General features: G+C 73.0%; 37 protein-coding genes, 1 tRNA gene and 1 pseudogene. 24 read left to right on the plus strand and 15 right to left on the minus strand.

Annotated elements, in window-relative coordinates; all coding sequences use genetic code 11:
* Positions 1-127: 127 nt before the first annotated feature.
* Positions 128-1,903 carry a DEAD/DEAH box helicase gene (locus ABT336_RS13565; RefSeq protein ID WP_350896865.1) on the minus strand — a complete coding sequence of 592 codons (1,776 nt, stop codon included), beginning with the start codon at positions 1,901-1,903 and terminating at the stop codon, positions 128-130.
* 262 nt (positions 1,904-2,165) lie between these two features.
* Between ABT336_RS13565 and ABT336_RS13570 the strand changes: the two genes are divergently transcribed.
* The 3 genes from ABT336_RS13570 to ABT336_RS13580 all read left to right on the plus strand — a co-directional run bounded on the left by ABT336_RS13570 (position 2,166) and on the right by ABT336_RS13580 (position 7,730).
* Complete coding sequence (locus ABT336_RS13570; protein ID WP_350896866.1) at positions 2,166-6,326, plus strand: SpoIIE family protein phosphatase; 4,161 nt, start codon at positions 2,166-2,168, stop codon at positions 6,324-6,326.
* Entirely contained in the window at positions 6,323-6,622 is a 300-nt protein-coding gene (locus tag ABT336_RS13575) for an STAS domain-containing protein (protein WP_350896867.1), read from the plus strand. The genes ABT336_RS13570 and ABT336_RS13575 overlap by 4 nt, the downstream gene beginning before the upstream one ends.
* Positions 6,623-6,764: 142 nt before the next feature.
* Positions 6,765-7,730 (plus strand): hypothetical protein, encoded by a 966-nt coding sequence (locus ABT336_RS13580; protein ID WP_350896868.1) that lies wholly within the window; start codon positions 6,765-6,767, stop codon positions 7,728-7,730.
* Between the two features lie 15 nt (positions 7,731-7,745).
* On the opposite strand, the gene ABT336_RS13585 is transcribed toward ABT336_RS13580, so the two are convergent.
* The 3 genes from ABT336_RS13585 to ABT336_RS13595 form a co-directional block, all read right to left on the minus strand.
* The gene (locus ABT336_RS13585; protein WP_350896870.1) at positions 7,746-8,954 is read right to left on the minus strand and encodes an SLC13 family permease; all 1,209 of its coding nucleotides are present in this window, start codon (positions 8,952-8,954) and stop codon (positions 7,746-7,748) included.
* A 114-nt stretch (positions 8,955-9,068) separates the two neighbouring features.
* Positions 9,069-10,334, minus strand: a complete 1,266-nt coding sequence (locus tag ABT336_RS13590; protein WP_350896871.1) for a nucleotide sugar dehydrogenase — start codon at positions 10,332-10,334, stop codon at positions 9,069-9,071.
* 119 nt (positions 10,335-10,453) lie between these two features.
* Positions 10,454-11,854, minus strand: a complete 1,401-nt coding sequence (locus tag ABT336_RS13595) for a serine/threonine-protein kinase (RefSeq protein ID WP_350896873.1) — start codon at positions 11,852-11,854, stop codon at positions 10,454-10,456.
* Positions 11,855-12,202: 348 nt separating this feature from the next.
* Here ABT336_RS13595 and ABT336_RS13600 point away from each other — a divergent pair, with 348 nt between their 5' ends.
* The 7 genes from ABT336_RS13600 to ABT336_RS13630 all read left to right on the plus strand — a co-directional run bounded on the left by ABT336_RS13600 (position 12,203) and on the right by ABT336_RS13630 (position 18,905).
* Positions 12,203-12,838: an RNA polymerase sigma factor gene (locus ABT336_RS13600; protein WP_350896874.1), complete on the plus strand. Its 636-nt coding sequence runs from the start codon at positions 12,203-12,205 to the stop codon at positions 12,836-12,838.
* Between the two features lies 1 nt (position 12,839).
* Entirely contained in the window at positions 12,840-13,526 is a 687-nt protein-coding gene (locus ABT336_RS13605; protein WP_350896875.1) for a hypothetical protein, read from the plus strand.
* Positions 13,527-13,711: 185 nt separating this feature from the next.
* Positions 13,712-14,947: a glutamate-cysteine ligase family protein gene (locus ABT336_RS13610; RefSeq protein ID WP_350896876.1), complete on the plus strand. Its 1,236-nt coding sequence runs from the start codon at positions 13,712-13,714 to the stop codon at positions 14,945-14,947.
* Between the two features lie 5 nt (positions 14,948-14,952).
* Entirely contained in the window at positions 14,953-16,284 is a 1,332-nt protein-coding gene (gene egtB, locus ABT336_RS13615) for an ergothioneine biosynthesis protein EgtB (protein WP_350896903.1), read from the plus strand.
* Positions 16,285-16,300: 16 nt separating this feature from the next.
* Positions 16,301-17,059 (plus strand): ergothioneine biosynthesis protein EgtC, encoded by a 759-nt coding sequence (egtC, locus tag ABT336_RS13620; protein WP_350896877.1) that lies wholly within the window; start codon positions 16,301-16,303, stop codon positions 17,057-17,059.
* 37 nt (positions 17,060-17,096) lie between these two features.
* Positions 17,097-18,065, plus strand: coding sequence for an L-histidine N(alpha)-methyltransferase (egtD, locus tag ABT336_RS13625; protein ID WP_350896878.1), 969 nt, complete (start codon positions 17,097-17,099; stop codon positions 18,063-18,065).
* 249 nt (positions 18,066-18,314) lie between these two features.
* Entirely contained in the window at positions 18,315-18,905 is a 591-nt protein-coding gene (locus ABT336_RS13630) for a TMEM165/GDT1 family protein (protein WP_350896879.1), read from the plus strand.
* An 81-nt stretch (positions 18,906-18,986) separates the two neighbouring features.
* Here the strand turns inward: ABT336_RS13630 and ABT336_RS13635 are convergent, their stop codons facing one another.
* Positions 18,987-20,831, minus strand: a complete 1,845-nt coding sequence (locus ABT336_RS13635) for a polysaccharide biosynthesis protein (RefSeq protein ID WP_350896880.1) — start codon at positions 20,829-20,831, stop codon at positions 18,987-18,989.
* Positions 20,832-21,018: 187 nt separating this feature from the next.
* On the opposite strand from ABT336_RS13635, the gene ABT336_RS13640 reads away from it, so the two are divergent.
* Positions 21,019-22,473 carry a tyrosine-protein kinase domain-containing protein gene (locus ABT336_RS13640; RefSeq protein WP_350896881.1) on the plus strand — a complete coding sequence of 485 codons (1,455 nt, stop codon included), beginning with the start codon at positions 21,019-21,021 and terminating at the stop codon, positions 22,471-22,473.
* Here ABT336_RS13640 and ABT336_RS13645 read toward each other — a convergent pair.
* On the minus strand, positions 22,454-23,008 hold the full coding sequence (locus tag ABT336_RS13645) for an arsenate reductase/protein-tyrosine-phosphatase family protein (protein WP_350896882.1): 555 nt from the start codon (positions 23,006-23,008) through the stop codon (positions 22,454-22,456). The genes ABT336_RS13640 and ABT336_RS13645 overlap by 20 nt on opposite strands.
* Before the next feature lie 156 nt (positions 23,009-23,164).
* Here ABT336_RS13645 and ABT336_RS13650 point away from each other — a divergent pair, with 156 nt between their 5' ends.
* The 3 genes from ABT336_RS13650 (at position 23,165) to ABT336_RS13660 (ending at position 26,877) form a co-directional block, all read left to right on the plus strand.
* The gene (locus ABT336_RS13650; RefSeq protein ID WP_350896883.1) at positions 23,165-24,412 is read left to right on the plus strand and encodes a glycosyltransferase family 4 protein; all 1,248 of its coding nucleotides are present in this window, start codon (positions 23,165-23,167) and stop codon (positions 24,410-24,412) included.
* Between the two features lie 86 nt (positions 24,413-24,498).
* Positions 24,499-26,286, plus strand: a complete 1,788-nt coding sequence (locus tag ABT336_RS13655; RefSeq protein ID WP_350896884.1) for a DUF4012 domain-containing protein — start codon at positions 24,499-24,501, stop codon at positions 26,284-26,286.
* Positions 26,287-26,298: 12 nt separating this feature from the next.
* Positions 26,299-26,877: a hypothetical protein gene (locus ABT336_RS13660; protein WP_350896885.1), complete on the plus strand. Its 579-nt coding sequence runs from the start codon at positions 26,299-26,301 to the stop codon at positions 26,875-26,877.
* 144 nt (positions 26,878-27,021) lie between these two features.
* On the opposite strand, the gene ABT336_RS13665 is transcribed toward ABT336_RS13660, so the two are convergent.
* Positions 27,022-28,473, minus strand: coding sequence for an MFS transporter (locus ABT336_RS13665; protein ID WP_350896886.1), 1,452 nt, complete (start codon positions 28,471-28,473; stop codon positions 27,022-27,024).
* Positions 28,470-28,706, minus strand: coding sequence for a sigma-70 family RNA polymerase sigma factor (locus ABT336_RS13670; protein WP_350896887.1), 237 nt, complete (start codon positions 28,704-28,706; stop codon positions 28,470-28,472). The genes ABT336_RS13665 and ABT336_RS13670 overlap by 4 nt, the downstream gene beginning before the upstream one ends.
* A gap of 147 nt (positions 28,707-28,853) precedes the next feature.
* Here ABT336_RS13670 and ABT336_RS13675 point away from each other — a divergent pair, with 147 nt between their 5' ends.
* Complete coding sequence (locus tag ABT336_RS13675) at positions 28,854-30,032, plus strand: geranylgeranyl reductase family protein (protein ID WP_350896888.1); 1,179 nt, start codon at positions 28,854-28,856, stop codon at positions 30,030-30,032.
* Positions 30,033-30,174: 142 nt separating this feature from the next.
* Here ABT336_RS13675 and ABT336_RS13680 read toward each other — a convergent pair whose 3' ends face one another.
* From ABT336_RS13680 to ABT336_RS13690, 3 genes are read right to left on the minus strand one after another with little or no spacing between them, the layout of a single operon-like run.
* Positions 30,175-30,834: a nucleotidyl transferase AbiEii/AbiGii toxin family protein gene (locus tag ABT336_RS13680; protein ID WP_350896889.1), complete on the minus strand. Its 660-nt coding sequence runs from the start codon at positions 30,832-30,834 to the stop codon at positions 30,175-30,177.
* Complete coding sequence (locus tag ABT336_RS13685) at positions 30,831-31,199, minus strand: hypothetical protein (RefSeq protein ID WP_350896890.1); 369 nt, start codon at positions 31,197-31,199, stop codon at positions 30,831-30,833. Before ABT336_RS13685 ends, ABT336_RS13680 begins: the two co-directional genes overlap by 4 nt.
* A 57-nt stretch (positions 31,200-31,256) precedes the next feature.
* On the minus strand, positions 31,257-31,553 hold the full coding sequence (locus tag ABT336_RS13690) for a hypothetical protein (protein WP_350896891.1): 297 nt from the start codon (positions 31,551-31,553) through the stop codon (positions 31,257-31,259).
* Between the two features lie 120 nt (positions 31,554-31,673).
* Between ABT336_RS13690 and fdh the strand changes: the two are divergent.
* The 8 genes and pseudogenes from fdh to ABT336_RS13730 all read left to right on the plus strand — a co-directional run.
* Positions 31,674-34,904: pseudogene (fdh, locus tag ABT336_RS13695) on the plus strand (formate dehydrogenase); the annotation flags it as partial.
* Between the two features lie 22 nt (positions 34,905-34,926).
* Positions 34,927-35,847, plus strand: a complete 921-nt coding sequence (locus ABT336_RS13700) for a 4Fe-4S dicluster domain-containing protein (protein WP_502891176.1) — start codon at positions 34,927-34,929, stop codon at positions 35,845-35,847.
* The gene (nrfD, locus tag ABT336_RS13705) at positions 35,844-36,854 is read left to right on the plus strand and encodes an NrfD/PsrC family molybdoenzyme membrane anchor subunit (RefSeq protein ID WP_350896893.1); all 1,011 of its coding nucleotides are present in this window, start codon (positions 35,844-35,846) and stop codon (positions 36,852-36,854) included. The genes ABT336_RS13700 and nrfD overlap by 4 nt, the downstream gene beginning before the upstream one ends.
* A gap of 63 nt (positions 36,855-36,917) precedes the next feature.
* A tRNA-Sec gene (locus tag ABT336_RS13710) sits at positions 36,918-37,013 on the plus strand.
* 54 nt (positions 37,014-37,067) lie between these two features.
* The gene (gene selA, locus ABT336_RS13715; protein WP_350896894.1) at positions 37,068-38,360 is read left to right on the plus strand and encodes an L-seryl-tRNA(Sec) selenium transferase; all 1,293 of its coding nucleotides are present in this window, start codon (positions 37,068-37,070) and stop codon (positions 38,358-38,360) included.
* Between the two features lie 22 nt (positions 38,361-38,382).
* Positions 38,383-40,176 (plus strand): selenocysteine-specific translation elongation factor, encoded by a 1,794-nt coding sequence (selB, locus tag ABT336_RS13720; protein WP_350896895.1) that lies wholly within the window; start codon positions 38,383-38,385, stop codon positions 40,174-40,176.
* Positions 40,177-40,266: 90 nt separating this feature from the next.
* Entirely contained in the window at positions 40,267-40,464 is a 198-nt protein-coding gene (locus ABT336_RS13725) for a hypothetical protein (RefSeq protein ID WP_350896896.1), read from the plus strand.
* 90 nt (positions 40,465-40,554) lie between these two features.
* Positions 40,555-40,731, plus strand: a complete 177-nt coding sequence (locus ABT336_RS13730) for a hypothetical protein (RefSeq protein ID WP_350896897.1) — start codon at positions 40,555-40,557, stop codon at positions 40,729-40,731.
* A gap of 4 nt (positions 40,732-40,735) precedes the next feature.
* Here the strand turns inward: ABT336_RS13730 and ABT336_RS13735 are convergent, their stop codons facing one another.
* Positions 40,736-41,386, minus strand: a complete 651-nt coding sequence (locus tag ABT336_RS13735) for a hypothetical protein (RefSeq protein ID WP_350896898.1) — start codon at positions 41,384-41,386, stop codon at positions 40,736-40,738.
* Positions 41,387-41,534: 148 nt separating this feature from the next.
* Between ABT336_RS13735 and ABT336_RS13740 the strand changes: the two genes are divergently transcribed.
* On the plus strand, positions 41,535-41,741 hold the full coding sequence (locus ABT336_RS13740; protein ID WP_350896899.1) for a hypothetical protein: 207 nt from the start codon (positions 41,535-41,537) through the stop codon (positions 41,739-41,741).
* Between the two features lie 88 nt (positions 41,742-41,829).
* Here the strand turns inward: ABT336_RS13740 and ABT336_RS13745 are convergent, their stop codons facing one another.
* The 3 genes from ABT336_RS13745 to ABT336_RS13755 all read right to left on the minus strand — a co-directional run.
* Complete coding sequence (locus tag ABT336_RS13745) at positions 41,830-42,288, minus strand: hypothetical protein (protein WP_350896900.1); 459 nt, start codon at positions 42,286-42,288, stop codon at positions 41,830-41,832.
* Positions 42,285-42,494, minus strand: a complete 210-nt coding sequence (locus ABT336_RS13750; RefSeq protein ID WP_350896901.1) for a phosphatidylethanolamine-binding protein — start codon at positions 42,492-42,494, stop codon at positions 42,285-42,287. The genes ABT336_RS13745 and ABT336_RS13750 overlap by 4 nt, the downstream gene beginning before the upstream one ends.
* 166 nt (positions 42,495-42,660) lie before the next feature.
* Positions 42,661-43,214, minus strand: a 554-nt coding sequence (locus ABT336_RS13755) for a universal stress protein (RefSeq protein WP_350896902.1), incomplete at its 5' end; no start/stop codon positions are given.

Below are 43,214 nucleotides of genomic sequence, written 5' to 3' on the forward strand. Positions count from 1 at the left end.
CGGACGGGTCCCGCCCCGCGCGCACCGCACGGGGCGGGACCCGTCCGCGTGGGGTGCGCGTCGACAGTCTGAGGGCGGCCATCGCCGGCCCGGTCCAGGACGTCGTCCCGACCGGGCCGGCGAGGAGTCAGCGCCGGTCCCGGGACTCGAACCGGCGGTCCCCGCCGTCACGGTCGCGGGGCTCGAAGCGGCGGTCCCCGCCGTCACGGTCCCGGCGTACCGTCGCCCGCCGACCCTTGATGGTGCTGGCGCGCAGCCCGGCGATCACCTCCTCGGCCACCGCCGTGGGCACCTCCACCAGGGAGAACCGGTCGGCGATCTCGATGGAGCCGATGTCCCGGCCGCTGATCTGGGTCTCCCCGGTGATCGCGCCCACCAGGTCCTGCGGCCGGACCCCGGCCCGCCGACCCAGCCCGACGAAGACCTGGGTGGTGCCGGCGGTGCGGGGCCGTCCCGGCCGTCGGTCGCCCCGAGCGTCCATCCCCGGCCGGTTCTCCCGGTTCGGACGGACCGCTACCTGCGGAATCTCCTCGTCCTCGTCGGTGCTGCCGGGCAGCGTCGCCTCGTGGGCCAGCTTCACCGCGGCGAGGGCCACCTCCATCAGGTCGAACTCGTCCGACAGCGACTCGACGATCACCCGGAACGGGGTCAGGTCGTCCTCCAGGAGGCTCTCCCGGAGGGCGGCCTGGGTCAGCTCCAGCCGCCGGGTCCGCAGGTCCGCCACGGTGGGCATCTTGTCGATGGCGATCCGTTGCCCGGTGACCCGCTCGATGGTCTTGAGCATCCGGTGTTCCCGGGGCTCGGCCAGGGTGATCGCCACCCCCTCCCGACCGGCCCGGCCGACCCGGCCGATCCGGTGCACGTACGACTCGGCGGCGGACGGCACGTCGTAGTTGACCACGTGGCTGAGCTGCTCCACGTCCAACCCCCGGGCGGCCACGTCGGTGGCCACCAGCAGGTCCGCCGTGCCGGAGCGGAGCCGCCCCATCACCCGGTCCCGCTGCTCCTGGCTCATCCCGCCGTGCAGCGCCTCGGCCCGGTAGCCGCGCCCGTTCATCGTCTCGGTGAGCCGGTCCACCTCCTCCCGGCTGCGGCAGAACACGATCGCCGCGGTCGGGGACTCCACGTCCAGCACCCGGCCCAGTGCGGCCGGCTTGTGGGCCCGGGCCACGATGTACGCGCTCTGCCGTACCCGGGGAGCCTCCCCGGCCACCGGCTGCTCCCGGGCGATGAGGATCCGGACCGGGTCGGTGAGGTACGCCCGCGCCATGCCGTCGATCCGGGCCGGCATGGTGGCGGAGAACAGCACCGTCTGTCGCTCCTGCGGGGTGTGCTCCAGGATCGCCTCGATGTCCTCGGCGAAGCCCATGTCGAGCATCTCGTCGGCCTCGTCGAGCACGACGGTGGAGAGCTGCCCCAGACGCAGCGTCCCCCGGGCGATGTGGTCCAGGGCCCGGCCCGGGGTCGCCACCACCACGTCCACCCCGCTGTCCAGGGCGCGCAGCTGCCGGCCGATGGGCTGCCCGCCGTAGATCGGCAGGACCCGGGTGCCGAGGTCCTTGCCGTACCTGTGGAACGCCTCGGAGACCTGCACTGCCAGTTCCCGGGTGGGCACCAGCACCAGGGCCACCGGATCGCCCTCGGTACGCCCCGCCGGCATCCGCTGCAACAGCGGCAGGGCGAAGGCGGCCGTCTTGCCGGTCCCGGTGGCCGCCTGCCCGAGCAGGTCACCGCCGGCGAGCAGGGGAGGGATCGCCTCCCGCTGGATCGGGGTGGGCTCCTCGTAGCCGAGCGCGGTGAGCGCGCGGAGAAGTTCGGCGCGCAGCCCGAGATCCGCGAAGGCGCTCGCCTCCTGCGGGTCGCCGCCGGTGGTCGTTTCGATCGGTGCGGGTGCGGAACTCATGGGTAGAGCTTTTCATCACCGACGTCGGCACGTTTCGGCGACCGGCCGACTCGGTGTCCGCGCGCCCCGAAGACACGGCCCCCGGCGTGCCCGGCGGGCGTGACGCCGGGGGATGATGATCCGGATCGGGCCGGGCTCGACTGCCGCCGACCGGCAGCTGCTCTACGATTCCGCGGGGACGGACACAGTCTCCGCGGGGGTGAGGCAGCAGCGGACCGGGGTAGGGAGGAAGCAGGGCCGTGGTGAGGGAGACGTCGACGCGATGACCAGTGGTGAGCGCCACCCGTCAGGGAGTGCCGACGTGTTCGTCGGCGGCGGTGAGGTCGGCCGGGACCTCGCGGCGGTGGACTGGTCGACGACACCGCTGGGGCCGCCGGAGGACTGGCCGCAGAGCCTCCAGACGTCGGTTCGCATCCTGCTGTCCTCCCGGTTCGCGATGTGGATGGCGTGGGGGCCGCAGCTCACGTTCTTCTGCAACGCCGCGTACCGCCGCGACACCCTGGGCCGCAAGTACCCGTGGGCGCTGGGCCGACCGGCCGACCAGGTGTGGGCGGAGATCTGGGACGACATCGGTCCCCGGGTCGACAACGTGCTCACCACCGGGGAGGCGACCTGGGACGAGGCGCTCCGGCTGTTCGTGGAGCGGTCCGGCTACCGGGAGGAGAGTTACCACACCTTCTCCTACAGTCCGTTGCACGACGACGACGGTGCGTTGATCGGGATGCTCTGCGTGGTCAGCGAGGAGACCGAGCGGGTCATCGGTGAGCGGCGGATGGCGACGCTGCGGGATCTCGGCTCCGACCCGAGCGTGGTGCGGACCGAGGAGGAGATGCTCGCCTTCGCGAGCCGGCAGCTGGGGCGCAACCGCCTGGACCTGCCGTTCACCCTCACCTACCTCTTCGACGACGACGGTCAGGCCCGCCTGGCCGAGGCGACGGGACTCGACCGTCGGCACCCGGCTGCTCCGGCGACCCTGTCGATCACGGATGCGGAGGCCGTGTGGCCCGCCGCCGCGCCGGCCCGGGGCGATTCCGTGCTGGTGGAGCTCGACGGTCCGACTTTCGCCGGGCTGCCCGGCGGCCAGTGGCCGGAGCCACCCCGGCAGGCCCTGTTGGTGCCGTTGTTGCAGCAGGGCGGCACGTCGTACGGGTTCCTGGTGGCCGGGATCAACAGGTACCGACTCCTCGACGACGCCTACCGGGGCTTCGTCGAGCTGGCCGCCAGTCACGTGGCGGCGGGGGTCGCCAGCGCCCGTAGCTACCAGGCCCAGCAGCGCCGTGCCGAGGAGCTGGCCGAGCTGGACCGGGCCAAGACGGCCTTCTTCTCCAACGTCAGTCACGAGTTCCGTACGCCGCTGACCCTGATCATGGGTCCGTTGGAGGAGCTGCGTGGTCGGCTCCAGGACGCCGACGACGGGGTACGACAGGAGTTGGAGGTGGCCCGGCGCAACGGGCTGCGTCTGGGCAAGCTGGTAAACGCCCTGCTGGACTTCTCCCGTATCGAAGCCGGACGGATGCAGGCCCGGTACGAGCCGGTGGACCTGGCCGCGACCACCACCGAGCTGGCGAGTGTCTTCCGGTCGGCGGTCGAGCGGGCCGAGCTGGCCTTCGAGGTGGACTGTCCGCCCCTGCCCGAACCGGTGCACCTTGACCGGGGCATGTGGGAGAAGGTGGTGCTCAACCTGCTCAGCAACGCCCTGAAGTTCACCTTCGAGGGGCGGATCCGGGTCGCGGTCCGCGCGGCCGACGGACACGCGCTTGTCACCGTCGCCGACACCGGAATCGGCGTGGCCGCACCGGAGATGCCCCGGTTGTTCGAGCGGTTCCACCGGATCGAGAACGCCAGGTCACGGTCGAACGAGGGCAGCGGGATCGGCCTGGCGCTGGTCCGGGAGCTCGTCGGCCTGCACGGTGGCACCATCACCGCCGACAGCGTCGTCGACGAGGGCACCACCTTCACCGTCCGCCTGCCCTTCGGGGTCGCCCACCTGCCCGCCGGCGCGGCGGTGTCCGCCGCCGCCCCGGCCGGGGTGTCGGCCACCGCCGACCCGTTCGTCCACGAGGCGCTGCGGTGGCTTCCGGCCGACCCCGGGCCCGCCGGGGAGGAGGACTCCGCCGACGCCCCGGCCGCGACCGCCGGTGAGTCGCAGGTCGCCGGTTCGTCGGCCCGGGTGGTGGTGGCAGACGACAACGCCGACATGCGCGAGTACCTGATCCGTCTGCTCCGCTCCGCCGGTCACCGGGTGGAGGCGGTCGCCGACGGCCAGGCCGCGCTGGACGCCGTCCGGGTCCACCCGCCGGACCTGGTGGTCAGCGACGTGATGATGCCCCGACTGGACGGCCTGCAGCTGGTGGCGGCCCTGCGCGCGGACCCGAGGACCGCCGGGACGCCGGTGCTGTTGCTGTCGGCCCGGGCCGGTCAGGAGGCGTCCATCGAGGGGCTGGACGCGGGGGCCGACGACTACCTGGTCAAGCCCTTCTCCGCCGCCGAGCTGCTGGCCAGGGTACGGGCGAACGTGGAGCTGGCCCGGCTGCGCAACCACCATGCCCGCTGGCGTACGGCGCTCGTCGACTCCCTGCAGGAGGCGTTCTTCGTCTGCGCCGACGACGGTGCCGTCGTCGAGATCAACGCCGCGTTCACCGACGTCCTCGGCTACGGCCCCGAGGATCTGCCCTACGCTCCGGTCCACCCGTGGTGGCCGGACCGGGACGCGGAGCCCGACGCCCACCGGCAGGTGGGCGAGGCGTTCACCCTCCTCATGGAGCAGGAGCAGGGCACCTACACCATTCCGGTGACCCACCGGGACGGACACCGGTTGTGGGTCGCCGCCTCCTTCAACCAGGTCGTCGACCCCGACACCGGGCGTCGGGTGGTGGTGGGCACGTTCCGTGACGTCACCGCCGAGCACTACGCCGTCCAGCGGGAGACCGCCCTGGCGGCGTTGAGCATGCGTCTGTCGCGGTCGGAGGACCTGACCGACGCCCTCACCGGTGTCCTCGACGAGCTGCGGAAGTTGTGGCGGGCCGCCGGGGTCACCGCCGTGGTGTTCGGCGACTCGTCCCCTCCCGTGGTGACCGGCGTGGACCCGGACCTGCGCTGGGAGTCGTTGCCGCAACGCCGTCGTGAGATGGTCACCGCGTTGCGGGACCGGACCCTGCCCACGGCGGTGGCGGCCGAGACCGGTGGGGCCGGTATCGCCGTGGAGCATCCGCACGGCACCATGGTCCTCTGGATCGACCTGGGGGAGCGGCGACCCTTCACCGAGCAGGACGTGACCCTGTTGACGTTGCTGGCCGGTCAGGCCGGTCAGGGACTGCACCGGGTCCACCAGATCGACCAGCAGCGGGAGACCGCCCTGGCGCTGCAACGGGCGATCCTGGGCCCGGCCCAGCTGCCCTCGGGTTTCGCCGTGCGGTACGAGCCCGCCACCCGCCCGCTCAAGGTCGGCGGCGACTGGTACGACACGGTGACCCTGCCCGACGGCCGGATCGGCATCGTGGTCGGCGACTGCGTGGGTCACGGTCTGCAGGCGGCCACGGTCATGGGTCAGCTGCGCAGCGCCTGCCGGGCCCTGCTGTTGCAGCAGCCCAGCCCGGCCCGGACGCTGACCGCCCTGGACCGTTTCGCCGCCCTGCTCCCCGGTGCGGCGTGCGCCAGCGTCTTCTGTGGTGTGCTGGACCCGGCCACCGGGCACCTGCGGTACTCCAGCGCCGGTCACCCACCGGCGATCGTCGCCCATCCGGACGGCACGACGATCCTGCTCGACCAGGGGCGGTCCCGTCCGCTCGTGGTCCGCCTCGGTGCCGACCGACCCGAGGCGGAGTGCGTCGTACCGCCCCGGGCGACCCTCATGCTGTACACGGACGGACTGGTCGAGCGTCGACGTCAGTCGGTGACCGTCGGGATCGAACGGGCGACAGCCACCGTGCAGGACGGGCGGGCCGCTCCGATCGAGACCCTGGCCTCCGACGTCATGTCGCGGATGGCCCCCGACGGCGGTTACGACGACGACGTGGCGCTGCTGCTCTACCGTCATCCCGGGCCGTTGGAGCTCGACTTCCCCGCCGAGGCGACTCATCTGGCCCCGGTCCGTACCGCGCTGCGCAGTTGGCTCGAACGCTGCGGGCTGGACCGGGCCAGCGCCTACAACGTGCTGGTGGCCGCCGGGGAGGCCTGCGCCAACGCCATCGAACACGGTCACCGCGACGCCCCCGGCGGCCGGATCCACCTGCACGCCGCCGCCACCGCCGACGGGCTGCGGCTCAGCGTCACCGACAGCGGCAGGTGGAAGGTTCCCCTGGCGGTGGAGAACAACCACCGGGGGCGCGGTCTCAGCCTGATGCGCGCCCTCATGGACAGCATCACCGTGATCCACGGAGCCGGCGGCACCACCGTCGACATGCAGGCAAGGATTGGCCGATGACCACTGCGCTGACCCTCACCACGAGCCGCCGTGCGGACGGGGCCGCAGTCCTGCACGCCGTGGGTGAGATCGACATGAGCAACGCGGACAGTTTCGCCGCCGCCCTGGCCGGTGCCGCCGAGGGCGGCGAGGGTTTCCTGGTTGTCGACCTCACGGCGGTGGAGTACCTCGACAGCGCCGGTCTCGCGGCGTTGTTCCCGCACGCGGACCGGGTGCGGTTGGTGGCCTCTCCGCTGTTGGCCCCGCTGTTGGCCATCTCCGGGTTGTCGGATCTGACCACCGTCGAGGGTGGCTGAGACCGTCGAGGGTGGGTGAGGTCGCCGACGGTCTGTTCCCTTTCGGGGTAGACGGTTCCTTTGTTTGGTTCGTCAGGTGGTCCGGGTCCTAACGTTGCCTCGGGGTGCCGCGTCGCGGCGTACCGGGAGAGGGGACCCGAGGATGCGCGTGCCGAGCCGAAGCTCCGGACCGCAGCGCGGCCCGGCAGTGGGGTCAGTGGTCCCGACGATCCCCCCGGGCGTCCCCGAGGCGCGTCCCGGCGGCTCGCCCGGCCCTGACCTGCCCGCCTACCGGGAGGCTGTCGCGGACCTGCTGGTCGAGCTCGGCACCCTCACCGACGCCGGTTCGACCACCGCCCGTCAGGTGCTGCTCGACGAGCGGCTGCGGGAACCGGTGATCGCCGATGTCCTCGACGCGACGGCGGCCGGCGTCGTCGCGACCCGGGAGACCCTTCTGCTGGAGCTGGCCCGTTACCGGCCCGAGGCCCGCGACGCCGCCCGGGACCTGGCGGCCCTGGTCCGCAGCTACCTGCTGACCCGGATCGACCTGATGTGGTGGCGCGACGCCCCGGCCCTCGCCACCGACGCCCAGATCGTCGTCGGTCAGGACCTCGTCGACCTGGAGTGGCTGCGTCGGCGGGACCTGATCCGGTTCCGCTACCGGGAGCAGCCGGCCACCCTGGTCGGTCGAGGGCTGCGGGCCCTCGACCGGCGGCTGCGACCGTACGCGGCTCCCCGTACCGCCGGGGTCCGGTTCCGTCGTGCCCGGCGGGAGATCGTCGCGCTGCTCAACGACATCGCCCGGGAGTTCGCCTCGGCCGCCCCGGCGGGCACCCCGCCACTGTGGGTGAACAGCCTGGTCCGCAGCGTCGAGCACCAGCATCGGCTGCGCCGGCTGGGCTACCAGGCCCTGCTGCCCAGCGCGACCTGTCTCGGGTGGGCCGTCGACGTGGAACTCGACTGGTTCCGGCGGTTCGGGGCCCGGGATGTCCTGGCCGGGATCCTGCGGGGCCGCCAGGACGCCGGTGAGGTCAACGTGGTGGACGAGGGGCAGGCCTGGCACGTCTGCCTCGCCCCGGCCGCCGTGGCGCGGCTGCGGCGCGCGTACGAGGTCGAGCTGGGCGTCTGAGGCGGCGGCACCGTCTCACCCGGTCAGCAGGAGGGCGCCGAGGGCGGCCCCGGTGGCGGTGACGGCGAGCAGGGTGCCGGTGGCCACGAACCGGCCCAGCGGGATCGGTACGCCCGCGCTGCGGCAGCGTTCGTACCACAGCAGGGTGGCCAGCGACGCCCACGGGACCACCAGCGGACCCACGTTGGTGCCGATCAGCAGGGCGAGCAGGCGTACCTGGTCGTGCACCCCGAGCACCGCCTCCCCGGCGAGGTACGCCGGCAGGTTGTTCACCGCGTTGGCCAGCAGCGCCCCGGTGCCGCCGGCCCGTAGCACCCCGACCGCCCCGTCGCCCGCTCCGACGAGGGCGCCGGCCAGGTCGTTGAGGCCGTGCCGGCCGAGTGTCTGGACCACCAGGAACAGCCCGGTCACCAGGAGCAGGAGCCGCCAGGGCAGGAGGCGCAGCCGCAGGGTGGCCGGTGAGCGCAGGGCGAAGCCGACCAGCGCCACCGCGACGGCCACCGTCGAGGCGACCCCGATCGGCACCCCCACCGCGATGCCCACCACGAACAGCAGGCAGCCACCGAGGGCGGTCCGGTAGAGGGTCCGGTCGACAGGGGCCAGGGGTCGGGGTACGTCGAACCGCTGCGGCAGGTCCCGCCAGTACAGCAGCCACAGCCAGGCGGCGGTGACGGCGATCGCGGCGACCTGGGGCAGCCACATCCGGGCGGCGTACCCGAGGGGGTCCAGGCCGATCCGGTCGGCGGCGAGCAGGTTGGTCAGGTTGGACACCGGCAGCAGGAGGCTGGCGGTGTTTGCCAGCCAGACAGTGGTGACCGCCAGCGGCAGGGGCGCGATGCCGATCCGGACGGCGAGGGCGAGCAGGACCGGGGTGAGCAGCACGGCGGTGGTGTCCAGGTTGAGCAGGACGGTGGTGGCCGAGGCGAAGCCGACACAGAGCAGGAACAGCGGCCCCCGGCGGCCTCGGGCGAGGATCGCCAGCCGGGTGGCGAGGACGTCGAAGACCTCGGCGGCGGCGGTCAGTTCGGCGAGCACCACCACGCTGCCGAGGAAGAGCAGCAGGGGCAGGATCCGGGTGACGGTGGCCGTCGCCTCGGCGCGGGGGAGCAGCCCGGTCAGGACGCAGGCGGCACCGGCCAGGGCGAGCGCGACGGCAGCGAGGTCCAGCGGGTGGGGGCGGCGACGGCGGTCGGGGGCGGGCGGCATCGCGCCGTTGGGTTCCACGTCCGCCGATCCTTGCAGGCCGTCCGGCCCGACAGCTGGGCGACCCGCAGCGGCCGGGATGATCCATCTCACTCCCCGCCCGGACGACAGTGGGCCGACGACCCCGCAGCGCTGTCAGAGCAGTTCGACAGTGGGGCCGACCTGGCAGCGGGACCGGGTGTCGAACACGTACCGGGCGTGCCGGGTCACCATGTCGTAGTCGAAGGCGTCGTGGTCGGTGACCACCACCACCGCGTCGGCCCGGCGCACCTCGGCCTCGGTCAGCGGCACCACCTGCACCCCGTCCGGCAGGTGGTGCGGCTCGGCGTACGGTTCCACCGCGTACACCTGCGCGCCGAGCAGGCGCAGCTGCCGGGCCACGTCGACGGCGGGGGAGTCACGCAGGTCGCCGGTGTTCTTCTTGTACGCCAACCCCAGCAGCAGCACCCGGGCACCGCTGATCGACCTGCCGCCCCGGTTGAGCCCGGTCATCACCCGGTGGGCCACGTGTTCGGGCATCGCGTGGTTGATGTCGTTCGCCAGTTCGATGAAGCGGAACTGGCGACCCAGTTTGCGTCGCACCTGCCACGACAGGTAGCAGGGGTCGATCGGTAGGCAGTGCCCGCCCACCCCGGGGCCGGGCCGGAACGACATGAACCCGAACGGTTTGGTGTCGGCGGCCTCGATGGCCTGCCAGACGTCGATGTCGAGCTGGTGGGAGAGGACTGTCAGCTCGTTGATCAGGGCGATGTTGACCTGGCGGAAGGTGTTCTCGATCAGCTTGGTCAGCTCGGCCACCCGGGTGGAGTCCACCGGCACGGTCTGCTCGACGAGTCGCCGGTAGAACCCGTCGACCCGGTGCAGCGCCGCCTCGTCCAGCCCGGAGACGACCTTCGGGGTGTTCTCCAACCGCCACGTCGGGTTGCCCGGGTCGATCCGTTCCGGGCTGTACCCGAGGTGGAAGTCACCGGGGCTGCGCAGCCCGCTCGCCGACTCCAGGAGGGGGCGCAGGAGCTCGTCGGTGGTGCCGGGGTAGGTGGTCGACTCCAGGACCACCGTCGTCCCCCGGCGCACGTACGGCCCGATCCCGGCCCCGGCCTGTTCGACGAAGCTCAGGTCCGGGGTGCCGTCGCGTAGCGGGGTCGGCACGGTGATCACACAGATGTCGAAGCCCTCGGCGTCGACGTACTCGGTGCTCGGGTGGTACCGGCCGGTGGCCAGCGCCCGACCGAGGCGGGCGGCGGTGATGTCCTCGACGAAGGACTCCCCGGTGGCGAGCCGTTTGACCCGGTCGGCGTCCACGTCGAGCCCCACCACGTCCAGGCCCGCCTCGACGGCCCGGACGGCCAGGGGCAGCCCGACGTACCCCTGACCGATGACGACCAGCTTCTCCACGTTCACCCGGGCCTCCGTAGCAGGTATGAAACGCCTGCAGACGAGCCTAGGGTGACGTACGCCCTCGTAAGTCCGTTTTGGTACTGCCGAGGCCGGTGTGACGGACGTGGCGTGCGACTAGCGGGTCATTCGCCGGCGGCCGGACCGCCCGGGTCGCCGTCAGGTGGACCACCGGTGGTCGGCGGCGGAGGGTCGACGGGTGCCCCGGTGGTCGGCGGGGGCGTGGTCGCCGGGGCGGTCGGGGCGGGAGGCTCGACGGAGGCCGAGGGACGGACCGGCGACGGCGACGGCTCGGCGTCCTCGCTGGGCGAGGCCGACGGCGACGGCGACGGTGACGGCGACCCCGACGACCTGTTCGTCGGGTTCGCGGGACGGTTCGGGCGGCTCTCCTCGGAGGGGGTCGTCTCCGGCTCGGCGCTCGGCTGCTTCTCGGTGGTGGGCACCGCGGCGGGCGTGGTGTCCCGGATCTCCACGCCCCGGTCGGCGTCGCCGGTCTGTCCGGTCATGCCCAGTGCCGCGCCGAGCCCACCGAGGGCGACGAGCACGACGACCGCAGCCCCGACCAGGGGGCCCCGACCGCGCCTGCGCCCTCGTCCGCCGGTGGCCACCGCCGCCCCGACCGGCGGGACCGCCCGGGTCGGGTCGGGGTCGCGCGGCCGGTAGGCGGCCACCCCCGCCACGGCCGTGGCGCCGCCGTCGCCGCCCAGTGCGGCCCGAGCCGCCTCGGCCATCTCCGCGCCGGTGGCGAACCGGTCGGCGGGATCCTTGGCCAGTGCCCGCAGGACCAGCGCCCGCACCGGGGCGGGGATCTCCTCGGGCAGCGGCGGCGGCTCGTCGTCCAGGTGCCGCACCGCCACCTGGAGCGGGTTGTCACCGGTGAAGGGAGGAGCGCCGGTGAGGCAGCAGTACGCCACGGCACCGAGGGCGTAGATGTCGGTGGCACCGGTCACCGGCCGACCCGCCGCCTGCTCCGGTGCCATGTACAGGGCGGTCCCCGGCACCGCGTTGGTGCTGGTGATGCTCGTCACGTTCGTGGAGCGGGCCACCCCGAAGTCGACGAGGACCACCGTGCCGTCGGCCTGGACCAGCAGGTTGCTCGGCTTCACGTCGCGGTGCACGATGCCGCCGTTGTGCGCGGCGTGCAGGGCCTGGGCTGCCTGGTTCACCACCGACAGGGTCTGGTCGACGTCGAGCCGACCGGCCGCCTCGATCTGCTTGGACAGCGGCTGGCCCTCGACGTACTCCATCACCAGGTAGTCGGCCCGGCCGCCGTCGGTGAGCGTGTCCTCACCGCTGTCGTAGACCTGCACGATGCCGGGATGCCGCAACGCGGCCATGATCCGGGCCTCGGCCCGGAACCGGGCGATGAAGTCCGGGTCGGACACCAGGCCGGGCAGCAGGACCTTGACCGCGACCTGCCGGCCGAGCACCAGGTCCATCGCGCACCAGACGTCACCCATGCCGCCGGTGGCGACACGTTCGTCGAGGCGGTAGCGACCGCTGAGTACGACCTCCGAAGACAGCACGGCCCTACGGTACCCACAGGGGCCGACGCGGGCGCAGGGTGAGGTCGGCTCACGAACGGTCCGGTCGCGCCCTCCGGGGTCCGGCCCGGGGCCGGATCTGACACCCGGTCAACGCCCGGCGGCGCACCGTCACCAGGCGCTGCGCAAGGGGCCTCTCGGTCGGCGCGACGACCACCGGTCGAAGTGGAACCGACGGGCATGACGCCTACGCCACCGTGGTGTTACCTTGACTCGCCGCTCAGGGCGGCGCAGCAGAGGCCGCCTGACCGAAAGCCGTCCGACTTTGTCCGTCCGCCATCGCCGACCCCCCGTCCCGGGCACCACCGGCCCGCACCGGGAGTCGTCGTCGTGACCGGTGACCTGACCGAGGCGGCGCTCGCCGCCCAGGGCGGCGACGAGGAGGCCTTCCGACTTCTCTACCGCAGCCTGCAACCGGGTCTGCTGCGCTACCTCACGGTCCTCGTCGGCACCGACGCCGAGGACGTCGCCTCGGAGACCTGGCTCCAGGTCGCCCGGGACCTGCCCACCTTCTCCGGCGGCGAGTTCCGCGCCTGGGCGGTCACCATCGCCCGCAACCGGGCGATGGACCACCTGCGCCGGGAACGCCGCCGACCAGCCCTCCCTGTCCCCGTGCATGCCTTCGCCGACCTCCCCGGGGACACCGACACCGAACTGGAGGTCGGTGAGATCTTCGGTACCGACCGGGCGATGGCGCTGATCTCGACGCTGCCACCGGCCGAGGCCGAGGCCGTGCTGCTGCGGGCCGTCGTCGGCCTCGACGCCCAGAGCGCGGGGCGGGTCCTCGGCCGCCGGCCGGGCGCGGTGCGGACCGCTGCCCACCGGGGCCTGCGGCGGCTGGCCGCCCTGCTGGGACAGCTCGACCCGGACGCCCCACCGGCGGATGCCCGAGGGGTCGTACCCGATCCGCGTCCCGGTTCCGGGAGCCGGTCGCGGGCACCCCACGCCGAACCGGCGGACGGGTGACATGAGGGGGAACTGGATGAACCTCGGCCGCCCCGCCGACCGGGGGGACCTCGACCGGCTGCTCGACGGTGCCCGTGCCGGGACACCGTCGGCAGACGAACCCCTGGCCCGGCTGCTCGCCGACGCGGCCGGCCCACCCCGCCCCGGTGACCTCGCCGGAGAGCAGGACGCCCTGACCGCCTTCCGGGCGGCCCGCAGCGCCCCGGACCCCCGCCCCCGGCGGCGCGCGTCGGGCCTGCGCCCGCTGGCCTGGATCGCCGGGTTCGCCGCCACGGCGACCGCCGGTGTGGCGTTCGCGGCGGTCGCCGTCGACGACGGCGACCCGCCCCCACCCCCGCCCGCCCCGGTCGGCACCACCTCCGCACCCTCGCCGAGCGGACCCGCCACCGGACGGCCGACGGAGCCCACCCCGATGCAGACGCCTGCGTCGACGGACCGGCCCGGGTCACCCACGGCTGCCACCACCCCCGCCCGCCCCACCGACGAACCCGACGCCGGGGCGTCCGATCCCGCGCCGACACCCTCCGCCGCAGCCGGGGCGAACCTGCACGGGCACTGCAACGCCTACCTGTCCAAGAAGCCGCAGCAGCGGGAGAAGGCCCTGACCAAGCCCGGGTTCGCCGGGCTGGTCACCGCCGCCGGCGGTGCCGACCGGGTCGAGGAGTACTGCCGGGCCCTCGACCCGTAGGCCCCCGACCGAACCGGTCCCCTCGCCCCACCGTCCCCCCACCCCCACCGCCGCGGGCTCACGCCGAAGAGACGGTTTCTCCCGGCTGGACGTCGTTGGTCTGTTAGACACGAGATGGTGAACCGCCGACCATCCCGTACGGCGACGATCGGGGTGGTCCCAGCACCGGCAGGGAGGACCGCCTCGTGGTGACGTCACCCGGGTTGGACCGGACGGCAGTTCTGCGGGAGCCGCAGAGCGTGGCCGGGCACCTGGCCCGGACCTGTTTCCGGAGCGGACCACCGGTGCTCACCGGCGTCGAACTGGAATGGACCGTGCACGACGCCGACGACCCGACCCGCCCGGTCGAGCGGGACCGGATCCGGGCGGCCCTCGGGTCGTACAGCCCCACCACCCTCGATCCCACCAGCCCCGCCCGACGACTCCGCCACGGCGGCTGCGTCACCCTCGAACCGGGCGGACAGGTGGAGATCTCCACCGCACCACGTGCCGAGTTCGCCGCGCTGCTCACCGCCACCGACGCCGAGATCGGTCAACTCCGGCACCTGCTCGCCACCGCCGGACTGACCCTCGGGGAGACCGGCATCGACCCGTACCGCCCGCCGATCCCGGTGCTGGCCACACCCCGCTACCGGGCCATGCGGGCCGTCCTCGACAGGCAGGGTCGGCACGGCCGGACGATGATGTACAGCACCGCCGGGCTCCAGGTCTGCCTCGACGCGGGGGAGCGGACCGACCTGGCGGACCGGTGGGCCGCCGCGCACACCGTCGGCCCGCCGCTGCTGGCCGCGTTCGCCACCGCCGGACGGCACGCCGGCGGCCCGACCGGCTGGGCGTCCGCCCGGATGGCCGCCTGGCTGGGCATCGACCCGGCCCGGACCCGGCCCGCCTGGTCACCCCGGGACGCCGACCAGGACCCGGTCACCGCCTGGACCGGGTACGTCCTGGCAGCCCCGCTGCTGTGCCTGCGGCACGAGGGCCCGGACTGGACACCGCCGCCCGGCGTCACCTTCGCCGACTGGATCGCCGGGGCGCTGCCCCGACCCCCCACCACCGACGACCTGGACTACCACGTCGGCACCCTCTTCCCACCCGTGCGTCCGCGTGGCTACCTGGAACTGCGCTACCTCGACACCCAGCCGGGACCGGACTGGGCGGTGCCGGTGACGGTGCTGGCCGCCCTCTTCGCCGACCGGGAGACCGTACGCGCCGCCCGCACCGTCGGCGCCCCCGTGGCCGACAGGTGGCACGTCGCCGCCCGCGCCGGACTCACCGACGGGCCGTTGGCCCGCGCCGCGGCCGACCTGTTCGACCTCGCCCTGGACGCCCTGCCCCGGCTGGACCTGCCGGCCGACACCGACCAGCGGATGCGGCGAGCCATCCGGCGACGGCGGGCCGCCGCGCGAAGGAGTGACACGTGAGCCAGGTGCCCGCCACCCACGCCCCCGACGAGCAGCGGCTGCGCGGCCGGATCGTCGCCGAACTGGCCCGGACCCGGGCCCGGACCGTCGCGTTGACCGAGGCCGTCGACGACGCCGACCTGGTCCGGCAGCACTCCGCGCTGATGTCGCCGCTGGTCTGGGACCTGGCCCACGTCGGCAACCAGGAGGAACTCTGGCTGGTCCGGGACGTCGGCGGTCGGGAGCCGCTGCGCCACGACATCGACGACCTCTACGACGCGTTCAAACAGCCCCGCCGGGACCGGCCCGCCCTGCCCCTGCTGCCACCGGCCGAGGCCCGCCGCTACGTGGCCGAGGTACGGGACAAGGTGCACGACCTCCTGGAGCAGGTCCGGTTCACCGACCGGCCGCTGCTCGCCGACGGCTTCGCCTTCGGCATGATCGTCCAACACGAGCAGCAGCACGACGAGACCATGCTCGCCACCCACCAGCTGCGGGACGGGGCACCGGTGCTCACCGCACCGCCCCCGCCGGAGCCGGCCGCCCGGGTCGCCGACGAGGTGCTGGTCCCGGCCGGACCGTTCACCATGGGCACCAGCACCGACCCGTGGGCCCTGGACAACGAACGCCCGGCACACACGGTGGAGTTGCCCGCGTACGCCATCGACGCGGCACCGGTGACAAACGGGGCGTACCGGGTGTTCGTCGCCGACGGCGGGTACGACGATCCGCGCTGGTGGACCGGGGCGGGGTGGCGGCACCGGACCGAGGCGGGGCTGACCGCACCGCTGCACTGGCGACGCGACGGCGACGGCTGGGCGTACCGACGGTTCGGCCGCTGGTCGGCGGTGCGCGACGACGAACCTGTGGTGCACGTCGGCTTCCACGAGGCCCAGGCGTACGCCACCTGGGCCGGTCGACGGCTCCCCACGGAGGCGGAGTGGGAGAAGGCGGCCCGTTTCGATCCGGTCACCGGCCGGTCCCGACGCTACCCGTGGGGCGACGAGGATCCCGGGCCCGAGCATGCCAACCTGGGCCAGCGGCACCTGTGGCCGGCACCGGTGGGGGCGTACCCGGCCGGGGCGTCGCCCCTGGGGGTGCACCAGCTGATCGGGGACGTCTGGGAGTGGACAAGCTCCCCCTTCCGGGGCTACCCGGGGTTCGCCGCCTTTCCGTACCGGGAGTACTCGCAGGTGTTCTTCGGCGACGACCACCGGGTGCTGCGCGGGGGGTCGTTCGGCACCGACCGGGCGGCCTGCAGGGGCACCTTCCGCAACTGGGACTACCCGATCCGGCGGCAGATCTTCAGCGGCTTCCGGTGCGCCCGCGACGCCACCGAGGCCGAGGCGCGCGGGTGAGCGGCGGAGTCCGCTGATGTGCCGACACCTGGCGTACCTGGGACCGCCGGTGACCCTGGCCGCTGTCCTGTACGACCCACCGCACTCGCTGTCGCGCCAGTCCTGGGCCCCCCGGGACATGCGCGGCGGCGGGACGATCAACGCCGACGGGTTCGGGGTGGGGTGGTACCCGCAGACGGTCTCCGGGGGTGCCGGCACCCCGATCCGCTACCGGCGGGCCCAACCGATGTGGTCCGACACGACCCTTCCGGACCTGGCCCTCTCGACCACCACCGGTGCCGTCCTGGCGGCGGTCCGATCCGCCACCGTCGGGATGCCCGTGCTGGAGGTCGCCGCCGCACCGTTCGCGGAGGGGCGGTGGCTGTTCAGCCACAACGGGGTGGTCCGCGACTGGCCCGACTCGGTGCTCGGGCTCGCCGCCGACCTGCCGGTCCGGGACCTGCTGACCCTTGACGCCCCGACCGACTCGGCGCTGCTGTGGGCGCTGGTGCGGCACCGGTTGCGCGCCGGTGGGGACCCCGCCCGGGCGGTGGCCGACACCGTCACCCGGGTCGCCTCGGCCGCCCCCGGGTCCCGGCTCAACCTGCTGCTCACCGACGGCCGACAGGTGGTGGCCAGCGTCGCCGGTCACGCCCTGTCGGCCCGGGTGGACGGCGACGCGGTCCTGTTGGCCTCGGAACCCGTCGACGACCGCCCCGACTGGTGGGCGGTGCCCGACGACCACCTGTTGGTGGCCACCGCCGACGGGGTCCGGACCCACGCCCTGACGCGGTGACGCCCCGACATCCGGCCCGACCCGAGAAGGAGGAGCTGTGAACAACGCCGAACCACTGGAGATCTACCTGGAGGAGCAGGACCTGGGTCGGGGGCTACGCGAGGACGTCCGCGTCGGCCTCGGCGCGACGCCGAAGTGGCTGCCGCCCAAGTGGTTCTACGACGCCCGGGGAAGTGAGCTGTTCGAACAGATCACCGAGCTGCCGGAGTACTACCCGACCCGGGCCGAGCGGGCCGTGCTGGCCGCCCGGGCCCCCCGGATCGCCGAGGCGACCGGCGCGAAGACCCTGATCGAGTTGGGGTCCGGGTCGTCGGAGAAGACCCGGCTGCTGCTGGACGCCTTCACCCGCCGCGGTGGGCTGGGCAGCTTCGTCCCGCTCGACGTCTCGGTCAGCGCCCTGCGACAGTCCACCGAGCAGATCGCCACCGACTATCCGGGCCTGCGGGTCCGGGGCATCGTCGGGGACTTCACCAGGCACCTGGACCGGTTGCCCGCCGGTGGTCGGCGCCTGGTGGTGTTCCTCGGCGGCACCGTCGGCAACCTCCTGCCGCCGGAGCGCGCCGCCTTCCTGGCCGCGATGCGGGCCGGACTGGAGGCCGGTGACTGGCTGCTGGTCGGCACCGACCTGGTCAAGGATCCCCGGGTGGTGGTGCCGGCGTACGACGACGCCGCCGGGGTGACCGCCGAGTTCAACCGCAACGTGCTGCGGGTGGTCAACAGGGAGCTGGGGGCCGACTTCGACCCGGAGGCGTTCCGGCACGTCGCGCTCTGGGATCCCGAGAACGAGTGGATCGAGATGCGGTTGCGCGCCGAACGTCCGATGCGGGTCCGGGTCCTCGACCTGGTCGTCGACTTCGCCGCCGGGGAGGAGCTGCGGACCGAGATCTCGGCGAAGTTCCGTCCCACCGGGATCGCCGCCGAGCTGGACGCGGCCGGGTTCTGCGCCGAGCACTTCTGGACCGACCCGGAGGACCTGTTCGGGGTGACGTTGGCCCGGGCCGTCTGAACGCCCACCGATCCCGGCCGGAGGTCGCCACGGTGAGGCCGGTCACCCGGCGACCACCGGGGCCACCCCGGTCGACTATGCTCGGCGGCGCGAAGGGGAGTAGCCCCCAATGTCGTGGTCGACATACTGACGCGTTCCGCGTCCGGCCACGCGGCCCCACACGGGGCGGGCGAGACCTTCGACTCAGGCTGTCACAGCCGGGTCGAGGTCGCCCTGACACCTCCTCCCGGCCCTGATCGGGAAGGTGTCATGGAAGGTTTCTTCATCGCGTTGGTGGTCAGCTTCGGCGTGATCTTCGTGGCCGAGCTGGGCGACAAGTCCCAGTTGATGGCGCTGGCCTTCGCCACCAGGTTCAGGACCGTGCCGGTCCTCATCGGCATCACCATCGCCACCGCCGTGGTCCACCTGGCGTCCGTGGCGATCGGGGTGGGACTCGGTGCCGCCCTGCCCACCGGCTGGATCTCCCTCGTCGCCGGTCTGGCGTTCTTCGCGTTCGGCGCGTGGACCCTGCGCGGCGACAGCCTCACCGAACAGGAGAAGCGCCGGGCCCAGCAGAACACCAAGTCGGCGATCGTCACCGTCACGGTCGTGTTCTTCCTGGCCGAGCTGGGGGACAAGACGATGCTGGCCACGATCACCCTGGCCACCCAGTACGGCTGGTTCGGCACCTGGCTCGGCTCGACCATCGGCATGGTCGCCGCCGACGCGTTGGCGATCCTGGTCGGGCGGCTGCTCGGCAAGAAGCTCCCCGAGCGGACCATCAAGTACGGTGCGGCGATCCTGTTCGCCATCTGCGGTCTGTGGCTGACGATCGAGGGCGTACGCGAGTTGCTGCTCTGACCCGTCCCCCCGACCGTCGGGGACGGAACCTCGCGACCGGTGACGGCCGGTGGCTCCATGGAGCCACCGGCCGTCACCGGTTCACCGGGGGGCGGGCAGGCTGCCCACCACGGGCCGGTCCGCGCAGATCGCCGCCAACCTCTTGACCAGCTCGTCCGGATCGGCGTACGGGTCGAGCAGCCTGACCTCCCCGGGGTCGAGCGCGGGTACCCGGACGTGCGAGATCAACGGGTGGATGGGGCGGCTGTCGGTCTCCTGAGCCCCGAACAGGTCCTCGTGCAGCTTCTCCCCGGGGCGCAGCCCGGTGAAGACGATCTCGGTGCCGGTGGCCGACTCGGCGGCGAGCCGCCGGGCCACCTCGGCGATGCGGACCGGTTCACCCATGTCGAGAACGAGCGCCTCCCCGGCCCGGCCGATCGTGGCGGCCTGGATGACCAGGTGCACCGCCTCCTGCACGGTCATGAAGTACCTGGTGACGTCCGGGTGGGTCACGGTGATCGGCAGGCCGGCCTCGATCTGGGCCCGGAAGGCCGTCAGCACCGACCCCCGGCTGCTGAGCACGTTGCCGAAACGGACGCTGAGGTGGCTGCCCCCGTGGGCGGCGTAGTGGGCGGTCAGCCGTTCGGTGAGCCGTTTGGAGTACCCGAGGACACTCGTCGGGTTGGCCGCCTTGTCGGTGGAGATGTTGACGAACCGGGCGACGTCCCGGCAGGCGTCCAGGACGTTCAGGGTGCCCAGGATGTTGGTCTTGATCGCCTCGCCGGGGTGCCGTTGCAGCAGCGTGAGGTGCTTGAGGGCGGCGGCGTGGAAGACGATCTCGGGTTGCCTGTCGGCGATGATCCGACCGATCTCCTCGGCGTCGCGGATGTCGGCGAGGATCAGCTCCGGCCCGTCGAGCAGCGCCCGGCCGTGTAGGGACATCTGCAACGCGTGCAGCGCCGACTCGTCCCGGTCGAGCATCATCAACTCACCCGGGTCGCACCGGGCGATCTGTCGGCACAGCTCCGAGCCGATGGAGCCGCCTGCGCCGGTGACCAGGACCCGCCGTCCGCGTAGCCCGCTGCCCTCGACTGTGAGGTCGGCGACCCGTTGGGCCCGGCCCAGCAGGTCGGTCAGCTGCATGTCCCGGACGTCGGTCACCTTCACCGGCCGGTCCAGCAGGTCGCGTACCGGGGGCAGGACCTTGAACGCGGCGCCGGCCTGGAGGGTGCGGGCCCGTACGTCGCGCATCAGTTCGGCGTCGGCGCCGCCCATGCAGAGGATCACCGTCGAGGCCCGGGTCTGCCCGATGACGTCGACCAGGTCCCCGCGACCACCCAGGACCCGGATCCCGTCCAGACGCTCTCCGATCCGTTCCGGCTCGTCGTCGAGCAGTCCCACCGGCAGGTACCGGCTCAGCGGGTCGCTGCGCAGCGACCGGAGCAGCTGTTCGGTGGCCACGTCGACGCCGTAGACGAGGGTCCGGCTGGCCGAGCGGGTCGGGCCGGCGTGCCGGTCGCGGTGGTGGCGGTAGGCGGCCCGGGCCAACGCCATGATCAACAGGGCGATCATGGCGCCGACCACTGGTGTGGTGGCCGGGACCGGGCGCGGGTCGACGGGCAGGAGCAGGGCGAGGGCCACCCCCAGCACCCCGGCCGTGGTGACGACCAGGGCCCACGCCTCGTTGGCGCTGCCCACGGGGTCCCGGCCGCGCAGTCGGGCCCGGACCAGCCCGAGGGCACCGTGTCCCGCCGCGCAGCCCACGGCGACGCCGAGCACGGCCGCGCACTGCCCGGCGGTGAGGGCGAATTCGAACCGCGTCCAGGCAGCGGTCAGCAGACCCCCGCACCACGCGAGCGTGTCCAGCGTTAGGAGGTACAGGGCGGCCCTGCGGCGGACGAATCGATGGTCGATGGGAGGGGCGGGCGAGGTCGGTGCTGGGTCCATGGTCTGCCCTCAGGTATTCGTTACCGTCTGAGTGGTTTGCGGCTTATAGCGGTGACAGATGGTTTAGATTCTGTTCGTCCCATCCCACACCGAATGGGGCCCAACCATATTTACATGATCTATAGGCCGATATAGGGGATTTGGTGAAGCTTTTATCGGCAGGGTCGGGACGAGGAGGGTTCGACTGATGGAGATTCGTGACTACCTGCGCGCGGTCCGCCGGCACTGGTGGATCGCCCTGGTCACGGTCATGGTGTCGCTGGGGCTGACCACTGTGGTCACCCTCCGGGCCCAACCCCGCTACGCCGCCACGGTGACCTTCTTCGTCACCACGCCGAACCAGGGGGTGAGCGAGGCGTACCAGGGCGGCATCTTCATGCAACAGCGGGTGAAGTCGTACGTCGACCTGCTACAGAGCGACAGGCTGGCGCAGAGCGTCGTGGCCAAGAGCCAACTCGGGTTGACAGTGGACGAGGTCCGCAGCCGGATCACCGCCTCCACGGTCCGCGACACCGTCCTGTTGCAGGGGACCATCGTCGACACCGACGCCACCCGTGCCCTGAAGCTGACCGAGGCTGTCGCAGCCCGCTTCGTCGAACTGGTCAAGGCGGTGGAGACCCCACCGGAGGGCCGCACCCCACCGATCAAGGTGGAGGTGATCGGTGGCCCCCGCGTCGGCTCGACCCCGGTCTACCCGGAGCCGGTCCGCAACTTCGCCCTGGGCACACTGATCGGCCTGGTCGCCGGCCTGGGGCTGGTGGTCCTGCGGACCAAGCTCGACACCCGGCTACGGGACGCGATCAGCCTGCAACGGGTCACCGGCAGTCCGCTGCTCGGTGAGATCCCCTTCGACGCCACCGCCCGCCAGGCCCCGCTGATCGTCGGCGACGCGGCGACCACGCCGCGGGCCGAGGCGATCCGCAAGCTCCGTACCAACCTGCGCTTCGTCGACGTCCACGAACCCGCCCGGGTCATCGCCGTCACCAGCGCCCTGCAGGGGGAGGGGAAGACCACCATCTCCTGCAACCTGGCCATCGCCCTGGCCGAGGCCGGGTGGCGGGTCGCCCTCGTCGACGCCGACCTGCGTCGGCCGAAGGTGGCCGAGTACCTCAACATGGAGTCCACAGTCGGGTTGACGGACGTCCTGCTCGGCGACGTCCAGGTCGGCGACGTGGTGCAGCGGTGGGGTGACAAGTCGCTGCTGGTCCTGCCGAGCGGCTCCACCCCGCCGAACCCCAGCGAACTGCTGGGCTCCAAGGCGATGGCCGACCTGCTGGTGATGCTCCGCGAGTCCGCCGACATCGTGGTGATCGACACCGCCCCGCTGGGCAGCGTCACCGACGGTGTGGTGGTCGCCGTCCAGGCCGACGGGGCGCTCCTGATCAGCCAGCACGGCCGGACCGACCGGGGTCAGGTCAGCGCGGCGGCCCAGGCGCTCCAGTCGGTCTCGGTCCGGCTGCTCGGCTGCGTACTCAACATGGCCAAGCTTGGCAAGGCCGAGGCGTACCGGTACGAGAACTACCGGATCGAGGTGCCGGCCGCCCGCAGCGGCTCCGCCGGCACCCGGGCCAAGCGGGGCTCGGCGGTCGGCCCGGACCGGGCCGACGACGACACCCAGACCCTCACCCGGCTGCCTCGATGAGAGCCGCGACCGGCAGCACGCACCGCTCGATCTCCCGGGCGCACCCGCGGAACTCCGCGAGCCCGTTGCCGAGCGGGTCGGTCAGGTCGTCGTCGGCGGGGGTGGTCGGCTGCAGCCGCCCCCGCGCCAGGGTGGCGGCCCGGACCGCCGCCGTCAGCGGTGCGCCGGTCGCCGCCTGCGGACTCGCGGCCAACTCGGCCAGGCGGGCGAACTGGCGCAGGGTGAACACCCGGTGCAGGGTCGCCGGCGCGAGCCCGACGCAGGTCGAGCGCTGGCCACGCGTGGCGGTCAGCACCAGGGCGGCGTCGCGGAGCAGGTCGGCGGTGACCCGGCGGCTGCGGAACGTCTCCGGGTCCCGGCTGGTGCCGGTGGCCACCTCGGCGGCGTACGGATGCATCGGGTGCCCGTCCACCGCGTGGGTGCCGGCGCTGGCCACCGTCACCGGCAGCTTCGCCAGCAGGTCGGTGGCGACGAACTCGGCCATCGGCGATCGGCACAGGTTGGCGTGGCACACGAACAGGATCCGGTCGGCCATCGAAGCCCCTCTCCACGGAGTCGTACGGGCGGTCACCGGCGACCGGACGCCGACGCGCCGACGTCCCGGGCCGGTCGGCGAGGGGTTGACGGCATCCTACGTGTCGCCGTGGCCCTCGCGTCCGGCCAACGCGCCGTCCGGTCAGGAGGTGCCCCGGTGAGGATCGGCATCCTGGCGTACCACTTCCCACCGGAACCGGCCTTCCTGGTCGGCAGTCTCGCCGAGGAGTTGGCCGCCCGGGAACACGAGGTGCGGGTGTTGACCGGGTTCCCCGACTACCCGGGCGGACACGTCTACCCGGGGTGGCGGCAGCGGTGGCACCACGAGACGCACAGCCTCCGGCTGACCGTCAGGCGGGTGCCCCGGTTCCCCCGCGACGACGGGACGGTCCGGGGTCGGATGGCGGCGTACCTGTCCTTCGCCGCCGGCGCCGGGCTCGTCGCCCGGCGGTACCTGCGCGGGGTGGACGTCCTCTACGTCCACCAGGTACCGGCGGCGACCCTCGCCACGGTGGCCGTCGGACGGGCCCTCGGCTCGGTGCCGACCGTCCTGCACGTGCAGGACGTCTGGGCGGGCGCGGAGACCCTCGGTGGTGGTGAGGCAGCCCGACGGTGGTCGGTCCGACTGGCCGGTTCCGCCGCGCGGGCCTACCGGGCGGCGGACAGGCTGGCGGTGACCGCGCCGTCGCTGCGCGAGCCGGTGGTGGCAGCGGGCGGCGACCCGCAGCGGATCCGGCTGGTACCGGGCTGGACCGACGACAGGCTGTTCCGGCCGGTCGCCCCGAGCCCGGCGGCCCGCCGGCTGGTCGGCGCGGACCGGCGGTGCCTGGTCATGCACGCCGGGACGATCGGCGTCGCCGAGGGACTGGCCACCGCGGTACGGGCGGCGGCCTCCCTGGAGTCGAAGATGCAACTGGTCCTGGTCGGCTCCGGCGGTGAGGAACCCCGGGTCCGGCGACTGGCCGGGGAGCTGGGGACGGGCAACATCCGGTTCCTGCCCCGGCGGTCGGCACTGGACATGCCGGAGCTCTCCGCCGCCGCCGACTACCACCTGGTGGCTGCCCGTGACCTGCCGGAGCTGCGGGGCCGGGTGCCGGGGAAGTTGACCGCCGCGCTGTCCTGCGCGGTGCCGGTCGTCGCCGCGGCCGCCGGGGACACCGCCCAGATCGTGGAGCGGGCCCGGGCGGGACTGTCCTGCCCGCCGGAGGACTGGGCCGCCCTGGCCGACCGGTTCTGGCTGGCCGCGACGATCCCCGAGTCGGCCCGGGTCGAGATGGGCCGGCGGGGACGCGACACCTACCTGCGGGAGATGTCGATGCGGGCCGGGGTCGACCGGGTCGAGCGGCTGCTGCACGAGGCGGTGGCGTCCCGCCAGGAGGGGTTCAGAAACCCCGTCAGGGGATGAACACCTATAAAGCCCTTTTTGCCCCGCGATCGTGTTACAAACAGCACGCATCAGGTTTCTGTCCGTTTTGAGTAGGGGAGTGTGGTGTGCCGGAGAGCGTGACGTCGCGTCCGCGCCCGTCCCGGCGTCGCCGTCGCGCGCGTCGTCGACGGGCACTACTGATCGCCCTGGTGTCGCTGTCCCTGCTGCTGTCCGCCACGGGTTGGCTCGGACTGCGCGTCTCCCAGGCGCGCACGCACCTGCTCAACGCCGCCGCTCTGGCCCAGGAACTCAGCTCCCAACTGCTCGCCGGGGACACCGACCGAGCCCAACGGACCCTCGCCGCCCTCCAGGAACAGGCCGCCAGGGCCCGTACCGCGACAGGTGACCCGTCCTGGTGGGCGGCCGGGTGGACGCCGTACGCGGGAGACGACCTGACCGCCGTACGCCGGGTCGCGGTGGCCATCGACGACCTGTCCCGCACGGCGTTCCCGTCCCTGGTCGGGGTGGACCCGGCGGCGCTGCTCCCCCAGCGGGGCGGCCTCGACCCGGCGGCCGTACGCGACGTCGCACAGCAGCTCGCCGCCGGTGACGAGGTGGTGCAGCGGGTTCGCGACGACCTCGCCACGATCTCCGCCGACGGGCTGGTACCCCAGGTCGCCTCGGCGTTGACCCGACTGCGCACCGAGCTCGACAGGCTGGCCGGGATGACCGCCACGACCAGTCAGGTGGCCCGGATCCTGCCCCCGCTGATGGGCGCGGAGGGGCCGCGTACCTATCTGCTTGCCGCGCAGAACCCCGCCGAGGTCCGGGCGACCGGGGGGATGCTCGGTGCGTACGCGGTGATCCGCGCCGACGGCGGGCGGGTCAAAATCGTCGGGCAGGGCGCCTCCGCCTCCGAGCTGCTCCGGTTCGACCCGCCGATCACGAAGCTCAGCGCGGAGATGCGCCGGCTCTACACCGACCTGCCCGGCATCTTCCCGGCGAACGTCAACCTGACCCCGCACTTCCCCACCGCGGCGAAGCTCTACCGGGAGATGGTCCGGCGGCGCACCGGCACCGAGGTCGACGGGGTCCTCGCCGTGGACCCGGTGGCGCTGTCGTACCTGCTGGAGGTGATCGGTCCGGTCAAGGTGCCCCAGGGGCCGCAGCTGACAGCGTCCACCGCGGTCCGGACCCTGCTCTCCGAGGCGTACCTCACCCTCGACGTCGCCGAGCAGGACGAGTTCTACGCCGCCGCCGCCGCTGCCACCTTTGACACGCTTCTGTCCAAAAAAGTGCCTCCTGCGGATGCTCTTTCTGCTTTCCGCCGTTCTGTGGAAGAACGTCGGATATTGTTCTGGAGTGCCCGGTCCGAGGAACAGCGGGTGCTCGCCGACAGCCGGATGTCGGGGGTGCTCCCGGAACAGGAGTCCGAGCCGACCGTCGGTGTCTTCCTCAACGACGGCACCGGCGCGAAGCTCGGCTACTACCTGCGGCCGGCGGCGACCCTGACTGTCGGTGAGTGCCGACCTGACGGGCGACGTCTGCTCCGGCTGGCGTTCTCGCTGGCCTCCTCGGCACCGAAACGCGGACTCACCCCGTCCGTGCTCGGTCTGGGCACCAGCATCCCGCCGTACACCGTCCGCACGCTGGTCTACGTCTTCAGCCCGGCAGGCGGCGCGGTCATCGGCGGGCGGCTCGACGGAGACGAGGTGTCGCTGGGCAGCGGCACCGAACGCGGCCGGCAGGTCGTCGTCGCCACCGTCGAGCTCCGCCCGGGAACGTCCCGGACCCTCGAGGTCGACCTGCTCACCGCGGAACGGACAGTGGCCGGCACCGCCGACCTCTGGCACACGCCCACCGCCACCCCGTGGACCACCCAGATAGATCCAGCACCAGCCTGTAACCAGTAGGAGGGAACCATCATGCGGCTATCCCGCATCATCATGGCGCTCACGGTCGGTCTGGCCGTGGTGGCCGTGCCGACCGTGGCGGCCGCGGCACAGCCGCAGCCGACGCCTTCCGTCACGACCCAGCCGCCGACGGACTATCCGCCGCAGCCGCCCGTGCTGACGGTGACCCCGACGACGGTGTACGTGGGCGAGACCGCCCAGCTCCGTGGTGCCGGCTTCGGGCCCGGGGAGATCGTGGACATCTCGATCCAGGTCAACCCGGTCCTGCCGCCCATCACCGCCACCGCCAACGGTGACGGCCGGTTCACCCGGTCGTGGACCCCGAGCCTGGAGGGCACCCACACCTTCACGGCGGTGGGTCGGGACACCGGTCGGACCGCCTCCACGACCCTGCGGGTCCTGAAGAAGGTCAAGCCGACGCCCAGCCCCAGCCACTCCAAGTGGCCGCACAAGGGCGGCTGGCTGCCGGTGACCGGTGACGACGCCGGCACCCCGCTCAAGGTCGGCGGCGGTCTGGTCGGGGCCGGCGCGGTCCTGATGCTGCTGACCCTGGCGTGGCGCCGCAAGGTCCGCATGGGTGAGGGCAGCTGATCCACCGCACTCCGGGCCCAGCCCGGTGACCGCACGCGGCACCCGTCGGAGTTCGTCTCCGACGGGTGCCGCCGTCTGCGCCCACCGTGTCTGCGCCCACCGCTCGCCTCGGCGGGCGTCCCGGGGTCCGCCGTCGGTCCCTGCTCACCGCCGCCGCCGACGGCGGCCCGCCACGTCGAGCAGGGCGGCCAGCAACGCCAGGACGATGATCCCGGCGGCCACCAGCAACGCGTGCCGCAACCCCGCCGACCAGTCGCCGGAGCCGCCCACGGTCGAGAAGAAGACCGACCCCACCCCGGCGATTCCCGCCGCCGACCCGATCCGCTGGCCGGTCTGCAGCATCCCCGCCCCGCTCCCGGCCACCGGCACCGGCACCTCGGCCAGGGTCAGGGTCTGGTTCGGGGCGATCACCAGTCCACTGCCGAGCCCGGCGAGCAGCAACGGACCGGCGAGGGTCAGCGGGGCCGGCCCCTCGGGCACCAGCAGCGACACCAGCACCACGGCGAGCAGACCGAGGATCGCCCCGGCCAGTCCGACCACCACCAGCAGCCGCCCCGTCCGGTTGACGATCCGACCGCTGATCGCCGAGGTCAACGCCGACCCCAGCGCGAACGGGGTGATGGCCGCGCCCGCCACCAGCGGGCTGTAGCCGAGCCCGGTCTGCAGGTAGAGGGTGAAGACGAAGAACAGGGCGGTGAACCCACCGAAGTAGAGCAGGGCGATCACCGACCCCAGCAGGTACGACCGGGTCCGGAACAGGTCCAGGCAGAACAGCGGCGGTCGACGGCGGGCGTACCGGCGTTCCCACAGACCGAAGGCGACGAGCACCACCAGACCCGCCGGGACCAGCCACCACCGGGCCGGGGAGCGCCACCGCTCACCCTGGACCAGCGGCAGCAGGAGCGCCACGACCCCCACCCCCAGGAGCAGGACCCCCACCGGGTCGAGGCCGCGTTCACCTGACGACCCGTTCGGGCGCGACGGCACCAGCCGCCAGGCGAACACCATGGCGACGATCCCGACCGGAACGTTGACGAAGAACACCCACCGCCACCCGTGCTCCGCCCCGCCGATGTGGATGAGCACCCCGCCCAGCAGCGGCCCCACCGCCGTGGAGACCCCGATCGTGGCACCCAGCAGACCGAACGGTCGGGCCCGTTCCGGCCCCCGGAACAGTTCCTGGATCAGCCCGGTGACCTGCGGGTTGACCACCCCGGCGGCGGCCCCCTGGAGGAGTCGGGCGGCGATCAGCCACTCCGGTGACCGGGCCAGCCCGGCCACCGCGCTGGTGACTGTGAACAACGCCACCCCCAACAGGAACACCGCCCGCCGCCCGCGTGCGTCGCCGAACCGCCCGGCCGGCACCAGGACCAGACCGAAGGTGAGCGCGTACCCGGACAGCACCCACTGCAGGTCACTCGGGCCGGCCCCGAGGGCCCTGTCGATCGACGGCACGGCGACGTTGACGATGCTGATGTCCAGCAGGGTCATGAACGCGGCGACCAGACCGACGGCGAGGGCCTGCCACCGCCGCCGGTCCGCCGCCGGGTCCGTGGCGTCCCGGTGACCGTCCGGACCGGTGTCTGTGGGTGTCACGCCATCTGTCGGGCACACCAACGGGGGCCGAAGTCGAGCCCGGCCATCGGGGAGTCCTCCCGGTGCAGCAGGTTGCGCTCGGTCAGCTGCCGCAGCGGCGCGTGCACCTCCTCCTCGGTCAGCCCGGCCTCCTCGGCGATCTGGTCGGGGTAGGGGACCTGTCCCCGCGCCTCCAGCGCGGCGACCGCCTCGTACACCCGAGCCTCCATGTCCGAGAGCTGCACCTCGTGCATGGCCGTCCCCCTTCGTCCGCCGACCGCCCGGCACGAGCGGTACGCCCCGCGCGGTTACCCGCTCCCGGGTCGAAGATGCTCCTCGCGTACTCCGGCGCGCCGTCCGTGGTGGACGGCGCACGGACCTCGTTGCCCTAGGCTGCACGCGTGATCGTCTGGGATGTCGCCGTCGTCGGTGCCGGCCCCGCCGGACTCAGCGCCGCCCACGCGGCGGCGCGGGCCGGGGCCCGGACCCTGGTGCTGGAACGCGCCGTGCACCCCCGTTACAAGACCTGCGGCGGGGGTCTGATCGGCACCTCGTTGGCGGCGGTGGCCGGCCGGATCGAGGTTCCGGTGCACGACCGGGTGGACCGGGTCACCTTCACCCGTGACGGGCGAGGCGGGTTCACCCGCCGGTGTCGCAGCGGGTCGCTGGTGACGATGGTGCGCCGGGAGGAGTTCGACGACCGGTTGCGGGCGGCGGCGGTGTCCGCCGGGGCGCAGGTCCGCGAGCGCGCCCCGGTCCGCGCGATCGACCAGGACCCGGACGGGGTACGGCTGCGGCTGGCCGACGGTACGACGGTGCACGCCCGTACCGTGGTCGGCGCGGACGGCTCCTCCGGGGTGACCGCCCGGCACGTGGGTGTCCGGTACCGGCAGGTCGACCTCGGGCTGGAGTTGGAGATTCCGGTGCCCCCCGTCCACCAGCGGCGGTGGCGGGGTCGACTGCTCTTGGACTGGGGCCCGATCCCCGGCTCGTACGCGTGGGTGTTCCCGAAGGGGGACAGGTTGACCGTCGGGGTGATCGCGGCCCGGGGCGAGGGGGAGCGGACCCGGGCCTACCTCAAGTCGTTCGTGCAGCGGCTGGGCCTGGCCGAGCTGCCGCCCGAGCACGACTCCGGGCACCTGACCCGGTGTCGGGCGGAGGACTCCCCGCTGGTGCGGGGACGGGTCTCGGTGGCCGGTGACGCGGCCGGGTTGCTGGAACCGTGGAGCCGGGAGGGGATCAGTTTCGCGCTGCGCTCCGGCGAGCTGGCCGGTACGGCGGCGGCCGGGGGTGACCAGGCCGGCTACGGGCGGGCGGTGGGGGAGACCCTGGTGCCGTCGATGCGGGCCGGACACCGGCTGCTGGAGGTCTTCGAGCGTCGCCCGCAGATGTGTCACGGGTTGCTCGCCACGCCGATGGGCTGGCGGATGTTCGCCGGGTTCTGTCGGGGCGAGGCGAGCTTCGACCGGGTGGTGGAGCGCACCCCGGTCCGGGCCGCCCTGGCCCTCCTGGACCGGTTGCCCCACCCGCGCCGGGCTTCCGAGGCGGTGCCCCTCGCCCCGGTGCGACCTCACCGCTGACCCGTCCGTCCCGGTTCACCCCGGCCGTCGGCCCATTCCGTGCCCCGAACTCACCTATCTTCCTAGGATGCCCTAGCGGGTGTGAGCTCCGCTCCACCCCACGCACCACATCCCGGATCGACGAACATCACCAGCGCAACGGTCAGCGAGGCCAGACGGCGAGGCGACGACGCAACCTGTGGACCGCCGCCGCGTCCAGGCCGTACCGGGAGAAACGCTGGTCCGGGACCCGGTCCAGGTACCGGCCGGCGGCGCGGACGTCCTCGGGGTCCAGCGCCGGGTCGATCTGGCGGGCCAACTCCAGCAGTTCCGCCACCGGATAGTGGTCCAGGGCGGCGGCGACGTCGATGAAGTCGCGCACCTCCCGCCGGTTGACCAGGGCGGCGGTCTTGTTCGCCACCAGGTCGCGGACGTCCATCACCGGGCCGAGGTCCATCACCACCGGGCTGCGGTGCCTGTCGAGACGGGCCAGGCTCAGCCGGATCTGCCGGCCGTCCCGCCCGACCACGAAGTCCTTCAGGTCCTGTTCGAAACCGGCGAACAGGTCGGCGAGGTCACTGTCGGGGTCGGCGTCGGCCACCTCGAACCCGGCCCGCTCCAGCGCGGCCCGGACCTCGGCGGCGGCGGCGAGGGCCGCCCCCTCCACGTCGGCGAAGAGGTCCACGTCCTCGGTCGGGCGGGCGACCAGCCCGTGGGCGGCCCAGGCCACCCCGCCGCCGAGGACGAACCGGTGGGGTCCGGCGGCGGTCAGCGCCACCCGGGCCACCTCGCGGTAGAAGTCGTGCAGGTGGGCGGTGCTCACCCCGCCCGGAGCACCCGGTGTCGGCTCTCCCAGGCCAGGCGTACGCCGCGTGGCAGGTTGAGGGTGCGCCACACCCGGCGCAGCATCGTCGCGTCGATGAGCGCGCGGAGGTCCTCGGCCCTGGTGCTCTCCCGCAGCACGTTCTCGTACATCCAGAGCAGCTGGTCGGGGTCGGCGAGGTCGAAGGTGCGGTCGGGGCTCCACATCAGGCGCACCGGAAGCTCGACCACCCCCTGGACGGGGCCGGTGAGTTCGGTGAGGGTGCCGACGACGACGGCGGGACGGCCCGGGCGGGCCAGGTGGGCCACCCGGCCGTAGGAGCGGTGACCGGCGGCGGCGGGTTCGGTCTGGACGACACCCTGCATGGTCTCAGGGTAGCCCTGTCGTGGCCGGACGTCGTCCACCCCGCCGTCGGCCGGTCGTCACCGGGCCGGGGGGTGGGGGTCACCGGGGGGTGTGGGGCCGGGGTGGCCGCGTCGGCGGTCGCGGGCGAGTCGACAGGTGGTGGAGGCCAGCAGGACCCACCAGAGGACGGGGAGGGCGCGGAGCGCGGATCCACCCAGCAGGGGGCTGGTGAGCAGGAGCAGGGCGCTGCCGAGGGTGGCGGTGGTGACGGTGCCGCGCCAGGGCCGGGGGAGGGGTCGGGCGGTGGCCGGTCCGAGGGCGGCCAGGGCGACCCCGGCGACGCCGAGCAGCACCGGGGCGAGCAGGGCCGTCATGGAGGGTGGGGTTCCCGTTTCCCGGTCGGGGGAACTCCCTGTCGACGGGGTCGCGGGGCGGGGTGGGTTGTTCTATGGTCGGGACGTCGGTGGTCGGCCGGGCGGAGGGGGGTTCGCGGGATGGGTTTGCGGACCTTCATCGCGGGTTGGCCGGTCTATCGGCAGCTCACCGGGGACGATCCGCTCGGTCGGGGGGCGGCGGCGCAGTCGGCGCGTACTGCGGGGTTGTCGGCGCGTACCGAGGACGCCGACGGGGTGGTCCGGTCGGTGTGCCCCTACTGTGCTGTGGGTTGCGGTCAGCGGGTCTATGTCGCCGACGGGCAGGTCACCCAGATCGAGGGGGATCCGGACAGTCCGATCTCGCGGGGTCGGCTCTGTCCGAAGGGTGCGGCGAGTCGGAGTCTGGTCACCAGTCCGTTGCGGCAGACGAAGGTCCGGTATCGGCGGCCGTACGGGACGCAGTGGGAGGATCTGGATCTCGACGTCGCCCTGGACATGATCGCCGATCGGGTGATCGCTGCGCGGGCGCAGACGTGGGAGGAGACCGACGCGCACGGGCGGGCGGTGAACCGGACGTTGGGGATCGCCAGTCTCGGTGGGGCGACGTTGGACAACGAGGAGAACTACCTCATCAAGAAGTTGTTCACCGTGTTGGGGGCGTTGCAGATCGAGAACCAGGCCCGTATTTGACACTCCGCCACCGTCCCCGGTCTGGGGGCCAGCTTCGGTCGCGGTGGTGCGACGGACTTTCAGCAGGACCTGGCGAACTCTGACGTCATCGTGATCCAGGGTTCCAACATGGCCGAGGCTCATCCGGTGGGTTTCCAGTGGGTGATGGAGGCCAAGCGGCGTGGTGCGAAGGTGTTCCACGTCGATCCGCGGTTCACCAGGACCAGCGCTGTGGCCGACGGTTACCTGCCGATTCGGGCTGGTACGGACATCGCGTTGTTGGGTGGGGTGGTGCGGTACATCCTGGAGAACGGTCTGGACTTCCGGGAGTACGTGTTGGCGTACACGAATGCGTCGACGATCGTCAGTGAGCGGTACGTCGACGCGGAGGACGGTGACGGGCTCTTCTCCGGCTTCGATCCGGCGACGGCGAGTTACACGCAGGACAGTTGGCAGTACGCGGGGCGTGAGGGTGGCTCGGGTGGTGGTGACACCGTTCGTGAGCGGGATTCGGCGGCGGGGTTGGAGCACGAGTCGCACGGTCCGGGGGTGGCGGGGCCGTTGCAGCGGGACGAGTCGTTGCAGCATCCACGGTGCGTGTACCAGATCCTGCGGCGGCACTTCGCCCGGTACACCCCGGAGATGGTGGAGCGGGTGTGTGGTGTCCCGCAGGAGCGGTTCCTGGAGTTGGCGCGGGCGTGGACGGAGAACTCGGGGCGGGAGCGGACGGGGGCGCTCGTCTACTCGGTGGGGTGGACGCAGCACAGCGTGGGTGTGCAGTACATCCGTACGGGGGCGATCATCCAGACGTTGTTGGGCAACATCGGTCGGCCCGGTGGGGGGATCATGGCGTTGCGGGGGCACGCCAGCATCCAGGGGTCGACTGACATTCCGACGTTGTTCAACCTGCTTCCCGGGTATCTGCCGATGCCGCACGCGGAGAGCCATCCGACGTTCGACGCGTGGGTGGACGGGATGGCGGCTGCCGGTCAGAAGGGGTTCTGGGGGAACGCCCGGGCGTATGCGGCGAGTCTGTTGAAGGCGTACTGGGGGGACGCGGCGACGCCGGACAACGATTTCGGGTACGGCTGGTTGCCGCGGATGACCGGGGACCACGGGACGTACCAGCAGGTGTTGAACATGATCGACGGGAAGGTGAAGGGGTATTTCCTGCTCGGTCAGAATCCGGCGGTGGGGTCGGCGCACGGGCGGGCGCAGCGGCTGGGGATGGCCAATCTGGACTGGTTGGTGGTGCGGGACCTGTTCGAGATCGAGTCGGCGACGTTCTGGCGAGATTCTCCGGAGGTGGCGACGGGGGAGATCGTTCCCACCGAGTGTCGTACCGAGGTGTTCTTCCTGCCGGCTGCCTCGCACGTGGAGAAGGAGGGGACGTTCACCCAGACCCAGCGGTTGTTGCAGTGGCGGGAGAAGGCGGTGGATCCGCCGGGTGACGCGCGGTCGGAGTTGTGGTTCTTCTTCCACCTGGGTCGGGTGTTGCGGGAGAAGTTGGCGGGGTCGACGGCGCCGAGGGATCGGGCTCTGTTGGCGGCGACCTGGGATTATCCGACGCACGGGCGGTGGGCCGAGCCGAGCGCGGAGGCGGTGCTGCGGGAGATCAACGGGTACGACACGGTGTCGGGTCGGCTGTTGTCGGCGTTCACGCAGGCGCGTGACGACGGTTCCACTGCGGTGGGTTGTTGGATCTACACGGGGGTGTTCGCCGACGGGGTGAACCAGGCGGCGCGGCGTCGGCCGGGGCGGGAGCAGGACTGGGTGGCGGCCGAGTGGGGGTGGGCGTGGCCGGCGAACCGGCGGATGCTCTACAACCGGGCGTCGGCGGATCCGGAGGGTCGGCCGTGGAGTGAGCGGAAGCGGTACGTGTGGTGGGACTCCGAGCGCGGCGAGTGGACCGGTCACGACGTGCCGGATTTCGAGCGGACGAAGCCGCCGTCGTATCGGCCGCCGGAGGGGGCGTCGGGGGTGGCGGGGTTGTCCGGGGTGGATCCGTTCGTGATGCAGGGGGACGGGAAGGCGTGGTTGTACGCGCCGAGTGGGGTGTTGGACGGGCCGTTGCCGACGCACTACGAGCCGGCCGAGTCGCCGGTGGTGAATGCGTTCTACGGTCAGCAGGCCAACCCGACCCGGAAGGTGTACGACCATCCGGTGAATCCGATCAATCCGAGTGCGCCGTCGCCGCAGGCCGGGGTGTTTCCGTACGTGTTTACTGTGAGTCGGCTGACGGAGCATCACACGGCGGGTGGGATGAGTCGTACGGTCGCGCCGTTGGCGGAGTTGCAGCCGGAGATGTTCGTCGAGGTGTCCGGGGCGTTGGCGGCCGAGGTGGGGTTGACGCATCTGGGGTGGGCGCATCTGGTGAGTGCCCGGTCGGTGATCGAGGCGCGGGTGTTGGTGACCGACAGGTTGACGCCGTTGCGGGTGGAGGGGCGTCTGATCCATCAGGTGTGGTTGCCGTATCACTTCGGGTCGGCGGGGTTGGTGACGGGGGATTCGGCGAACGACCTGTTCGGTATCACGTTGGATCCGAACGTGTTGATCCAGGAGAGCAAGGTGGGGACGTGTGATCTGCGTCCGGGGCGTCGGCCGGTGGGTGGGGAGTTGCTGGCTCTGGTGGGGTGGTATCGGCGTCGGGCGGGTCTGGAGCCGCCGACGGTGACGACCGAGGTGCCGTCGGAGGGGGAGGGTCGTGTCGACTGAGGGCGGTTGGGTGGATCCGGCGGTGGCGGCCGGTTGGGTGGATGCGCCGCCCCGGATGGGGTTCTTCACCGACACGAGTGTCTGTATCGGTTGTAAGGCGTGTGAGGTGGCGTGCAAGGAGTGGAACGACGTTCCGACGTCGGGGTTGGACCTGTTGGGGATGTCGTACGACAACACGGGGGCGTTGACTGCGAACTCGTGGCGGCATGTGGCGTTCGTCGAGCAGCCGGCCGGTTGCTCCGACGCCGCCCCCGGTCCTGATCCGGTCGGGTCGGGGTCGCAGTTCCTGGGGATGCCGGGTGCCCGGCCGCCGGGTCGGGAGACCGGGGTCGGTCAGCGGACGGATTTCCGCTGGTTGATGATGTCCGACGTCTGTAAGCACTGTACGGAGGCGGGGTGTCTGGACGTCTGTCCGACGGGGTCGTTGTTGCGGACGGAGTTCGGCACGGTGGTGGTGCAGGAGGACATCTGTAACGGGTGTGGGTACTGCGTGTCGGCGTGCCCGTACGGGGTGATCGATCGGCGGGCCGACGACGGTCGGGCGTGGAAGTGCACGTTGTGTTACGACCGGATCGGTGCGGGGTTGACGCCGGCGTGCGCGCAGGCGTGTCCGACGGAGTCGATCCAGTACGGCCCGTTGGAGGAGTTGCGGGGGCGGGCCGAGCAGCGGGTGGGGGTGTTGCGGTCGCAGGGGGTGTCGGGGGCCCGGCTCTACGGGCACGATCCGGCGGACGGGGTGGGTGGGGACGGTGCGTTCTTCCTGTTGTTGGACGAGCCGGAGGTGTACGGGTTGCCGCCGGATCCGGTGGTGCCGACGCGGAGGTTGCCGTCGATGTGGCGGCGGGCGGGGGTGGCGGCGTTGGCGATGGCGGCGGCGGCGGTGGTGGCGTTCGTCGGGGGGTCGTCGTGACGGGTGGTGGTGGGGCGTCGGGTGGTGGTCGGGGTCGGCGGGAGCACGGTGGTGGGGAGGCGCTGGCGGTGCCGGCGGCGCGGTTCACGTCCTACTACGGTCGGCCGATCGTGAAGCCGCCGGTGTGGACGTGGGAGATCCCGGCGTACCTGTTCACCGGGGGGTTGGCGGCGGGGGCGTCGCTGTTGGGGTTGGGTGGGCAGGTGACGGGTCGGCCTGCGGTGCGGCGGGCGGGCCGGTTGGCGGCGGCGGTGGCGGTGGCGGCCAGTGGCGGGTTGCTGGTGTCGGATCTGGGTCGTCCGGAGCGGTTCCATCACATGCTGCGGGTGGCGAAGCCGACGTCTCCGATGTCGGTGGGGACGTGGATCCTGACGGTGTTCGGTCCGGCGGCGGGGGTGGCGGCGGTGGCCGAGGGGGCGGGGTGGCTGCCGCAGCGGGGGCCGCTGGGGGTGGTGGGTCGGGTGTTGCCGCCGGTGGGGCGGGTCGGTGGGGTGGTGGCGGCGGTGACGGCGCCGGCGCTGGCGACGTACACGGGGGTGTTGTTGGCGGACACGGCGGTGCCGTCGTGGCACGAGGCGTACCCGGAGTTGCCGGTGATCTTCGCGGGTAGTGCGTTGGCCAGCGGCGCGGGTGTGGGGTTGCTTGCCGTGCCGGTGGCGCAGGCCGGTCCGGCGCGGCGGTTGGCGGTGGCGGGTGCGGTGATGGAGTGGGCGGGGGCGCATCGGATGGAGTCGCGGTTGGGTCTGGTGGGTGAGCCGTATCGGACCGGGCGGCCGGGGTGGTTGCTGCGGGCGGGTCGGGTGTTGACGGTGGCGGGGGCGGTCGGGGCGGTGTGGGGTCGCCGGCGGCGGTGGGTGGCGGCGGTGGCGGGTGGGGCGTTGCTGGCCGGGTCGGTGGCCACCCGGTTCGGGGTGTTCCACGCGGGGGTGGCGTCGGCCCGGGATCCGAAGTACACGGTGGTGCCGCAGCGGGAGCGGATGGCTCGGCGGGCCGCGTCCGGGGGCTGAGGGCGCCGGGTTTCCCGTCTGGTCGGGCGCGCGGGTGGTGGCCGCTGTGGTTCACTGCTGCGTGGAGGCGTTCAGGTGGCTGGTGCCCCTCCCGGTCTTCAACACCGGTGTGGTCCGGGACCCGGGCCAGGCGGGTTCGATTCCCGTCCGTCTCCGCCATCGACGTCGGTGCCCTCCGGTGTCGGGCGTGCCGACGGGTCGGGAGTGGATTCGATGGGGGACCAGCGGCGTCGGGTGCCGGGTACTGACACTCTGCTGGCCGAGGCCCGGTTGGCCGCCGCGGTGGCGACGCTGGGCCGGGACCGGGTGAAGGTGATCATCGGTCAGGCGCAGGACCGGGCGCGCCGGGGTGAGATCGCGCCGGAGCGGGTGGTGGAGGCGGCGGTGGCGGCGTTGCCCGCTGCGGTGGTCCGTCCGGTGCTCAATGCCACCGGCGTGGTCCTGCACACCAACCTGGGGCGGGCGCCGTTGTCGCGTCGGGCCGTGGAGGCGGTGGTGGCTGCTGCCGGTCACACCGACGTGGAGTTGGATCTGGTGTCCGGGCGGCGGGCCCGTCGCGGCCGGGACGCCCTGGACGCGTTGGCGGCGGCCGTTCCGGACGCGGGCGGCGTGCACGTGGTCAACAACGGGGCGGCGGCGTTGGTGTTGGCGGCGACGGCGTTGGCCGCGGGTGCCGAGATCGTGGTGAGCCGGGGTGAGCTGGTGGAGATCGGTGACGGGTTCCGGTTGCCGGATCTGCTGGTCAGCACGGGTGCCCGGTTGGTCGAGGTGGGGACCACCAACCGGAGTACGGTGGCCGACTACGCGGCGGCGCTCGGGCCTCGGACGGGGTTCGTGTTGAAGGTCCACCCGTCGAACTTCGTGGTCACCGGGTTCACGGGGTCGGTGTCGGTGCGGGAGCTGGCGACCCTGGGGGTGCCGGTGGTGGTCGACATCGGGTCGGGGTTGTTGGCGGCGGATCCGTCGTTGCCCGACGAGCCGGACGCGGCGAGTGCCCTGCGGGCCGGGGCGACGTTGGTGACCGCCAGTGGCGACAAGCTCCTGGGTGGTCCGCAGGCGGGTCTGTTGTTGGGTGACGCCGACGTGGTGCAGCGGTTGCGTCGGCATCCCCTGGCGCGGGCGGTGCGGGTGGACAAGTTGACCCTGGCGGCGTTGGCGGCGACCCTCGGTGACCCGGTCACCCCGGTACGGGCGGCGCTGCACGCCGATCCGGTGGTGTTGCGGCGTCGGGTGGGGCGGCTGGGGGAGGAGCTGAGGGCTGCTGGTCGTGAGGCGGAGGTGGTGCGCAGTGTGGCGGTGGTGGGTGGCGGTGGTGCGCCGGGGGTGGAGTTGGAGTCGTGGGCGTTGAGCCTGCCGCCCTGGTATGCGGGGCCGCTGCGGACGGGGTGCCCTGCGGTGGTGGGGCGGGTGGTCCGGGGTCGGCTCCTGTTGGATCTGCGGTGTGTGCCGGTGGATGCCGACGCGACGGTGCGGGAGGCGGTGTTGGGTGTCCCGGTCGGGGGTTGACCGGTCGGGGGCTGAGTCGTGGGTGGTGGCGACGGCCGGTCACGTGGACCACGGCAAGTCCACTCTGGTGCGGGCGTTGACCGGGATGGAACCGGACCGGTGGGCGGAGGAACGCCGCCGGGGGATGACCATCGACCTGGGGTTCGCGTGGACGCGGTTGCCGTCGGGGGCGACTGTGGCGTTCGTCGACGTTCCGGGGCATGAGCGGTTCGTGCCGAACATGCTGGCCGGGGTGGGTCCGGTGCCGGCGGCGGTGGTGGTGGTCGCTGCGGACGAGGGGTGGATGCCGCAGTCGGCGGAGCACCTGGCGGCGTTGCACGCCCTGGGGGTGCGGGCGGGCCTGTTGGTGGTGACCCGCGCCGATCTGGCCGATCCGGGTCCGGCGTTGGCCCGGGGTCGGGCCGAGGTGGCGGCGACGAGTCTGGGTGCGGTGGAGGCGGTGGCGGTCAGTGCGACGACCGGGGTGGGTCTGGCCGGGGTGCGGGCGGCCCTGGACCGCCTCGGTGCCGGGTTGCCCCGGCCGGTGGTCGACGGCCCGGTGCGGTTGTGGGTGGACCGGTCGTTCACGGTTCGGGGGGCGGGCACCGTGGTGACCGGCACCCTGGGGGCGGGTCGGCTTCGGGTCGGGGATCGGCTGTGGGTGGCCGGGACCGGTGAGGAGGTCCGGGTCCGGGGGTTGCAGGTGATGGGGGTGGCCCGGGAGGAGGTGACCGGGGTGGCGCGGGTGGCGGTGAACCTGCGGGGGACGGCCCGGGGTCGTCTGGTGCGGGGGGAGGCGTTGGTGACGCCGGACCGGTTCCGGTCCAGTGCGGTGGTGGACGTCCGGGTGGTCGGGGATCCGGTGGCCGACCTGCCCGGCGCGGCGATGGTGCACGTGGGGTCGGCGTCGGTGGCGGTGCGGGTGCGACCGTTGGGGGTGGACACGGCCCGGCTGCGGTTGGATCGGCCGTTGCCGCTGTGGGTGGGGGATCGGGCGGTGTTGCGGGATCCGGGTCGGCGGCACGTCGCCGGTGGGGTGCGGGTCCTGGACGTCGATCCGCCGCCGTTGCGGCGGCGGGGTGCCGCGCGGGCCCGGGCTGTGGTGTTGGGGGAGGTCGACGGGCGTCCGGATCTGGTGGGTGAGTTGCGTCGTCGTGGTCTGGTGCGGGCTGCGGACCTGCTGCGGATGGGGGTGCCGGTGGTGGGGGCGCCGGTGGTGGTCGGGCCGTGGTTGGCCGATGCGGGGCACTGGGCCGGGTTGCGTTCCCGGTTGGCCGAGGAGGTCACCCGGTACGCGCGGGAGTGCCCGTTGGAGCCGGGGGCACCGGTGGAGGCGCTGCGGCATCGGTTGGGTCTGCCGGACCGGGCGTTGGTGGAGGCGTTGGTGGGTCCCCCGTTGCGGCTGGTGGCCGGCCGGGTCTGCGGTGGTGGTGGCCCGGACCTGCCGGCGGCGGTGGCGGCGGCGGTGCGGCGGCTGCGGGTGGGGTTGGCGCAGCGGCCGTTCCGGGCTCCGGAGGCGGAGTGTCTGGCGGAGTTGGGGTTGGGGGCGCGGGAGATCGGGGCGGCGGTGCGGGCCGGTGCCCTGGTGCGGGTGGCGGGGAACGTGGTGTTGGCGCCGGGGGCGGTGGAGGAGGCGGGTCGGGTGTTGGCGGGTCTGGCGCAGCCGTTCACCCTCAGTGCGGCCCGGCAGGCCCTGGACACGACCCGTCGGGTGGCGGTGCCGTTGTTGGAGTTGTTGGACCGGCAGGGGGTGACCCGGCGGCATCCGGACGACACCCGCAGCGTCGTCGCGGCCTCGTCCGGGGGCGGGATCACGGCGTCGCCCGTGCGCCGGTGAGCGTGCCCCTCTCTGGGCCGGTGGGTGGGGGCGCGGGTGGTTGCGGTGGTCGCCCCCGGGTGGGGGTGCGGGCCGCCTAGGGTGAGGGGTGTGGACCCCTCGGCGGTGTGGCGGGACCGTAACCACCGGTGGCGGATCGAGGCGTATCGGGCCCCGGACCTGCGGTTCGCGGTGTTCGCCACGAACGGGACGACCGAGTCGGCGCCGTTGTGGCTGTTCGGGATGCCCGCTCTGGCCCGGTGGTTGATGACCCACGCCATCTCCTTGGACGACCTGATGACCGACTAGACCTCCTCCCGGGGGTCGAAGCCCACCCGGCAGCGGGACGAACCCGCCGAAACGGTCATGTGGGTGAGGTTCTGGTCGTACGGTCCGGTGGTGAACGACCGAGGGTGGCGTACCTTCTTCGCGGTGTTGGCCGGGGTCGCGGTGATCTACTTCGGGACCACCGGCCGTCGCGGCGAGGAGGGCGACGGGATCTCCGGTGGCCTGCTGGTGCTGGCAGCCCTCGCGGCGGCGCTGGTGTGGCACCTGACCCGTCCGGCCGCCAAGTGACCCGTCACGGGGCGGCGGCGGTGACCTTCCGGGCCGAGTCGGGATCGAGGGCGACCCGGACCAACGCGGAGGCGAACCGGCCGAAGTCGGCTCCGCCGACCAGGTCGGCCAGCCGGGCCGCCGAGGTGGGCAGCCCGAGGTGCCGTGCCCCGGCCAGGGTCCGCCGGTCGGCGTAGGGGCGCAGGTCGGGCCAGACGGTCTGAGCCTCGCGCAGGAAGATGTCGGCGCCGGTGGGGCCGATGCCGGGGAACTCGGTGAGCATCCGGCGCAGCGCGGTCCGGTCGCCGTCGGCGGCCCGGTGGAGTCGCCGCAGGTCGCCGTGCCAGCGGTCGAGGCACAGGTCGGCACCCTGGCCCAGTTCCGAGGCGGTGCGTTCGTCGTAGCGGCGGTAGTGGCCGCGGCCGAGCGCGTCGACCCGCTCCTGCCAGGTCGCCGCCGCCATCGTCGCCGGGGTGCGGTATCCGGCGGCGAACAGTTCCCGGGCGGCGTGCAGCGCCACCCCGGCGCGGATCCGGGTACTGAGCAGCGTGGTCAACACCAGCAGCTGGTACAGGGGTCCGGGCCGGTCGGCCAGGTCGATGCCGGCCTCGTCGGCGTAGGTGCGGCCCTGCCGTCGCAGCAGTGCCCGCGCCGTGGTGCGGTCGTCGTCGGCCATGCCCGCCGGGTACCCGCCCGACGGCGGACCATCCGTGGTCTCGCGCCTCGGGTGGGCCCGCCGGGTCGGGAATTGCGCGTGTCGGGCATGCCGGGGGAGGGAGTGGGTACCCGAGTAAGTCAACGCCCCGTCGAGAGGAGCCGAGACCGTGACGAATCCACAGCAGCCCGAGTTGCGTCGTGACGCCCGTAACAGTGCGGTGCAGGACTCCAAGGGGCCGTCGCCGCGGGTCCGCCCGCCGTCGGGTGCCCGGTCCCGTGGTGATGCGGGCCGGGCGGTGCCGGAGGGGCAGGTCTCCCCGTACGGCCCGGTGGACGGTCCGGTCGCCGAGGACGCCAGCGGCGACCGGGACTGACCGACCCGGGTGGGGGTGTCCCGGTGATGTCCGTCGGGACACCCCCACCCACTTTCATCCTAGGACGGTCGAGACGAGGTGCCGCCGGTCACCGGCGGCGCAGCCGACGCCAACTCGCCGACGCGGCGAGCCCGTACGCCAGGTGCGGCACCAGGTCGGCCAACCAGTCCGACCGGGTCCAGGACCGGGGACGGGTCACCCCGAGAGCGGTCATCGACCCGTCGGACAGGGTCATCACCCCGCCGCCGAGGATCGCCACCTCCACCGGCCGTGGCGGGCGGCGGTCACCCACGAACAGGGCGAACACCGCCCCGGCGGCGATGCCCAACCCGTACCCGAGCACCGGGCCGAGCCCGGAGCGGCGGTTGGCCGCCGTCTCCTGCGGGCCCAGGTCGATCCCGGCCACCTCGGCGAGGCGTCCGGCGCTGGCCTGCGGGGTGGAGCTCTCCGGGCGTGCCCGCACCACCATGTCGAGGTAACTGACGACGTTGAGCGCGACGCTGCCCACCGCACCGGCGAGGGCACCGTCGACGGCGGCGGCCCTCACTTGGGGTCGCCGGGTTCGCGTTCACCCTTCGGGCCGTAGGTGCGGTCTCCGCGTACGACGCCCCGCCGTCCCTGGTCCTCCTGGAGGATCCGGTTGGCCACGTCGTCGGCCTTGCCGTCCGCCGCGCGCCCGGAGTTCTCGATCAGGTTCCGTAGTCGCGCGCGGTCCTTGTCGTAGGCATTGCTGCCTGGGCGTGGTCCCGGCATTGTCGCCTCCCTCGGTGCCGTGGTGACGTGTCCGGCGCGTCTACCCGGCCACGTCCGCCGCATGCACCGGCGACGGGTCGCGGCCCTGTCGCCGGTGCGGCAGGTGTCAGTGCGGCGCGGCCCGGGAGAGTGAGCGACGGCCCGGGAGAGTGCGGTGCGGCCTCTGTCAGTGCGGGGCGCGGACCACGGCGACGGGGCAGTCGGCGTGGTGCAGCAGGGCGTGGCCGGTGGAGCCGAGCAGGAGACCGCCGAGTGCGCTGTGGCCGTGTCCGCCGACGACGACGAGTTGGGCGGATCGGGCGGCGTCGAGCAGGGCGGCGCGGGGTCGGGCCCGGACGGTGCGTCGGGTGACGGTGAGCCCGGGCCAGCGTTCGGCGGCTCCGGCGAGGACCTCTGCGGTGACCCGGTCCTCCTCCTCGTGGAGGTCGGCGCGGTCGTACACCAGGGGTTGCATGTCGCCGGGGCCGGTGGTGGTGGGGTGCCGGTAGGCGTGCAGGGCGACCAGGTCGGTGTCGCGGGTGAGGGCTTCCCGGGCGGCGAACTCGACGGCGTCGTGGGACAGCGGGGAGGCGTCGACGCCGACGACGACCGGGCCGGTGGGTCGGTCGTCGCCTCGGGCGACGAGGACCGGGCAGGGGGCGTGGGAGGTGACCTGACCGGCGGTGGTCGGGAGGTCGTCCAGGGCCAGGCAGAGGGCGGACTCGGCGAGCATCTTCGCCG

Origin of the sequence: Micromonospora sp. NPDC000207, from assembly GCF_040300925.1 — a bacterium.
Classification (GTDB): Bacteria; Actinomycetota; Actinomycetes; order Mycobacteriales; family Micromonosporaceae; genus Micromonospora.

What these genes read in the sequence shown, in the direction of transcription:
- ABT336_RS13565 (WP_350896865.1), bottom strand. Translation starts at nt 1,903, where the DNA reads ATGAGTTCCGCACCCGCACCGATCGAAACGACCACCGGCGGCGACCCG.
- ABT336_RS13570 (WP_350896866.1), top strand. Translation starts at nt 2,166, where the DNA reads ATGACCAGTGGTGAGCGCCACCCGTCAGGGAGTGCCGACGTGTTCGTC.
- ABT336_RS13575 (WP_350896867.1), top strand. Translation starts at nt 6,323, where the DNA reads ATGACCACTGCGCTGACCCTCACCACGAGCCGCCGTGCGGACGGGGCC.
- ABT336_RS13580 (WP_350896868.1), top strand. Translation starts at nt 6,765, where the DNA reads ATGCGCGTGCCGAGCCGAAGCTCCGGACCGCAGCGCGGCCCGGCAGTG.
- ABT336_RS13605 (WP_350896875.1), top strand. Translation starts at nt 12,840, where the DNA reads ATGAGGGGGAACTGGATGAACCTCGGCCGCCCCGCCGACCGGGGGGAC.
- egtC (WP_350896877.1), top strand. Translation starts at nt 16,301, where the DNA reads ATGTGCCGACACCTGGCGTACCTGGGACCGCCGGTGACCCTGGCCGCT.
- ABT336_RS13630 (WP_350896879.1), top strand. Translation starts at nt 18,315, where the DNA reads ATGGAAGGTTTCTTCATCGCGTTGGTGGTCAGCTTCGGCGTGATCTTC.
- ABT336_RS13635 (WP_350896880.1), bottom strand. Translation starts at nt 20,831, where the DNA reads ATGGACCCAGCACCGACCTCGCCCGCCCCTCCCATCGACCATCGATTC.
- ABT336_RS13640 (WP_350896881.1), top strand. Translation starts at nt 21,019, where the DNA reads ATGGAGATTCGTGACTACCTGCGCGCGGTCCGCCGGCACTGGTGGATC.
- ABT336_RS13645 (WP_350896882.1), bottom strand. Translation starts at nt 23,008, where the DNA reads ATGGCCGACCGGATCCTGTTCGTGTGCCACGCCAACCTGTGCCGATCG.
- ABT336_RS13660 (WP_350896885.1), top strand. Translation starts at nt 26,299, where the DNA reads ATGCGGCTATCCCGCATCATCATGGCGCTCACGGTCGGTCTGGCCGTG.
- ABT336_RS13670 (WP_350896887.1), bottom strand. Translation starts at nt 28,706, where the DNA reads ATGCACGAGGTGCAGCTCTCGGACATGGAGGCTCGGGTGTACGAGGCG.
- ABT336_RS13685 (WP_350896890.1), bottom strand. Translation starts at nt 31,199, where the DNA reads ATGCAGGGTGTCGTCCAGACCGAACCCGCCGCCGCCGGTCACCGCTCC.
- ABT336_RS13690 (WP_350896891.1), bottom strand. Translation starts at nt 31,553, where the DNA reads ATGACGGCCCTGCTCGCCCCGGTGCTGCTCGGCGTCGCCGGGGTCGCC.
- selA (WP_350896894.1), top strand. Translation starts at nt 37,068, where the DNA reads ATGGGGGACCAGCGGCGTCGGGTGCCGGGTACTGACACTCTGCTGGCC.
- ABT336_RS13735 (WP_350896898.1), bottom strand. Translation starts at nt 41,386, where the DNA reads ATGGCCGACGACGACCGCACCACGGCGCGGGCACTGCTGCGACGGCAG.
- ABT336_RS13750 (WP_350896901.1), bottom strand. Translation starts at nt 42,494, where the DNA reads ATGCCGGGACCACGCCCAGGCAGCAATGCCTACGACAAGGACCGCGCG.